Consider the following 55,552-nt stretch of genomic DNA (forward strand, 5'->3'; position numbering starts at 1 on the left):
GTCGACAGGTTTTGGATAGAGGTAGACTTTTTCGACTTTGGCGTCGGGTCGCATCATGGTCGGCGGGCTCCGGAAAGAAATCGGGAGCACAGCATCCGGAATCAGTTGAGCGCTTTGAATGTGGGGTTCATGGAGCACTTACGTTCCAGTTCGCTGTCGTTGATCATCGGGATCATCGGCGAGCACAGCACGCCCACGGGAATGCCCGCCCCACGCATCACCCGGATCGCCCGCAGGCGCGCCTTGGGTGCGGCGGCGCGTGGTTCGAGGGTGCGCTTCAGTTCGTCGTCGAGGGTGGTCAGGCTGATCATCACCGAGGCCAGGCGCTGTTTCGCCAATTCCTCGAGCAGGTCGAGATCGCGCAGGATCAGCGAGCCTTTGGTGACGATGGTCACCGGATGGCGGTAGCGCAGCAGCACTTCCAGCAGGCGCCGGGTCAACTGCTGCTCGCGCTCGATGGGCTGGTACGGATCGGTATTGGAACCGAGGTTGATCGGCGCGCAGACATAACCCGGCTTCGACAGCTGCTGCTCCAGCACGGCGGCGGCATTGGTCTTGACGATCAGCTTGGTCTCGAAATCGAGCCCCGGCGACAGGTCCCAGTAGGCGTGGCTGGGTCGCGCATAGCAGTAGATGCAGCCGTGCTCACAGCCGCGATAGGGATTGATCGAGCGGTCGAAGGGCAGGTCTGGCGAGTTGTTGCGGGTGATGATGGTCTTGGCGGTCTCGATGCGAATCTCGGTGCCCTGGGTCAGCGGCACTTCCTGGTACCAGCCGTCATCCTCGGCCACCGAGCGGCTGGGGGCGAAGCGGTTGTGCGGGTTGTGCGCGGTACCGCGACCGCGTACCGGGGTTGGAGTAGCCATGTCGAACAGCCTCGATACTGTTTATTCATACAGTACCAAGTTATCTCACCGCTTGCGTGTTTTCCAGCCAGGCGGTAGCGCGACCTAGCAGTTCTGTCAGTTGTGACAACCCATGGGCAGGACGATGCTGAGGCTCGGACGCCAACCTCGGCGCTAGCAGGGAGATCACAGAAATGACCAGAATCAACGAAGAGTTTGTCGTGAATGGGGACTTCGTGACGGGCAATCTCGATGGCTGGATATACCTCGACAAGGACAAGCACAAGGTCATGGAGTACGAAGCCCAACGCAACTGCGTGGTACAGCTACCTGCGCCGCCAGAGGAAAGTTTGAACCAATACTTCTGGGCGGGGCCGGGAACCTACAGGCTCTCCTTCACCCACCGCGCAACGGATGAGAACGGTATCCCACAGGATGTCAGAACGATTCATGCAGGCGGCATATCATACGTCGACAGAAACGGTATGGGACATTCGACAACTGTGTTGCTGGTTTCAAAACTGGAGTGGGATACAACCAGCAGGGACGTCACGATCACACAAGACCACCCTCCGGTCGAGGTCCATATCGGTGTTATGAATATCGACAACTCCACTGAGAAACGCAACCAGGAGTATGTGGAGTCTCCGTTCGCGATCACCGATATCAGTTTCCTGAAGATCAGTTGAAACGAAACGAGCCGTCCGCCTTGGCGGCGGACGGCTCCCGTCTCACGCCTCGGGTTTCTTCAGCTTCGGATTGGGAAAGAACTGCACCGTCTGCACCGCGGCTTTCGGCGCTTTCGGCTGCTCCTGGTTGACCCGCGTGCCAAGCTCCTTCGGCACCGACAGGCCCTGCTCGTTGAGAGTGTCGGCGAAGCCGCAGTTGACGCACTCACGGTGCGGAACGCCATCGACGCTCCACATCATCAGCTTGTCCGGCTCGCTGCAGGCCGGGCACACGGCGCCGGCGATGAAGCGTTTCTTGGTGATGGTCATGCCGCCAGGTCCTCACTCAGGCCGCTGTGGCGCAGCAGCGCGTCGATGGACGGCTCGCGCCCACGGAAGTCGACGAACAGCAGCATCGGCTCCTGCGAACCGCCACGCGCCAGGATCGCCTCGCGGAAGGCGCGGCCGGTCTCGGCGTTGAGCACGCCTTCTTCCTCGAAGCGCGAGAAGGCATCGGCGGACAGCACTTCAGCCCACTTGTAGCTGTAGTAACCGGCCGCGTAACCGCCGGCGAAGATGTGCGCGAAGCTGTTGGGGAAGCGGTTGTACGCCGGCGGACGCATGACCGAGACCTCGTCGCGCACGCCTTCGAGCACTTCCAGCACGCTGCGGCCGTCGCCGTGGCGGGCATGCAGTTCGAAGTCGAACAGGGAGAACTCCAGCTGGCGCACCATCATCAGGCCGGACTGGAAGTTCTTCGCCGCCAGCATCTTCTCCAGCAGGTCCTGGGGCAGCGGTTCGCCGCTTTCGTAGTGACCGGAAATCAGCGCCAGGCCTTCCGGCTCCCAGCACCAGTTCTCCATGAACTGGCTCGGCAGTTCCACCGCGTCCCAGGCCACGCCGTTGATGCCGGACACACCGGCATGCTCGATGCGGGTCAGCAGGTGGTGCAGGCCGTGACCGAATTCGTGGAACAGGGTGGTCACTTCATCGTGGGTCAGCAGCGCCGGCTTGCCGGGCGCGGCCGGGGTGAAGTTGCACACCAGGTTGGCCACCGGGCTCTGCAGCGCGCCGCCGGCGGTGCGGCGACGGTCGCGGGCGCCGTCCATCCAGGCACCGCCGCGCTTGTTGGCGCGGGCGTAGAGGTCGAAGAAGAAGCGGCCGACGTGCTGGCCGTTTTCCTTGATCTCGAACAGGCGCACGTCCGGGTGCCAGGTGTCGAAGCCCTTCTGCTCGGCGATCTCGATGCCGTACAGGCGCTGGACGATGGCGAACAGGCCGGACAGCACCTTGTCGATCGGGAAGTAGGCGCGGAGGATTTCCTGGGACACGCTGTAGCGCTGCTCGCGCAGCTTCTCGCCGTAGTAGCCGCTGTCCCAGCTCTGCAGATCGGCGCAGCCCTGCTCGGCGGCATAGGCCTTGAGCTGGGCCAGGTCCTGGGCGGCGTAGGGTTTGCTGCGCTGCGCCAGGTTGCGCAGGAAGCCCAGCACCTGGTCGCTGGATTCGGCCATCTTGGTCGCCAGGCTCAGCTCGGCGAAGTTGGCGAAGCCCAGCAGCCCGGCGAGCTCCTGACGCAGGTCGAGGATCTCGTGCATCACCGGGCCGTTGTCGAACTGGCCGGCATTCGGGCCCTGGTCGGAGGCGCGGGTGCAGTAGGCGGCGTAGATCTCTTCACGCAGGGCGCGATCGTTGGCGTAGGTCATCACCGCGTAGTAGCTGGGGAACTCCAGGCTGATCAGCCAGCCGTCGAGGCCCTTGGCCTGGGCGGCGGCGGCCATCTGCGCCTTGGCCGAGTCGGTCAGGCCGGCGAGGGCGGCTTCGTCGGTGACGTGCTTGGTCCAGGCCTGGGTGGCGTCGAGCAGCTGGTTGGAGAAGCGGCTGCCCAGCTCGGACAGCTTGCTCTGCACTTCGGCATAGCGCTTCTGCTGCTCCGGCGGCAGGTCGATGCCCGACAGGCGGAAGTCGCGCAGGGCGTGCTCAATGATGGTCTTTTGCGCCACGTCGAAGCCGGCGGCCTCGGGACTGGCGGCCAGCGCCTCATAGGCCTGGAACAGCTCGCGGTTCTGCCCAAGCTCGGTGGAGTAGGCGCTCAGGGCCGGCAGGCAGGCCTCGTAGGCCTCGCGCAGTTCAGCGCTGTTGCACACGGCATTAAGATGGCTGACCGGGCTCCACGCCGCGCCGAGGCGGTCGTTGAGCTCGTCCATGGCCAGGACCAGACCAGCCCAGCTGGGGTTCTGGCCCTGGTCCTTGAGGATCGCGTCGATGGCGTTGCGGTTGTCGGCCAGGATCTGTTCGATCGCCGGCAGCACATGCTCGGCACGGATCGCCGAGAAGGGCGGCAGGTCATAGGACTGCAGAAGCGGGTTGTTCGCACTCACGGTTGGACACCTTGGCAGAAGAAACACCGGGCCATCTTAATTACAATCGCCGTCGACCGCAGCTAATTAGCCCCAGAGAGGTTTCCTATTCATGGCCATTCGCACCTACCAGCAGCACACGCCGCGCCTTGGCGAACGCGCCTTCGTCGACCGCAGCGCGGTGGTCATCGGCGACGTCGAGATCGGCGATGACAGCTCGGTCTGGCCGCTGACCGTGATCCGCGGCGACATGCACCGTATCCGCATCGGCGCGCGCACCAGCGTGCAGGACGGCAGCGTGCTGCACATCACCCACGCCGGCCCGTTCAACCCCGACGGTTTCCCGCTGCTGATCGGCGACGACGTGACCATCGGCCACAAGGTCATGCTCCACGGCTGCAGCCTCGGCAACCGCATCCTGGTGGGCATGGGCAGCACGATCATGGACGGCGCCGTGGTCGAGGACGAGGTGATCATCGGCGCCGGCAGCCTGGTACCGCCGGGCAAGCGCCTGGAAAGCGGCTTTCTCTACGTCGGCAGCCCGGTGAAACAGGCCCGGCCGCTGAACGACAAGGAGCGTGCGTTCTTCCCCTACAGCGCCGCCAACTACGTGCGCCTCAAGGACCAGCACCTGGCCGAAGGCTACGACCGCCCCGAGTGACTTCCTTTTTTCGCGAGACCGCCATGCACCAGCAGAACATCCTCTTCGACCTCGACGGCACCCTGACCGACCCGCGCGAAGGCATCACCCGTTCCATCCAGTACGCCCTGGCCAAGCTCGGCATCGACGAGCCCGACCTGACCCGCCTGGAGCACTTCATCGGCCCGCCGCTGCTGCAGGCGTTCATGCAGTTCTACCGCTTCGACGAGGCCCGGGCCTGGGAGGCGGTGAATTTCTACCGGGAACGCTTCAAGGTCACCGGTCTGTATGAGAACCGTGTGTTCGACGGTGTCCGCGAACTGCTCGGCGAATTGCAGGGGCAAGGCCGTACGCTGTACATCGCCACGTCCAAGCCGTGGGTGTTCGCCCGCGAGATTGCCCGGCATTTCGAGTTCGACCGGCATTTCAAGGTGATCTACGGCAGCGAACTGGACGGCACGCGGACCAACAAGATCGAGCTGATCGGGCATTTGCTGGCGGAAGAGGGGCTGGACCCGGCGCAGACCTTGATGATCGGTGATCGCAAGCATGACCTGATCGGCGCGCGCAGCAACGGCCTGGAGGCGGTGGCGGTGGGGTACGGGTTTGGCAGCCATGAGGAACTGGTGGCGGAGCAGCCGGCCTATCACTTTGCGACGTTGGCGCAGATGCATCGGGCCTTCATGTCCTGAACGCGATACTTCCTCGTAGGAGCGCGGCTTGCCCGCGAAGGACCGCAGAGCGGTCCCAATTGCGGTGTCATCGGGGACCGCTTTGCGGTCCTTCGCGGGCAAGCCACGCTCCTACGGGGTTAACCGTGCCAGCGTCTTGAGGGCTTGCTGGCGCTGATCGTTTGGCAATCTGCCCATCGCCTCCACCCGGTCATAAAATCCCTGCCAATCCCCACCCACCTCGGCAAACAGCGCCGCGAACGCCGGCACCCACTGGTCATACAGCCCGAACGGCAACAGCTTGGCGTTGTTCATCGGTGCATTGATCCAGGCATCGAAACGCCCAACCCCGCCCCACTCGCTGTCGCGCAAGTGCCGATACTCCCGGCGCATGCGCTCGAACTCCGCCTGTTTCCCGGCGCGCATGGCCTCGGCCGACAACGGCCGTGCATACAACACCTTGAGCCGCTCCCGGGTCGCCAGCACCAGGGCGACGAACTGCTCACGCGGCTTGCCGCCATCCACAGCCTGCGCGGGCAATCCACGAAATGCGCGCCATTGCCGGGTACCTTCCTGCTCGACGAAGGTGGCGAAGGACTCGTTGAATGCAGTGTCGTCCTTCACATAGACGCGCTGGTGCGCCAGCTCGTGGAAGATCACCGTGGCCAGGCGTTCGTCGCCCCAGCCGAGCATGGAGTTGAGGATCGGATCGTCGAACCAGCCCAGGGTCGAATACGCCTCGACGCCGCCGACATACACATCCAGCCCCTCCAGCTTCTGCAGCGCCGCCGCACCGCGCGCGCCACCCAGGCTGTAGTAACCGCGATAGGCGACGCAGCCGGCGATGGGGAAACAGTGATTGTTCGGCTCCAGGGAAAACTCCGGCGTGGCGAACACGTTCCACACCACGAAGGGGCGACCGATATCGGCGTACACCCGATAGCTGCGGTTGTCCGGAAGCATCAGCCGCTCGCTGGCGAACGCCCGTGCCCGCTGGGATTGTTCGAGATGCCCGCGCAATCGGGCATCGGTGGCCGGGTCGGCAATCACCCGCTCCACCGGCAGGCGCGCACGCAACAACTGCAACTGGCCGTCGGCGAGCTGGCCGTAGTAGCCGAGGCTGCTGCAACCGTTCAGCAGGCCGAGCAGCGACAGGGGAACCAAATGGCGAAAAAAACGGTCGAGTGCCCCGGAGCTTGAGCGCAGCAGAAGAAGAAATCGAATCATGCGTGGGGTGGTCTCGCTCAAGTCCGTTTCGTCTCAAGACTATCCTGCCCGCCCGGAGTATTGCCATGCGAACGATGCTCGCTGCCAGCGCCCTGCTGGCGCTCGCCGGCTGTGCCGGCCTGCCCGATCCGGATCCGTCCCAGGCCTGGGTCGATCTCGCTCCCGGACATGACCAGACCCTGCATGCCGTCGAAGTGGACGAACGTGCCTGGGCTGACAAGCGCTATTTCCAGGTCACCCCCGGCAATCACCAGCTCACCGTGCGCTATCTGTTCGCCGTGGACCCGAGCAATATCGGCCCGGTCAGCGAACCGCTGTGGCGCGATTGCCAGCTCGACCTCAAGTTCAGCGACTTCAGCGCCGGCCAGCGCTATCGCCTGGAAACCGGCAGCATCGGCTTCCGCCCCTGGGCCAAGCTGTACGACGAGCGGAGCAAACTGGTCGGCCGCGGCTTGCCGGCTGGCTGCCAGCGCACCTGATGGCCACTAATGGCGCTATGCTTTGGCTTCATATCGCCTGCCTGCGGAGACCATCATGCGCCAGCCAGCGATGTTGCTCGCGTTCAGTACCCTTGGCGCTTGCGCCAGCCCGCTGCCCCCGGTCGATCAGAAACAGGCCTGGGTCGATCTCTACACCACCACGCCCGGCAAGGTCCTGATGGCCGATCGCCTGGACGGCAAGCGTCTCAACGATGGTCGCTACTTCCAGGTGCCGCCCGGCAAGCACGAACTGGTGGTGCGCTTCGACTATGAGATCAACACCGGCATCTTCACCACCGATCCTACCGAGCGCACCTGCTACCTGACCCTCGAATACGATGGTTTCCAGGCCGGCCAGCGTTACCGCCTGGAGGCCCGCGCCATCGCCGCGCAGCCCAACGTCTGGCTGTACGACGCCGGACGCCAGGTGCTGGCCCAGGAGCGATTGACCCACTGCATTCCGTGAATCAGCGGCCGTTGCGCTGGTAGATGATCTTCTTGGTGCCGCCATCACAGCTGCCCACGACCAGGTTCTGGTCGTGGACTTCGCTGTTGGGCACGATTTCCAGGGTATAGGAGGTCACCCCGCGCGCCTGGATCTTCGCTTCGATCTCGGCCTTCAACTCCTCGCACGGCTTGGGCACGGCGAACGCATTGACCGCCAGCAGCGAAGCCAGGACAGCGATTGCACTACGGATCATGAGCAGTTTCCTCGTGGCAAGAGAACTTCAGCCAACAGTCGTTGGACCGGCAGAAGCATGCCATGGTTCTGCTACCCGGCGATCACGATTGCAGCGTGGCATCCAGGGTGATGTTCGCGTTGAGCACTTTCGAGACCGGGCAACCGGCCTTGGCCTTGTTCGCCAATTCCTGGAACTGCTGGTCGCTGGCGCCGGGGATCCTGGCCTGGAGAATCAGGTGTACCGCGGTGATGGCAAAGCCGTCGGGCTGCTTGTCCAGCGTCACTTCGGCCCGGGTATCGATGCTCTCGGCCTTGAAGCCGGCTTCGCCGAGGATCATCGACAGCGCCATGGAGAAACACCCCGCGTGGGCCGCGCCGATCAGTTCTTCCGGGTTGGTCCCGGGCGTGTCCTCGAAACGGGTGTTGAAACCGTAAGGCGTCTGCCTGAGCGCGCCGCTTTCGGTGCTGATCTGGCCCTTGCCGTCCTTCAGACCGCCTTCCCAGTGAGCCGATGCCGTCTTTTTCATGGTGCCTCCGCGGATGGTCGGCGCGCGCCGCGCCGTTCCTGACTTCAGAGGCCGCTCATGCTGGCAAGTTCACACCGTTTGCCAGCAGGGGCATTGATTCCTCGCCAAGTGCCCCCACAGAAGCAACAAAGGCCGCCCCTCCCGGCGGCTTCCGTTTGCCCTGGAGACTCCATGAAGCGACTCGCGGACATCAAGATTTCCACCCTCGACCTGGTGCCGGTGCGCCAGGACGGCGGCCCGGCGCAGGCCCTGCGCAATTCCCTGGACCTGGCCCGGCATGTCGAACGCTTCGGCTACCACCGCTTCTGGGTGGCCGAACACCACAACATGGACGGTATCGCCAGCTCGGCCACCTCGGTGTTGCTGGCCTATCTGGCCGGCGGCACCTCGAGCATTCTTCTCGGCTCAGGCGGGGTGATGCTGCCCAACCATGCGCCGCTGGTGATCGCCGAACAGTTCGGCACCCTCGCCAGCCTCTATCCGGGACGCATCGAGCTGGGCCTCGGCCGCGCCCCCGGCTCCGACCAGATGACCGCCCGCGCCCTGCGCCGCGAGCGCTCCGGCAGCGCCGACGACTTCCCCGAGGACGTCGCCGAACTGATGCGCTACCTCGGCCCGCGCACGCCTGAACAAAAAGTCATCGCCGTGCCCGGGCACGGCACCCAGGTGCCGATCTGGCTGCTGGGTTCCAGCCTGTTCAGCGCCCAGCTCGCCGGTCAGCTCGGCCTGCCCTATGCCTTCGCCTCGCACTTCGCGCCGCGCTTCATGCATGAGGCGATCCGGGTCTATCGCAATCACTTCAAGCCCTCGGCGGTGCTCGAACAGCCCTACGTGATGCTCGGCGTGCCGATGGTGGTGGCCGATACCGACGAGCAGGCGGAGTACCTGGCGACCTCGGTGTACCAGCGCATCCTCGCCCTGATGCGCGGCCAGAGCCTGATGCAGAAGCCGCCGGTGGAAAGCATGAATGGCCTGTGGTTGCCGCATGAGCGCGAGGCGGTGGGGGATTTTCTCGGCCTGGCGATGATCGGCAGCCCGGCGAAGGTGAAGGCCAAGCTGGAAGTGTTGCTGGAGCAGACCGGGGCGGATGAGCTGATCTTCACCTCGGACCTGTATGAGCATGCAGACCGGCTGCGGTCGTATGAATTGATGGCAGAGACGGTCTTGAACCGTTGAGCTTCCGGGACCGCTTTGCGGTCCTTTCGCGGGCAACGCCCGCTCCTACGAGGAATTGGGCCGCGCCCTTGTAGGAGCTGGCTTGCCTGCGAAGGGCCGCACAGCGGCCCCCGGACTCAGCCGCGCTTGTAGACGATTTCCTTGGTCCCGCCCTCGCACGTCCCGACCACATGCCCGCCAGAACCCTTGCTGACGATTTCCAGCGAATAGTGCTTCACCCCCTTGGCATCCAGCTTCGCCGCAATCTCGCTCTTCAGCTCCTCGCAGGGCTTGCCCGCCGCGAAGGCCGTGCCGGCCAGGGTCATCAGGGCTACTGCCACCATCATGTGCTTCATCGATCGCTCTCCTTGTTGGATCAAAACGACAAAGGCTCCGAGTCCCCCTCGAAGCCTTGCCCATGAAACCGCCCGAATATTTCAACTGTTGGCGATGCGGAACCCGACCTTGAGGGTCACCTGAAAATGCGCCGCCTTGTTGTCGCGGATATGCCCGCGGGTATCCACCACTTCGAACCATTCCAGATGCTTGATGCTCTTGCCGGCTTCGGCCAGGGCATTGTTGATGGCGTCCTCGATACTGGTCGGGGACGAGCCGACAAGCTCGATCTTCTTGTAGGTGTGATGATCGGACATCGCTGTTCTCCTTGAGGGTGTGCGCATTGAGCCTAGCAGCGCCGGGCCGTTTTACCTCTGAGGCGGTAGCGGCGAAGAACGTTCGATCGCAGTGCACTTTTCAGTGCACTTTCCAGACCGCGCGGAGTCGGAACCTACAGCACCTCACTCAACCCTGAAGGAGAGTCACCATGGCCAATAGCTCGCTACGCAAAGCCTCGCTGCAAAGCATGGAAGCGGAAATCGAAAGCCTGCTGAAATCCCTCGAAAGCCTGAAAGACGATGCCTCGGACGAATCGCGCAAAACCCTCAAGGCCCTGCGCGGCAGCGCCGAGAACGCCCTGCGCCATTCCCGCGACCTGCTCGGCGATGCCTATACGGAGGTGAAGACCCGTACCCGCGAAACCGGCCTGGCCACCCGCGACTACGCCCAGCAACACCCCTGGACCACCGCCGGGGTGGCCATCGGCGCCCTCGGGCTGCTGGCCGCCTACCTGATGTGCAAGCGCGGCGACTGATCGCCCTGCTGCGCCAGCTCCGCGCGCAGCCACCCCGCCAAGCGCTCGGCGCGCCCGTCCGCGGCGCGTCGTGGCACCCACAGCACCAGTGACGCCTCGGTCGGGCTGAACCCCCACGGCGCGGCCAGGCGTCCGCCCTGCAGGTCATCGGCCACCAGCGGTTGCGGCGCGATGGCCACGCCCAACCCGGCCATCGCCGCCTCCAGCAGGTAATACAGATGCTCGAAGGCCTGTCCGTAGCGCAGCGCCGCAGGCTCGATGCCATGCTGGCGGGCCCAGTCGGGCCAGGCCTGCGGCCGCGAGGTGGTGTGCAGCAGCGCTTCATCGAGCAGGGCATTGGCCGGCGCCTGGCGCAGGCGCTCGAACCCGGCAAAATGCGGGCTGAGCACCGGCCCCACGCATTCGCGCGCCAGGACATGCACCTCCATGTCCGCCGGCCAGGGCGGTTCGGCGAACACCAGCAGCGCGTCCAGCCCGGGGCGACGCGGATCGAGATCGCCTTCGCCGGCGGAGAGGTGCAGGCGCAGGTCCGGCAAATCGGCCTGCAGGCGCCCCAGACGTGGAATGAACCAGCGCGCCAGCAGGCTGCCCGAGCAGCCGAGGACGAAGGGCGCATCGGCCCCGCTCTGGCTCAGCTCGGCGCAGACCACGCGCAGGCGCTCGAAGGCCTCGCCGCTGACCTCGCGCAGGCGCAACCCGGCATCTGTGAGTTTGAGGCCGCGCCCGTCCTTGACGAACAGGCTCACCCCGAGATGGCCTTCCAGCGCCTTCAACTGCCGGCTGACCGCGCCGTGGGTCACATGCAGTTGTTCGGCGGCCTGACTGACGCTGCCCAGCCGGGCGGTGACGTCGAAGGCCCGAAGGGCATTGAGCGGAGGCAGTTCCCTGGACATGACGTATGAGTTTTCCTGACAGGTTGCAGCGATCTTATCGGTTTTCAGCCGAGGCTGTCGTGGTTAGAGTAGGACCATTGTCAGAACAATCCTTGTTCCCGGAGCGACCCATGACCCAGACCAACCTCCGCAGCGGCCCCGACGCCAATGGCCTGTTCGGCGCCTTCGGCGGCCGCTACGTAGCCGAAACCCTGATGCCCCTGGTCCTCGACCTGGCCCGCGAATACGAAGCGGCCAAGGCCGACCCGGAATTCCTCGAGCAACTGGCCTACTTCCAGCGCGACTACATCGGCCGGCCGAACCCGCTGTACTTCGCCGAGCGCCTGACCGAGCACTGCGGCGGCGCGAAGATCTTCTTCAAGCGTGAAGAGCTCAACCACACCGGCGCGCACAAGGTGAACAACTGCATCGGCCAGGTCCTGCTGGCCAAGCGCATGGGCAAGAAACGCCTGATCGCCGAAACCGGCGCCGGCATGCACGGCGTGGCCACCGCCACCGTCGCCGCGCGCTTCGGCCTGCCTTGCGTGATCTACATGGGCGCCACCGACATCGAGCGCCAGCAGGCCAACGTGTTCCGCATGAAGCTGCTGGGCGCCGAGATCGTGCCGGTCACCGCCGGCACCGGCACCCTCAAGGACGCGATGAACGAAGCGCTGCGCGACTGGGTGACCAACGTCGACGACACCTTCTACCTGATCGGCACCGTGGCCGGCCCGCACCCGTACCCGGCGATGGTCCGCGACTTCCAGTCGATCATCGGCAAGGAAACCCGCGCCCAGCTGCACGAGAAGGAAGGCCGCCTGCCGGACAGCCTGATCGCCTGCGTCGGCGGCGGTTCCAACGCCATGGGCCTGTTCCACGACTTCCTCGATGACAGCAGCGTGCAGATCATCGGCGTCGAAGCCGGCGGCCACGGCGTCGACACCGACAAGCACGCCGCCAGCCTCAACGGTGGCGTACCGGGCGTACTGCACGGCAACCGCACCTACCTGCTGCAGGACGAAGACGGCCAGATCACCGACGCCCACTCGATTTCCGCCGGCCTCGACTACCCGGGCATCGGCCCCGAGCACGCCTGGTTGCACGAGATCAAGCGCGTCGAGTACGTCAGCATCACCGACGACGAAGCCCTTGGCGCGTTCCACACCTGCTGCCGCCTGGAAGGCATCATCCCGGCCCTGGAAAGCTCCCACGCCCTGGCCGAAGCCATCAAGCGCGCACCGAACCTGCCCAAGGACCACCTGATGGTGATCTGCCTGTCCGGGCGCGGCGACAAAGACATGCAAACCGTAATGAGCCATATGGCCACCGCAGAGCAGGAGAAGCAGGCATGAGCCGTCTCGAACAGCGTTTTTCCGAGCTGAAGCAGGAAGGGCGTGCCGCCCTGGTGACCTTCATCACCGCCGGCGACCCCGGCTACGACGCCTCGCTGAAGATCCTCAAGGGCCTGCCGGCGGCGGGTGCCGACGTGATCGAACTGGGCATGCCGTTCACCGACCCGATGGCCGACGGCGTAGCCATCCAGCTGGCGACCCTGCGTGCCCTGGACGCCGGGCAGACGCTGGCGAAGACCCTGCAGATGGTTCGCGAATTCCGGGTGGACAACCAGACCACGCCGATCGTGCTGATGGGCTACTACAACCCGATCCATCGTTTCGGTGTGGAAAAGTTCGTCGCCGAGGCGAACGAAGCCGGCGTCGACGGCCTGATCATCGTCGACCTGCCGCCGGAGCACGACGCCGAGCTGGCGACCCCGGCCCAGGCCGCGGGTATCGACTTCATCCGCCTGACCACCCCGACCACCGACGACGCCCGTCTGCCACGGGTGCTGGAGCGCAGCTCGGGGTTCGTCTACTACGTCTCGGTGGCCGGGGTGACCGGTGCCGGGTCGGCGACCACCGAACATGTGAACGAAGCCATTGCCCGCCTGCGTCGGCATACCGATCTGCCGGTCAGCGTCGGCTTTGGTATCCGCACGCCGGAGCAGGCCGCAGCGATCGCGCGGCTGGCCGAAGGTGTGGTGGTGGGGTCGGCGCTGGTGGACAAGATCGCCACCGCGGCGAGCCCGGAGCAGGCTGTGGATAACGTCCTGGCGCTGTGCTCGGCGCTGGCCGAGGGCGTGCGCGGCGCGCGCAAGGCCTGACCTTGTTGTAGACAGTGGCGGCCTCATCGCGGGCAACGCCCGCTCCCACAAGGGTTGGCGGTGTACGCGGACCTTGTGGGAGCGGGCGTTGCCCGCGATGAGGCCATCAGCAACACCATCAATGTCGAGGATTCACTCGAAAATCGACAGATCCAGCGGCCGGATAGCCCCCATCCAGATCGCATGATCGCGGTGATCCGCCAGCTCATCCCCGGTCAGCGGATGCAGGAACACCACCAGCCCCTTCCGATACAACGCCAGCCACGGCAGCACCACCCCGATCAACTCCGGCCCGAAGGCCAGCTGGCAGCTCCAGTCCGGATGCGGCCCCACCGGCTTGCGGTGCATGCGGCCCATGCTCACCGGAAACAGCTTGGCCGTCTCCTCGCACAACGCCTGCGCCTGCTCGAACGTGCTCTCGTCGTAATACACGTGGGCGTGATAGCCCTTGATCCTTTCCACCCTCGACTCCTGAAATCGGCCACTCGCTGCGCCGCAGTCTATACGAGCTGCCCGGCCTGTTCTGCACCCAGCCATTCGACGAAGCGTTCGATCAGTACGTTGCGTCGCTTGCGTGGCGGACGTACTACGTAATATCCCTTGTTAGAACGAATTGATGGTTCGATCGGCCGGCACAGCAGGCCCTGGTCGAGCAGGGCGTCGACCAGGTAGCGCCAGCCGATGGCCACGCCCTGGCCGGCGATCGCCGCCTGGATCAGCAAGGTGTAGTTGTCGAAACGCAGCGGCGCCGAGGCCGGCGGACTGACCAGGCCGAGCTCGCGAAACACCCCGTTCCAGTCGAACCAGCGGCTCGCCGACTCGCCGCGCAGGTGCAGCAAGGGCAAGTGCGCCAGGCTCTGCGGATCCAGCGGCAATGGCCGCTCGCCCAGCAAACGCGGGCTGCACACCGGGAAAACCTCCTCATCGAACAGCCATTGCGCCTCGCCCTGGCGGAAGCGCCCATCACCGAACAGCACGGCCACATCGATGTCCGGACGCAGCATGGCGTGGCTGCGTTCACTGGTCACCAGGCTCACATCGACCCGCGGATTGGCCTGATGAAAACGCTGCAGACGCGGCATCAGCCAGTACGCGGCGAAGGCGAAATCGGTGGCCACCCGCAGCACTTCATGCTGGCCGCGCCCCGCCACCTGGGACACACCATCATCGAGGGCGAGCATGCCCACGTGTACTTGCTCGTACAGCAGTACACCTGCTTCGGTCAGCTCGATTCCGCGGTAGATACGATCGAACAGGCGCGCCCCCAACTGCTCCTCGAGGCGCTTGATCTGTTGGCTGACCGCCGGCTGGGTCGTCCCCAGCTCGACCGCCGCCGCCGTGAAGCTGTGGTGCCGCGCCGCGGCCTCGAATACCCGCAACACGTCGAGGGACGTCCCGCCCAATGCCTCAAACATAAGCTCTGCTAATCCTAGTCATTGCCCACCGTGGGCTTTACCCAATATGGCTGCAGGAACAGGCTTGTCCACAGCCGTATCCCATAATGCCTGACGATGGAATGCCGTGAGCCTATGAAACGCAAGAACATCCTCTTCATCATGGCCGACCAGATGGCCGCGCCCCTGCTGCCGATCCATGCGCCTTCGCCGATCCGCATGCCCCACCTGAGCCGCCTGGCCGCCGAGGCGGTGGTGTTCGATTCCGCCTACTGCAACAGCCCGCTGTGCGCGCCGTCACGTTTCACTCTGGTCAGCGGCCAGTTGCCGAGCCGGATCGGTGCCTACGACAACGCCGCCGATTTCCCCGCCGACATTCCGACCTACGCCCACTACCTGCGCCGCCTCGGCTATCGCACGGCGCTGTCGGGCAAGATGCACTTCTGCGGCCCGGACCAACTGCACGGTTACGAGGAACGCCTGACCAGCGATATCTACCCGGCGGACTACGGCTGGGCGGTGAACTGGGATGCCCCGGACGAGCGCCCGAGCTGGTACCACAACATGTCCTCGGTGCTGCAGGCAGGGCCCTGCGTGCGCACCAACCAGCTGGATTTCGACGAGGAGGTGGTGTTCAAGGCGCAGCAGTACCTGTACGACCATGTCCGCGAGGGCGGCGAGCAGCCGTTCTGCCTCACCGTGTCGATGACCCACCCACACGACCCGTACACCATTCCCAGGGCGTTCTGGGACCTCTACCACGACGACGAGATCCCCATGCCGCGGGTGCCCTTCGCCCAGCACGAACTGGACCCGCATTCGCAACGCCTGCTCAAGGTCTATGACCTGTGGGACAAGCCGCTGCCTGTGGATAAAGTCCGCGATGCCCGCCGTGCCTACTTCGGCGCGTGCAGCTACATCGACGCCAATATCGGCAGGCTGCTGCAGACCCTGGAGGAAACCGGCCAGGCCGACGACACCCTGATCGTCTTCTCCGGCGACCACGGCGACATGCTTGGCGAGCGCGGGCTCTGGTACAAGATGCACTGGTTCGAGATGGCCGCCCGGGTGCCGTTGCTGATCCACGCACCGGGGCAGTTCGCGGCGAAACGGGTGAGTGCCTCGGTCTCCACCTGCGACCTGCTGCCGACCCTGGTGGAACTGGCCGGCGGCCGCGTCGAAGCCGACCTGCCGCTGGACGGCCGTTCGCTGCTCGGCCACCTGAACGGGGAGGGCGGGCACGACGAGGTGATCGGCGAGTACATGGCCGAAGGCACCGTCGGCCCGCTGATGATGATCCGCCGCGGGCCGTGGAAATTCATCTACAGCGAGGACGATCCCTGCCTGCTCTACGACCTGGAGAACGACCCGCAGGAGCTCGACGACCTCGCCGCCGATCCACGACACGCCGAGCGGGTGGCCGCGTTCCTCGCCGAAGCCCGCCAGCGCTGGAACATCCCGCAGTTGCGCGACCAGGTCCTGGCCAGCCAGCGCCGCCGCCGCTTGGTCGCCGCCGCCCTGGCCACCGGCAGGCTGAAGAGCTGGGACCACCAGCCGCTGGTCGATGCCAGTCAGCAGTACATGCGCAATCACATCGATCTCGACGATCTGGAGCGCAAGGCGCGTTATCCACAACCTGCCCGCTAATCATCCGAGGAACGCAGCATGAAAGGGTTATCCACAAACGTTTTCGCGGTTGTCCTCACCCTCGCTGTCGGTGCCGCGCAGGCCGACGACAGCCAGTGCGCCATGGTCAGGATGGCCGATCCGGGCTGGAGCGATATCGCCACCACCAACGCCGTCGCGCGCTTCCTCCTGGAAGGCGCCGGCTACCAGACGCGGGTCGATTCGCTGGCCGTGCCGATCATCTACGGCGGCCTCAAGGACGGCCTGGTCGATGCCTTCCTCGGCAACTGGATGCCGGCGCAGCAGGGCTTCCACGACAAGTTCGTCGCCAGCGGCGAGGTCGACCGGCTGGCGCGCAACCTGGAGGGCACCGAGTTCACCCTGGCGGTGCCGGAGGCGGTCTGGGCGTCAGGGATCAAGGACTTCGCCGACCTGCAGAAGCGCGCCGGCGAGTTCGACCACAAGATCTACGGCATCGGCTCCGGCGCCCCGGCCAACCTGTCGTTGCAGTCGATCATCGACAAGAACCAGTTCAACCTCGGCGGCTGGAAGCTGGTGGAGTCCAGCGAGCAGGCGATGCTGGCCCAGGTGCAGCGGGCGGTGAAACGCGACAAGCCGATCGTCTTCCTCGGCTGGACCCCGCATCCGATGAACGTGCAGTTGAAGATGCGCTACCTGACCGGCGGCGAGCAGTGGTTCGGCAGCAGCGGCAGCGTCTACACCCTGACCCGCAAGGGTTATGCACAGGCCTGTCCGAACGTGGCGAAACTGCTCGGCAACCTGACCTTCAGCCAGGCCATGGAGAACACCATCATGGCCAACGTGGTGGATAACAAGGTCAGCTACGACGATGCCGCGAAAGCCTGGATCCGCGCCAATCCGGCGTTGCTGGATGGCTGGCTGCAAGGCGTCAGCACCCGCGATGGCGGCGATGCCCTGGCGGCGGTGAAGGCTCGGCTGTAACCCAGTCTGGAATGGATACTTGGCAACTCTGTAGGAGCTGGCTTGCCTGCGAAGGACCGCGCAGCGGTCCCAGACTTCATCGCTTTCGGGGACCGCTACGCGGTCCTTCGCAGGCAAGCCAGCTCCTACAAGCGACACCTCGTTTCCCGTACCCTGAACGGCTTAACCGGTAATGAGCGACCCCATGCCCTGGCCCGACCGCCACAGACTCCTGCCTTTCCTGCGCTGGCTGCCCCGGCAGACCCGCACCAGCGTCCGCCGCGACCTGCTGGTGGGCCTGAGCGGGGCGATCCTGGCCCTGCCGCAATCCATCGCCTACGCCCTGATCGCCGGGCTGCCGGCCGAATACGGGCTGTACGCGGCCATCGTGCCGGTGCTGATCGCCTGCCTGTGGGGCTCCTCCTGGCACCTGATCTGCGGTCCGACGGCAGCCATCTCCATCGTCCTCTACGCCGCCGTCAGTCCCATGGCCGTGCCGGGCAGCGCCGACTACATCACCCTGATCCTGCTGCTGACCTTCCTCGGCGGGGTGTTCCAGTGGTTGCTGGGCATGCTGCGTTTCGGCGCGCTGGTGAACTTCGTGTCCCATTCGGTGGTGATCGGCTTCACCTGCGGCGCGGCGGTGGTCATCGCCCTGGGCCAGCTGCCGAGCCTGATGGGCCTCGACCTGGAAAGCCAGGCCACGGCGCTGCGGACCCTGGAGAGCCTGCTGGCTCACGCCGGCGAGCTCGACGGGCCGTCGCTGCTGCTGGGCCTCGCCGCCCTGGGCCTGGGCCTCGCCATCAAGCTGCTGCGCCCACGCTGGCCGGCCCTGTTGATCAGTCTGCTGGGCACGACCTTGCTGGCGTTCTTCTGGCCGGCGATGTTCGGCCATGTCGCCCGGGTTCCGGCCTTTGCCGGCAAGCTGCCACCGCTGAGCCCGCTGCCGCTGTGGGACCTGGAACTGGTCCTGCGCCTGCTGCCCGGCGCCGTGGCGGTGGGCATGCTCGGCCTGGTGACCAGTCTGTCGATCGCCCGCTCGCTGTCGATTCGCTCGGAACAACTGATCGACGCCAACCAGGAGATCCGCGCCCAGGGCCTGTCGAACATGGTCGGCGCCTGGTTCTCCGGGTATCTCTCGTCGGGCTCGTTCACCCGCTCCGGGCTGAGCTACGACGCCGGGGCACGCTCGCCCCTGGCCGGGGTGTTCTCCGCCTTGTGGGTGGCGCTGTTCGCCGTGGCCGGCGCGCAGTTGATCGCGCATATCCCGATCCCGGTCATGGCCGGGAGCATCCTGCTGATCTGCTGGGGGCTGGTGGACCACCGGGCGATCCGGGCGCTGTACCGGGTCAGCCGACCGGAATTCGTAGTGATGGCCCTGACCTTCTGCGCCACCCTGCTGCTGGAGTTGCAGACCGCGATCTACGCCGGGGTGCTGGCCTCGCTGTTCTTCTACCTCAAGCGCACCTCGCAGCCGCGGGTGCAGCAGACCCGGGAAGGCGAGGCGGATGTGCTGCGGGTCGGTGGCTCGATCTTCTTCGGCGCCAGCCACTACCTGCAGGTGCGCCTGCAGCGCTGCCAGGCGCCGGACGTGGTGATCGACGCGCGGCAGATCAACTTCATCGACTATTCCGGGGTGGAGATGCTGCACCAGGAAGCCCGCCGCCTGCGCCGCCAGGGCGGCGGGCTGACCCTGCGCCGGGCCAGGCCGCAGGTGATCGAGGAGTTGCACAAGCTCGAAGGCGTGGAGCAGTGCCCGATCCGCTTCGAAGAATGACGCCCCCGGTAGTCCAGTCTTCTCCTGTGCGCAACTGATAGTTCTGTCAGTTGTGCCGGGTCATGGCTGGTTTTAGCGTAATTGTCACGGACAGTCCGTTGTCGTTCGCCCTTCTCCGGCGTCATCAAGAGGACAACCACGATGAACTTCCGTACGATTTCAGCAGTGCTGACCGGCCTGCTGGCCATCACGCAATTCAGTGCCACCGCCCATGCGGCGCTTGCCGAAAAGTGCTTCAAGTCGAACTACGACTACGAGTTGTATTTGAAATACGGTGACGAAACCCCGCCTGATCCGGACGACGTGGAGACCAAGAGCCAAGAGGAATACGAGATCCTTGAAGATGCCCATTTTCATGGCGCGGCGCGGAAAAAAGGCATCACCATCAATGTCGACCACACCACGTCCGGGGGAAAGATCATTTCCAACGCCAGCCGCTCATCGACACCCAGCGGCGAGAAGAGATACGTCTGGGGCAGCAACATGCCCTCCACCACTGGCGAATACACCAGCAATGCTGGTGCACCCGGCACTTATCGCAATATCCAGCTGACGGTCACAGACCCTGTGTGCCAAATCGAGGAGTCGACGCAGGTGAGGATTTACAGTCAATAACGCGAACCGCCATCGAAAAACCGGTTGCATTCGGCTACGGAAATTCACCGATCTCCGACTTTCTTGTAGGTAATTTCCCAAGCATACTTCGCCGCCTTATCAGCTGTTGCGCATCGGGAAATCGCTGCCTAGTCTTCGCCGGTCGTTGCCAAATCAACGACCGGTTTTGACAGACCGCCCTGAATCCCCTGTGCCGCAGTTGCTATGGCAGCTGTGCGTGTGGGCACCTTCGGGTGCGCCGGGGCTCCAGGGGTCCTTGGTCTGTCAACCCATGCACAGCTGCCACCCTCCCGTTTGACAGCGGCGATGGCAGCTCCTGTTCACACCCCTGGAGCTTGTCATGAAGAAATGCGTCCCCGATCCACCCGCGATGTGCATCGTCCCCGGCCTGTCCCACGAGGACGCCATCACCAAGGCTGCGGATCATCTGAACAAGGCGATCATCGCCGCCTCCTGCCTGCCCGACCCACCCAGTGAACGTCACCAGAACATGCTCGGCAATGCATTGCTGGAGATGCGCATCACCAGGGCGTTGCTGACGGTGGCGTTGGCCAGATCGACGGTCACCGTGCCGATCTAGCCGAGCCCGCTTCCCCCGTAGGAGCGTGGCTTGCCCGCGAAGGACCGCAAAGCGGTCCCAATCGTATTGGCAGCACCCTTTCAGGGACCGCTTTGCGGTCCTTCGCGGGCAAGCCACGCTCCTACGAGACTCCTGGTCAGCCCCGCGCCAGCTGCCGCCGCAGCTCCGCCAGCACTGGCGCGGTATCCGGGCGCACACCACGCCAGATGAAGAAGGCTTCCGCCGCCTGCTCCGCCAGCATGCCCAGGCCATCCAGCACCTTGCCCGCGCCATGGTCGCTGGCCCAGACGCAGAACGGCGTTGGCTCCTTGCCATACATCATGTCGTAGCACACGGTCTGGCCCGGCACGATCAGGCTCGGGTCAATGGGCGGCAGCTCACCGGCGAGGCTCGCCGAGGTGGCGTTGATGATGAGGTCCACCGGCTCCTTCAACCAGCTGAAACCACTGGCCGCCACCGGCCCCAGGTCGGCGAACTCGCGGGCCAGTTGCTCGGCCTTTTCCACGGTGCGGTTGGCGATCACCAGCGAGGCCGGATTGTGCGCCAGCAACGGCTCCAGCACGCCACGCACGGCACCACCGGCACCGAGCAGGAGGATGCGCTTGCCGGTCAGTTCCACCCCGGCATTCACGGTGAGGTCACGGACAAGGCCTGCGCCGTCAGTGTTGTCGCCCTGCAGGCGACCGTCATCGAGGCGAGTGAGGGTATTCACCGCCCCGGCGCGCCGGGCGCGGGAGGTGAGGCTGTCGACCAGGCGGAAGGCTTCTTCCTTGAACGGCACGGTGACGTTGGCGCCCAGGCCCTGCTTGAAGAAGCCCTGGGCGCAGGCGCTGAAGTCGTCCAGCGGGGCCAGCAGGGTGTCGTATTCCAGCCGCTCGCCGGTCTGGTCGGCGAACAGCCGGTGGATCAACGGCGACTTGCTGTGGCCGATCGGGTTGCCGAATACAACGTACTGGTCCATACACGCGCTTCCTGGGTCAGGCCCGACGTCCGGGCAAACGAGGTGAGCACAATGGGCTCAGTGCGCTGCCTTGTCCAGACTCAGCCAGTCGCGGTCCTTGAGGAAGTAGTCGGTCAGGCGCGCTTCGGCGCTGCCCGGCTGCGGCTTCCAGTCATAGCCCCAGCGCACCTGCGGCGGCAGCGACATGAGGATGGACTCGGTACGCCCGCCGGACTGCAGGCCGAACAGGGTGCCGCGGTCGTAGACCAGGTTGAACTCGACGTAGCGGCCACGGCGGAATTCCTGGAATTCGCGCTGCTCGGCACTGTAGGCGTCGTTTTTGCGGCGCTGGACGATCGGCAGGTAGGCGTCGATGTAGGCGTCACCGATGGCGCGGATGAAGGCGAAGCAGGTGTCGAAATCCCACTCGTTCAGGTCGTCGAAGAACAGGCCGCCGATACCGCGCGGCTCGCCGCGGTGCTTGAGGTGGAAGTAGCGGTCGCACCAGGCCTTGTAGCGCGGGTAGACGTCGGCACCGAACGGCGCGCAGGCCTGTTCGGCGACGCGGTGCCAGTGGATGCAGTCTTCTTCGTTGCCGTAGTACGGGGTCAGGTCGAAGCCGCCGCCGAACCACCAGACCGCTTCCTCGCCTTCCTTCTCGGCGATGAAGAAGCGCACGTTGGCGTGGGAGGTCGGCACATGCGGGTTGTGCGGGTGGATCACCAGCGACACGCCGAGGGCTTCGAAGCCACGGCCGGCCAGCTCCGGACGGTGGGCGCTGGCCGACGGCGGCAGGCCGCTGCCGAAGACGTGGGAGAAGTTGACGCCGCCTTTCTCGATGACCTTGCCGTCGCCGATCACCCGGGTCCGTCCGCCGCCGCCAGCCTCGCGGGTCCAGGCGTCCTCGACGAAACGCGCAGCGCCGTCTTCGTTTTCCAGGGCGGCGCAAATCCGGTCTTGCAGGTCGAGCAGGTAGGCTTTCACGGCCTCGGTGCGGCTAGTCATCAGGTCACCTTGAAGCGGGCTTGGCGGAAAATTCGGCGCACAGCATACCACCGTGCATGTGCCCTCCGTAGTTGACGGCGATCAAGCAAAAGCGTCCGATAGCCCCTTTCCCCGATGTCCCAGGAGAGTGCAGATGGCCAAGCGTATCCAGTTCAGCCAGCATGGCGGCCCCGAGGTCCTGACCCTGGTCGAGTTCGAACCCAAGGCGCCGGCGGCGGGCAATGTGCGCGTGCGCAACCACGCCATCGGCCTGAATTTCATCGACACCTATTTCCGCAGTGGCCTATATGCGCCACCGAGCCTGCCTTCGGGTCTGGGCACCGAGGGTGCAGGGGTGGTCGAGGCGGTGGGCGAGGGCGTGACCCGCTTCAAGGCCGGTGACCGCGTGGCCTACGCCGGTGGCCCGCTTGGCGCCTACAGCGAAGTCCACGAACTGCCGGCGGCCAACCTGGTGTCGCTGCCGCAAAGCGTCAGCTTCGAGGACGCCGCGGCGGTGATGCTCAAGGGCCTGACCGTGCAGTACCTGCTGCGCCAGACCCACGACGTGCAGCCGGGCGAGATCATCCTGTTCCATGCCGCCGCGGGCGGGGTCGGCTCGCTGGCCTGCCAGTGGGCCAGGGCCCTGGGCGCGAAGCTGATCGGCACCGTGAGTTCGCCGGAAAAGGCCGAGCGCGCCAAGGCCCTCGGCGCCTGGGCGACCATCGACTACAGCCGCGAGGACGTGGCGCAGCGGGTGCTGGAACTGACCGATGGCAGGAAATGCCCGGTGGTGTACGACGGTGTGGGCCAGGACACCTGGCTGACTTCGCTGGACTGCCTGGCGCCGCGCGGGCTGATGGTCAGCTTCGGCAATGCCTCGGGCGCGGTGAGCGGGGTGAACCTGGGGATCCTGGCGCAGAAGGGCTCGCTGTATGTGACCCGGCCGACGCTGGCCAGTTACGCGAACACTGCGGAAAACACCCAGGCCATGGCCAATGAGCTGTTCGCGATGATTGCCAGCGGCAAGGTGAAGGTGGATATCCAGCAGCGCTATCCGCTGGCCGAGGCGGCGCGGGCGCAGGAGGAATTGTCGGCGCGGCGGACGGTGGGGTCGACGGTTCTGATTCCCTGATTGCTGATCGAGAGCCAGCCCCACGTAGGAGCGTGGCTTGCCCGCGAAGGAGCGCAAAGCGGTCCCAGAATCGCATTGGCAGCACCAGGGACCGCTATGCGATCCTTCGCGGGCAAGCCACGCTCCTACGAGGACACCGCACTCCGGGTCAGCCCGCCCGAACCACCTCGCCAGTGGCCAGATCACGAATCACACTCGGATGCTTCCGCCCACCCAGCGCCCCGCCCAGCACCAGATCCAGCTGACCGTGGAAATACTGTTCCACCCGCAACCGGCTCTTCGCTGCCGGCCGCCCGGCCGGGTTGGCCGAGGTCGACACCAGCGGCCCCACCAGCGAGCACAGGTCACGCACCAGCGGATGATCGCTGACCCGCAGCGCCACGGTGTCGTGCACGCCGGTGATCCACTCCGGCAGCAGCCCCTGATGCGGCACCAGCCAGGTGTTCGGTCCGGGCCAGGTACTGCTCATGCGATCGAGCCAGACGTCCGGGAAATCTTCGAACAGGAAGTCGAACTGACGAATGTTGTCGGCGATCAGGATCAGGCCCTTGTTCACCGAACGCGACTTGAGCGCCAGCAGGCGATCCACCGCTTCTTCGTTCCATGGGTCACAGCCCAGGCCCCAGACCGCTTCGGTCGGATAGGCGATGACCGCTCCGGCCCGGATTTCCCGCGCGGCTTGTTGCGCACGCCAACTGTTGACCATTTGTTTCACTCCGCTTGTAGGCTGCTGCGCAGTGTACTTAGCCGGAACGGGCAAACCAACGCCCGGCTTCATTGCAGATACGCCCGTCCAGCTCCAGTTCGGTCAGCGCCGCCAGCACCTTGGCCAGTGGCTGGCCGAGGGCCAGGGCCAGGCCTTCGCTGGTGTGCGGTGCGGCGAGCAACAGCGCGACCAGCGGATGCTCAGGCTTATCCACAGGCGCTGGCGCCAGGTTCTGCCAGCCGCGCAGGCTTTCGAGGATCTGCTCGATGCTTTCCACCAGCAACGCGCCATCGCGGATCAACTGGTGGCAGCCCTTGGCCCCTGGATGATGGATCGAACCGGGAATGGCGAACACCTCGCGGCCCTGTTCCGCCGCCAGCCTGGCGGTGATCAGCGAACCGCTGGCCAGGCTGGCCTCCACCACCAGCACGCCCAGCGACAAACCGCTGATGATGCGGTTGCGGCGCGGAAAGTTGCCCGGCAACGGACCGGCATCCAGGGGAAACTCGGAAAGCAGCGCGCTGCCGTTCTCCAGCATGCGCCGTGCCAGACCGAGGTGGCGCTGTGGATAACGTTTTTCCAGACCGGTGCCGAGCACACCGATGGTCGCTCCGCCCGCCTCGACGGCAGCCTGGTGCGCGGCCCCGTCGATGCCCAGCGCCAGGCCGCTGGTGATGACGAAACCGGCCCGGGCGAGGCTCCGCGAAAACGCCGCGGCAGTCCCCAGGGCGGGGGGTGTGGCACGCCGGCTGCCGACGATCGCCAACTGCGGTTTATCCACAAGTGCGGCGTTGCCGGCGACGAACAGCAGCGGTGGTGGATCGGAAATTTCCGCGAGCAGGGCGGGGTAGGCGCCATCGTCCCACATCAGCAAATGCTGGCCGGGGCGCTCTAGCCAGCGCATTGCAGCGGCCGCCCCATCACGCACCGCGGCGCTGCGCCGGGCCTCGCAGGCGACCTGCGGGATACCCAGCGCCAGCCACGCGGAGGCCGGCGCGCTGAGGGCCGCCGAGGCGCTGCCGAAGGCCTGGATCAGTTTCACGAAGCGGCGCGGCCCGACCTCGGGCAAGCGCTGCAGACGCAGACGCGCCTCCAGCTCGGCGGGCGGGCAGGTGGGAAATTCAGGGCAAGACATAAGACCATCCTTGATCTTTCGGCGGGCATCCACATTTAAAAACCTGTGGATAACTCTGTTGATAATGCTTTGACAACTGTCCAGCGCAACGCTGCCGACAGCCGGTTTTTCAACCCTAGCCGACCTTTTCACAGGTGCCGAACGCAGCGAATCCCTTTATTATGTGCGTTCATGTTTGTCACACATCGCACAGTGCAGCTCATACGCCTATGGCCATTCTGAACATCCTCGAATTCCCGGACTCGCGCCTTCGCACCCTCGCCAAACCGGTGACGGAAGTCGACGACGCCATCCGCCAGTTGGTGGATGACATGTTCGAAACCATGTACGAAGCCCCCGGCATCGGTCTCGCCGCGACCCAGGTCAACGTGCACAAGCGCGTGGTAGTCATGGACCTCAGCGAAGACCGCAGCGAGCCACGGGTGTTCATCAACCCCGAGCTGGAAGAGCTGACCCAGGACATGGGCCAGTACCAGGAAGGCTGCCTGTCGGTGCCGGGCTTCTACGAGAACGTCGACCGTCCGCTGCAAGTCCGGGTCAAGGCCCTGGACCGCGACGGCAAGCCGTTCGAGCTGATCGCCGAAGGCCTGCTCGCCGTGTGCATCCAGCACGAATGCGACCACCTCAACGGCAAGCTGTTCGTCGATTACCTGTCGACGCTCAAACGCGACCGCATCAAGAAGAAGCTGGAAAAGCAGCACCGCCAGCAAGCTTGATCCTCCTCACTCCTGAAGGCTTGCTCCGGCAAGCCTTTTTCTTTTAAGCGAGAACTGCATGCGCATCGTCTTCGCGGGCACCCCCGAGTTCGCCGCCGAACACCTCAAGGCCCTGCTGGCCAGCCAGCACGAAATCATCGCCGTCTACACCCAGCCGGACCGTCCGGCCGGGCGCGGGCAGAAGCTGATGCCGAGCCCGGTCAAGCAACTGGCTGTGGATAACGGCATCCCGGTGCTGCAACCGCCGACCCTGCGCAATCCCGAGGCCCAGGCCGAACTGGCCGCGCTGCAGCCGGACCTGATGGTGGTGGTGGCCTACGGCCTGATCCTGCCGCAGGTGGTGCTGGATATCCCGAAACACGGCTGCATCAACAGCCACGCCTCGCTGCTGCCGCGCTGGCGCGGCGCCGCGCCGATCCAGCGCGCGGTGCAGGCGGGCGATGCCGAGAGCGGCGTGACCGTGATGCGCATGGAAGCCGGCCTGGACACCGGGCCGATGCTGCTCAAGGTCAGCACGCCGATCACTGCCGAAGACACCGGCGGCAGCCTCCACGACCGTCTCGCCGAACTCGGCCCGCCGGCAGTACTGCAAGCCATCGCCGGCCTCGACGCCGGTACCCTGCCCGGTGAAGTGCAGGACGACGCCCTGGCGACCTATGCCCACAAGCTCAACAAGGACGAGGCGCGCCTCGACTGGAGCCGCCCGGCCGTCGAGCTGGAGCGCCTGGTTCGCGCCTTCAACCCGTGGCCGATCTGCCACAGCAGCCTCGGCGGCGAAGCCCTGAAAGTGCTGGCCGCGACCCTCGCCGAGGGCAAGGGCGAGCCGGGTGAAATCGTCTCGGCGAGCAAGGACGGTCTGGTGGTCGCCTGCGGTGAAGGCGCGCTGTGCCTGACCCGCCTGCAACTGCCCGGCGGCAAGGCGCTGAACTTCAGCGACCTGTTCAACAGCCGCCGCGAGAAATTCACCCCCGGCACGGTACTCGGCCAATGAACCCACGTCTGGCCGCCGCCCGGGCCCTGGCCGCCGTGCTCAGCGGCAAGGCCTCGCTGAACAGCTCGCTGCCGACGCAACTGGACAAGGTCGAGGCCCGTGATCGCGGCCTGACCCAGGACCTCGCCTTCGGCACCGCGCGCTGGCAGCCCCGCCTGTCGGCACTGGCCGAGCGCCTGCTGCAAAAGCCGTTCAAGAGCGCCGATGCCGATGTCCAGGCGCTGTTGCTGGTCGGTCTGTACCAGCTCTTCTATACCCGCGTCCCCGAGCACGCCGCCATCGGTGAGACCGTGGGCTGTGCCGACAAGCTGAAGAAGCCATGGGCCAAGGGCCTGCTCAATGCCGTGCTGCGCCGCGCCCAGCGCGAGGGCAACGACCTGCTCGCCGAGATGGAACGCGACCCGGTGGTGCGCACCGCCCACCCGCGCTGGCTGCAGAAGTCGCTGAAAGCCTTCTGGCCCGAGCAGTGGGAGGCCATCTGCGCCGCCAACAACGCCCACCCGCCGATGATCCTGCGGGTCAACCGCCGCCATCACAGCCGCGACGCCTACCTCGGCCTGCTGGGTGAAGCCGGCATCGAAGCGGCGCCATGCCAGTACAGCCGCGACGGCATCCTCCTCGCCGAAGCCTGCGACGTGCGCAACCTGCCCGGCTTCGAACAGGGCTGGATCAGCGTGCAGGACGAAGCCGCGCAACTGGCCGCCGACCTGCTCGAACTGGCGCCGGGGCAACGGGTGCTGGACGCCTGCTGCGCCCCCGGCGGCAAGACCTGTCACCTGCTCGAAGCCGAGGCGAAGCTGGCCGGCGTGGTCGCCATCGACCTGGAAGCCAAGCGCCTGACCCGGGTCCGCGAGAACCTCGACCGCCTTGGCCTCGACGCCCAGCTGATCGCCTGCGACGCCCGCGATACCGCCAGCTGGTGGGACGGCAAGAGTTTCCAGCGCATCCTGCTGGACGCACCGTGCTCCGCCACCGGCGTGATCCGCCGTCACCCGGACATCAAGCTGACCCGCCAGGCCGACGATATCGCCGCCCTCGCCAGCCTGCAGGGCGAGTTGCTCGACGCCCTGTGGCCGCCCCTGGAAGTCGGCGGCATGCTGCTCTACGCCACCTGCTCGACCCTGCCCACGGAAAACACCGAGGTGATCGCGGCCTTCCTCGCCCGCACCCCCGGTGCCCGCGAGCTGGACCTGGCGACCGACGCCGGCATCCGCCAGCCCCACGGTCGCCAGTTGCTCGCCCAGGAGGGCGGGCACGATGGTTTCTACTACGCCAAGCTGATCAAGATCGCCGCCGCGCGCGGTTAACAGAAAAAGGGAAGGGGACAGCGGATGAAGATCATCATCCTTGGCGCAGGGCAGGTCGGCGGCACGCTGGCCGAACACCTGGCCAGCGAAGCCAACGACATCACCGTGGTCGACACCGATGGCGACCGGCTGCGCGATCTTGGCGACCGCCTCGACATCCGCACCGTCCAGGGCCGTGGCTCGTTCCCGACCATCCTGCGCCAGGCCGGTGCCGACGACGCCGACATGCTGGTGGCGGTGACCAACAGCGACGAGACCAACATGGTCGCCTGCCAGGTCGCCCACACCCTGTTCCACACCCCGACCAAGATCGCCCGGGTGCGCGAGTCGGCCTACCTGACCCGTGCCGGTCTGTTCGACAACGAAGCCATCCCGGTGGACGTGCTGATCAGCCCGGAACAGGTGGTGACCCACTACATCAAGCGCCTGATCGAACATCCCGGCGCCCTGCAGGTGATCGACTTCGCCGAGGGCAAGGCCCAGCTGGTGGCGGTCAAGGCCTACTACGGCGGGCCGCTGGTGGGCCAGCAACTGCGGCAGATCCGCGCGCACATGCCCAATGTCGATACCCGCGTGGCGGCGATCTTCCGCCGCGACCGGCCGATCCTGCCGCAGGGCGACACGGTGATCGAGGCCGATGACGAGGTGTTCTTCATCGCCGCCAAGGCCGACATCCGTGCGGTGATGGGCGAACTGCGCCGCCTCGACGAGACCAACAAGCGCGTGGTCATCGCCGGTGGCGGGCAGATCGGCGAACGCCTGGCCGAGGCCATCGAAAGCCGCTACCAGGTGAAGATCATCGAGATGAGCCCGGCGCGCTGCCGCTATCTGTCGGACAACCTCGACAGCACGGTGGTCCTCCAGGGCAGTGCCTCGGACCGCGACCTGCTGCTGGAAGAGAACATCGCCGACGCCGACATCTTCCTCGCCCTGACCAACGACGACGAGGCCAACATCATGTCCTCGCTGCTGGCCAAGCGTCTCGGTGCGCGCAAGGTGATGACCATCATCAACAACCCGGCCTACGTCGACCTGGTCCAGGGCGGCGAGATCGACATCGCCATCAGCCCGCAGCTGGCCACCATTGGTACCTTGCTGGCCCACGTGCGCCGTGGCGATATCGTCAGCGTGCACTCGCTGCGCCGTGGTGCGGCGGAGGCCATCGAGGCCATCGCCCACGGCGATTCGAAGTCGAGCAAGGTGGTCGGCAAGGCCATCGAAGAGATCAACCTGCCGCCGGGCACCACCATCGGCGCCATCATCCGCGACGAGGAAGTGCTGATCGCCCACGACGACACTGTGATCAAGAGCGGTGACCACGTGATCCTCTTCGTTGTGGACAAGAAGTACATCCGCGATGTGGAGAAGCTGTTCCACGTCGGTCTGACGTTCTTCTGACAGGAGAAGACGAATGCGCGAATCGCTGGAAAAGATGCTGGCCAAGGGTGTGGATAACCCGCTGTTGCGCTTTGGCCTGGGCAAGGCGTGGCTGGACGAGGGCAACGGCGCGGAAGCGGCGGTGCACCTGGCGCGCTGTGTGGAGCAGGATCCGAAGTATTCGGCGGCGTGGAAGTTGTTGGGCAAGGCCTGGCAGCAGCAGGGAGACCTGGTGAACGCACGGGATGCCTGGGAGCGGGGGATCGCGGCGGCTCAGGCCCATGGCGACAAGCAGGCCGAGAAGGAGATGGCGGTGTTCCTCAAGAAGCTGGATAAAGCCAGAAACTGAGTTGCCGCGTTCCCCCTGTAGGAGCGTGGCTTGCCCGCGAAAGGGCCGCACAGCGGCCCCTGACTGCGGTGAGGTCTGGGACCGCTGTGCGGTCCTTTCGCGGGCAACGCCCGCTCCTACAGGGGGCTTTGGCAGCCACAAGATTTGGAAGCGGGCGTTGCCAGCGATGAGGCCCTCAGTACCAGCGCGCCTCTCCAGCCGGCCGCTTCTTGAAGCGCTTCATGCTCCACATGTACTGGCTCGGATACGCCCGCACATATTTCTCCACCACCTGGCTCATGGCCGCCGCCGAAGTCTCGGTATCGGTGCTGTACATCGCCTCCGGCGCTGCTTCGAGGATCACCTTGAAGCCACTGCCATCCGGCAACCGCAGCGCATGCAGGAACACCCCCACCGCCTTGCCACCAGCCAGCATGTTCGGCACGAACTTGCTGGTCAGCGCCTTCGTCCCGAGGAACGGCACGAAGATCCCCGCCGATTCCGCCGGCTCCGGGTCCGCCGGGATGCCCACCTGGCCGCCCTTGCGCACTTCCTTGATGATGCTGAGGATGCCTTCCTTGGTCGACGGCGCCACGCGGTTGCCCAGTTGCACGCGCTGTTCGCGCAACAGGTCGTCCACCGCCTTCAGCTTCGGCGGCCGGTAGAAGATGATCGGTTTGCACTGGCTGCAATAGAAGTGGTTGAGCACTTCCCAGTTGCCCAGGTGGCTGGTGATGCCGACCACGCCCTTGCCCGAGGCCAGCGCGTCCTTCAGTACATCCAGGCCCTCGACCTCGCGCACCAGGTCGATGGAACGCTGCGCCGGCCAGATCCAGGCGCAGGCGCTTTCGGTGAAGGACTTGCCGATATCCATCAGGGTGCGGCCCACCAGCTTCTCGCGTTCGACCGGGTCCATCTCCGGGAAGCACTTGGCCAGGTTGATGCGCACCACTTCGCGCGAGCTGTTGGGAATCTTCCACATGATCCAGCCGATCGCCGCACCGACCCGCTGCACCGCGCCCCAGGGCAGCTTGGCAAACAACCGCAACGCCCCGACCATCAAGGCGCCCTTGAATTTATCCACAGGCAGGTTCCTCCATACACAAGCCGGGCATTGTAACCGTCAGCGCAGCAGGGCGGCGTATCGATCGCAATCGGTGGTGTGGTCCATGACCATGCCGGTGGCCTGCATGAAGGCGTAGCAGATGGTCGGGCCGACGAAGGTGAAACCGGCCTTCTGCAGGGCCTTGCTCATTGCCGTGGCTTCATCGGTCACTGCGGGCACCTGGTCGCGGGCGCTGAAGTGGTTGACCTTGGGCTCACCGCCGACAAAGGACCACAGCCAGGTCGCCGGGTCTTCCAGCGCCAGCCAGGCCCGCGCGTTGCGCCGCGCGGCGTTGAGCTTGAGACGGTTGCGGATGATGCCCGGATCGAGCATGCGTTCCTCGATTTCCTCATCGCTCATCTGCGCCAACCGGTGGGGATCGAAGCCGAACATGACCTCGCGATAACGCGCGCGTTTCTTCAAAACGGTGATCCACGACAGGCCGGCCTGGAACCCTTCCAGAAGAAGCATCTCAAACAGCTGCCCCGGGTCGCGTTGCGGCGTTCCCCACTCCTCGTCGTGATAAGCCTGGTACAGCGGATCGTCGGTACACCAAAAGCAACGTGGCATAAAGCACCATGGGTAGAGGCCGGGGCGAATCGGGTTATACTCCCGCTCTTTATATTCGCAGCCCTAGAAACAGGTGAATTTCGTGAGCCAGCCTACGCCAGCCGTGCGTACCTTCCAAGACTTGATCCTCGCGCTCCAGCAGTACTGGGCCGAGCAAGGTTGTGTGGTGCTTCAGCCCTACGATATGGAAGTGGGCGCCGGCACTTTTCATACCGCCACGTTTCTGCGCGCCGTAGGCCCTGAAACCTGGAACGCCGCCTATGTCCAGCCAAGCCGCCGTCCGGGCGATGGCCGCTACGGCGAAAACCCCAACCGCCTGCAGCACTACTACCAGTTCCAGGTGGTCCTGAAGCCGAACCCGGCGAACTTCCAGGAGCTGTACCTGGGCTCGCTGAAGGCGATCGGCCTGGATCCGCTGGTGCACGACATCCGTTTCGTCGAAGACAACTGGGAATCGCCGACCCTCGGCGCCTGGGGTCTGGGTTGGGAAATCTGGCTCAACGGCATGGAAGTCACCCAGTTCACCTACTTCCAGCAGGTCGGCGGCATCGAGTGCCTGCCGGTCACCGGCGAGATCACCTACGGTCTCGAGCGCCTGGCCATGTACCTGCAGGGCGTCGACTCGGTGTATGACCTGATCTGGACCGACGGTCCGTTCGGCAAGGTCACCTACGGCGACGTGTTCCACCAGAACGAAGTGGAGCAGTCGACCTACAACTTCGAACACGCCAACGTCGAGAAGCTGTTCGAACTGTTCGACTTCTACGAAAGCGAAGCGAACCGCCTGATCGAGCTGGAACTGCCGCTGCCGACCTACGAAATGGTCCTCAAGGCCTCGCACACCTTCAACCTGCTGGACGCCCGTCGCGCCATCTCGGTGACCGAACGCCAGCGCTACATCCTGCGCGTGCGCACCCTGGCCCGGGCCGTTGCCCAGAGCTACCTGCAGGCCCGTGCCCGCCTCGGCTTCCCGATGGCGACCCCTGAACTGCGTGACGAAGTGTTGGCCAAGCTGGAGGCTGCGGAATGAGTGCTCAAGATTTCCTGGTAGAACTGGGCACCGAAGAACTGCCACCCAAAGCCCTCGCCAGCCTCGGCGACGCCTTCCTCGCCGGCATCGAGAAAGGCCTGCAGGCCGCCGGCCTGAACTACAGCGACAAGCGCGTGTTCGCCGCGCCGCGCCGCCTGGCCGTGCTGATCCGCAACCTGGACACCCAGCAGCCGGACCGCAGCATCAACGTCGACGGCCCGCCCCGTCAGGCCGCCTTCGACGCCGACGGCAACCCGACCCAGGCAGCCCTGGGCTTCGCCAAGAAGTGTGGCGTGGAGCTGTCGGACATCGACCAGAGCGGCGCCAAGCTGCGCTTCTCCCAGCACATCCCGGGCAAGGCCACCGCCAGCCTGCTGCCGACCATCGTCGAGGATTCGCTGAACGACCTGCCGATTCCCAAGCGCATGCGCTGGGGCGCGCGCAAGGAAGAGTTCGTGCGGCCGACCCAGTGGCTGGTGATGCTGCTCGGTGACCAGGTCGTCGACTGCACCATCCTCGCCCAGACCGCCGGTCGCGAGTCCCGCGGTCACCGCTTCCACCACCCGGAAAACGTGCGCATCAGCGCCCCGGCCAACTACCAGGAAGACCTGCGCAAGGCCTACGTCCTGGCCGACTTCGCCGAGCGTCGCGAGCTGATCAGCAAGCGCACCGCCGAACTGGCCATGCAGCAGGAAGGCACCGCGATCGTGCCGCCGGCGCTGCTGGACGAAGTGACCGCGCTGGTCGAGTGGCCGGTGCCGCTGGTCTGCTCGTTCGAGGAGCGTTTCCTCGAAGTGCCGCAGGAAGCCCTGATCACCACCATGCAGGACAACCAGAAGTATTTCTGCCTGCTGGACGTCGACGGCAAGCTGCTGCCGCGCTTCATCACCGTGGCCAACGTCGAGAGCCGCGATCCGAAGCAGATCATCGAAGGCAACGAGAAGGTCGTGCGTCCGCGCCTGACCGACGCCGAGTTCTTCTTCAAGCAGGACAAGAAGCAGCCGCTGGAAAGCTTCAACGAGCGCCTGCAGAACGTGGTGTTCCAGGCCCAGCTGGGCAGCGTCTTCGACAAGGCCGAGCGTGTGAGCAAGCTGGCCGCGTTCATCGCCAGCAAGATCGGTGGCGATGCCGGCCGCGCTGCCCGCGCCGGCCTGCTGTCGAAGTGCGACCTGGCCACCGAGATGGTCGGCGAATTCCCTGAAATGCAAGGCGTCGCCGGCTACTACTACGCCCTCAACGACGGCGAGCCGGAAGACGTCGCCCTGGCCCTGAACGAGCAGTACATGCCGCGCGGTGCCGGTGCGGAACTGCCGTCGACCCTGACCGGCGCGGCCGTGGCCATCGCCGACAAGCTCGACACCCTGGTCGGCATCTTCGGCATCGGCATGCTGCCGACCGGCAGCAAGGACCCCTATGCCCTGCGTCGCGCGGCACTGGGCGTGCTGCGCATCCTGATCGAGAAGCAGCTGGACCTCGACCTGACCGAAGCGGTGGACGTCGCCGTCAAGCAGTTCGGCGCCAAGGTCAAGGCCGCCGGCCTGTCCGAGCAGGTCCTGGAGTTCATCTTCGACCGCCTGCGCGCACGCTACGAAGACGAAGGCATCGACGTCGCCACCTACCTGTCGGTACGTGCCTTGAAGCCAGGCTCGGCCCTGGACTTCGACCAGCGCGTGCAGGCCGTGCAGTCGTTCCGCAAGCTGCCGGAAGCCGCTGCCCTGGCCGCGGTGAACAAGCGCGTGTCGAACCTGCTGAGCAAGGCCGAAGGCACCATCGCCAACCACGTCGAGCCGAAGTACTTCGACAACGCCAACGAGTTCTCCCTGTACTCGGCGATCCAGCAGGCCGACCAGGCCGTGCAGCCGATGGCCGCGCAGCGCCAGTACACCGAGTCGCTGGCCCGCCTGGCCGCCCTGCGCGAGCCGGTGGATGCGTTCTTCGAAGCGGTGATGGTCAATGCCGAGGACGCCAACGTGCGTGCCAACCGTTACGCCCTGCTCAACCGCCTGCGCGGTCTGTTCCTGGGCGTGGCCGACATCTCGCTGCTGGGGTAAGCCTTGAAACTGCTGATTCTCGATCGTGACGGAGTGATCAACCAGGACTCCGACGCCTACATCAAGTCGCTGGAAGAGTGGATTCCGATTCCCGGCTCGATCGAGGCCATCGCGCAGTTGAGCCAGGCCGGCTGGACGGTGGCGGTCGCCACCAACCAGTCCGGCATCGCGCGCGGCTACTACCCGCTGGCGACCCTGGACGCCATGCACGCCCGTCTGCGCGAGCTGGTGGGCGGCCTGGGTGGCGAAGTCGGCCTGATCGTCCATTGTCCGCACGGACCGGACGATGGCTGCGATTGCCGCAAACCCAAGCCCGGAATGCTGCGGCAGATCGCCGGGCACTACGATGCGTCACTGCACGGCGTGTGGTTCGTCGGCGACAGTTCGGGTGACCTGGAGGCCGCGCGGGCCGTCGATGCACAACCGGTCCTGGTGCGTACCGGCAAGGGTGAAAAGACCCTCGCCAAAGGTGTACCGGCGGGTACACTGATTTTCGACGACCTGGCCGCCATCGCCAGAGAACTTATCCACAAATAGCGCGCCTGCCCTCGCGGGCGCGTTCTTGCTAAGGCGGGAGCTCCCCGCAACGGTACAAGCCGCTATGTCGATCCTGCAGGCGATCAGAATCGCGCTTTTCTATGTGCTGCTGGGGACCAGTGCGCTGCTCTGGTGCTCGCTGAGCTTCTTTGTCGCGCCTTTCCTGCCTTTCCGTATCCGTTATCGCTTCATCAATGTGTACTGGTGCCGTTTCGCACTGGTGCTGGTCCGCCTGTTCCTCGGCATCAAGGTCAAGGTGACCGGCGCCGAGCACATCCCCGAACGCCCCTGCGTGATCGTCTCCAATCACCAGAGCACCTGGGAGACCTTCTTCCTCTCCGCCTATTTCCAGCCCTTGAGCCAGGTGCTCAAGCGCGAACTGCTGTACGTGCCGTTCTTCGGCTGGGCGATGGCCATGCTGCGGCCCATCGCCATCGACCGCGACAATCCCAAGCTCGCCCTCAAGCAGGTTGCCAGCAAGGGCGACAAGCTGCTCAAGGAAAACACCTGGGTGCTGATCTTCCCGGAAGGCACCCGCGTGCCCTTCGGCCAGATCGGCAAGTTCTCGCGCAGCGGCGCGGCCCTGGCGGTGAACGCCAACCTGCCGGTCCTGCCGATTGCCCACAACGCCGGCAAGTACTGGCCGAAGGAAGGCTGGGGCAAGCGCGCCGGCACCATCGAGGTGGTGATTGGCGCACCGATGTGGGCCGAAGGCAACGGTCCGCGGGCGACCGCCGAGCTCAACGACCGCGCCGCCGCGTGGAACGAACAGACCCAGCGCGACATGGGTTCGCTGCCGGCGCAACCGGCCTCCAGCGAAACCTCGTCGGTCGCCTGAGCGATCTGTGGATAACGTGTTGACAATATTTGGATCACTTACGAAAAAACGCGCTAAGTTATTAATACTTCTACATATTTCCTTGTATGAAGACTTTCTGTAAATCGTGCATAAGTTTTTCCGCGGAATAAAAAAACCGGCTTTTACGCCGGTTTTTTTGTGCCTGAAATATCTTCAGATCTTGTCGATATCCACATCACGGGTTTCCTTCAGGCAGAACAGCCCGACCACCAGGCTGACCCCGGTGATCAGTACCGGGTACCAGAGCCCGTAGAAGATATCGCCGGTGTACACCACCAGGGCGAACGACACCGTGGGCAGGAAGCCACCGAACCAGCCGTTGCCGATGTGATAGGGCAGCGACATCGAGGTATAGCGGATGCGGGTCGGGAACAGTTCGACCATCACCGCGGCCAGCGGACCGTAGGTCATGGTGGCGATCAGGATCATCACCACGATCAACAGCACCACCATCGGCTGGTTGACGCTGGCGGCGTCCGCCTTGGCCGGGTAGCCGGCTTTCTCGATGGCGGCGCGCATGGCCGCTTCGTCGAACCCGTCGATGCGCTGCTCGCCGATGGTCACGGTGACCGCGCTGCCGGCCGCCAGCGCTTGCGAGCTGTACGGCAGGCCCTGCTTGACCAGGAAGGTCTTGACCTTGTCGCACGGGCTGTCGAAGCGGGCTTTGCCCACAGGGTCGAACTGGAAGGTGCAGCCGGCCGGGTCGGCCATCACCACGATCGGCGCCTGGCGGCTGGCGGCGTCGATCTGCGGGTTGGCGTAATAGCTCAGGGCCTTGAACAGCGGGAAGTACAGCACGGTGGCCAGGAGCAGGCCGAGCATGAGGATCGGCTTGCGCCCGACCCGGTCCGACAGCCAGCCGAAGAAGACGAAGAACGGTGCGCCGATCACCACGCTGATGATCAGCAGGGCATTGGCCTGGGCCGGGTCCATCTTGAGCATCTGGGTCATGAAGAACAGCACGTAGAACTGTGCGGTGTAGAAGGTCACCGCCTGCCCGGCGTTGATGCTGAACAGCGCGGTGAGCACCACCTTGAGGTTCGGCCAGGAGGTGAAGGACTCGCGGATCGGCGACTTGCTGACCTTGCCCTGGGCCTTCATTTTCACGAAGGCCGGCGACTCGTGCATGCTCATGCGGATCCAGGTGGAGATCCCCAGCAGCACGATCGACAGCAGGAAGGGCAGGCGCCAGCCCCACACTTCGAACTGGTCGCCACTGACATAGCGGCTGCCCAGCACCACCAGCAACGACAGCAACAGGCCGAGGGTCGCGGTGGACTGGATGAAGCCGGTGTGGAAGCCGCGCTTGCCGGGCGGCGCGTGCTCCGCCACGTAGGTCGCCGCGCCACCGTACTCGCCGCCCAGGGCCAGGCCCTGGAGCATGCGCAGCACCACCAAGATGATCGGCGCGGCGATGCCGATGCTGGCGTAGGTCGGCAGCAGGCCGACGGCGAAGGTCGACAGGCCCATGAGGATGATGGTCACCAGGAAGGTGTACTTGCGCCCGATCATGTCGCCCAGGCGACCGAACACCAGGGCGCCGAAGGGACGGACGAGGAAGCCGGCGGCGAACGCCATCAGCGCGAAGATGAACGCCGTGGTGTCGTTGACCCCGGCGAAGAACTGCTTGCTGATGACCGCGGCCAGGGCCCCGTAGAGAAAAAAGTCATACCACTCGAAAACCGTCCCGAGGGATGACGCGAAGATGATCTTGCGCTCTTCGCGGCGGCTGCCTGCCGTCGCGGTCGCGCCCTGCTGCTGGAGGGTGTCCGACATCGTGCTGTCCTCTCGGCCCCTTGTGGGGGCACAGTGATTATTGTTGTTGTCCACTGTCGACACCGGTCGACTGCTGCCGGTGTCACTGCTGCGCGCCGCCCCGGATTCAGGGCGACGTTATCGTTGCTCGGTCACTGCGATTGCCGGCGGCCTCATGGCCCTGGCGGATGAGCTGCGCGGCCTTTTCCGCGATCATCAAGGTGGGGGAACAGGTATTGCCGGACACTATGTTCGGCATGATCGAGGCATCCGCGACCCGCAGGCCGGGAATGCCGTGCACGCGCAGCTGCGCATCCACCACATCCAGCGCACCGCTGCCCATGCGGCAGGTGCCCACCGGGTGGAAGATGGTGGTACCGATCTGGCCGGCCGCCTTGTGCAATTCTTCTTCCGTGCTCAGCGCCGCGCCGGGCAGGTATTCCCGTGGCGAGAAGGGCGCGAGGGCAGGGGAGCCGACGATGCCGCGGGTGATGCGGATGGCCTGGGCGGCGACCTTGAGGTCTTCTGCTTCGCTGAGGTAGTTGGGGTCGATCAGCGGCGCCACGGACGGGTCGGCCGAGCGGATATCCACACGCCCGCGGCTGGCCGGACGCAGGTTGCACACCGACGCGGTAAACGCGGCGAAGCGGTGCAGCGGCTCGCCGAAGCGGTCCAGGGACAGCGGCTGCACATGGTATTGCAGGTTCGCCGAGGCGTATTCCGGGCCAGAGCGCACGAAGGCGCCCAACTGGCTCGGCGCCATGGCCAGCGGCCCGCTGCGGTCGTAGAGGTAGCGCAGGCCCATGCCCATCTTGCCGAACAGGCTGTTGGCGACCTGGTTGAGGGTGCGCACGTTGTCCACCTGGTAGATCAGGCGCAATTGCAGGTGGTCCTGCAGGTTGCCACCGACCCCGGGCAATTCGTGCTGCACGCCGATGCCCAGGCGCTCCAGTAAAGGCCGCGGGCCGATACCGGAACGCTGCAGGATCCCCGGCGAGCCGATGGAGCCGGCACACAGGAGAATCTCCCGGCGTGCCGTGAACGCCTGCCACTGGCCTTGCCAGCGTCCTCGCACGGCCACCGCGCGACCGTTCTCCAGCACCACGCGGTCGACGTCGACACCGGTCAGCACATCGAGGTTGGGACGCTTGGCGATCGGCCGCAGAAAGGCCTTGGATGCGTTCCAGCGTACCCCGGCTTTCTGGTTGACCTGGAAGTAGCCACAGCCCTGGTTGTCGCCACCGTTGAAGTCGTCGACGCTGGCGATGCCCTGCTGCGCCGCCGCTTCGCGGAAGGCATCGAGGATCGCCCAGGAATAGCGCTGCTGTTCGACCCGCCATTCACCCTCGCCGCCGTGGAATTCCGCGCTGCCGGCGAAGTGCCGTTCACTGGCCTTGAACAACGGCAGCACGTCCTTCCACGCCCAGCCCAGGTTGCCCTGGTCGGCCCAGCGGTCGTAGTCGCCGGACTGGCCACGCATGTAGATCATGCCGTTGATCGACGAGCAGCCACCGAGCACCTTGCCCCGTGGATAACCCAGGCTGCGGCCGTTCAGGCCAGGCTGGTTCTCGGTCTTGAAGCACCAGTCGGTGCGCGGGTTGCCAATGCAGTAGAGGTAGCCCACCGGGATGTGAATCCAGGGGTAGTTGTCGCGGCCACCAGCTTCGAGCAGGGCGACGCGGCAGGACGGGTCGGCGGACAGGCGGTTGGCCAACAGGCAACCGGCGGGCCCGGCACCGACGATGACGTAGTCGTAGGACAGATCGGCTGATGGCATTTCACACCTCGCGCCTGATTTTTATTCTTGTCTTCCTTCAGTGTTGTTGATTACTTTCGAGATGAAAACGAGAGATTTCACTCAACCGCTGTGCGTTTTAACGCAACGCCAGCACGCTCAGTGATTAACGGGAACAGCCATGTTCGACTGGAATGATCTGCGATTTTTTCTCGAACTCCAGCGCAGCGGGCGCCTGCTCACCGCCGCCAAGCGCCTCAATACCACCCACAGCACCGTGGCCCGGCACATCGAGAACATCGAGCACAGCCTGGGCACCGCGCTGTTCATCCAGCATGCCCAGGGCTATGAGCTGACGCCGTCCGGGCAGGCCTTGCTCAAGCACGCGGAAGCGATGGAAAACGTCGCCTTGCTGGCGCAGGAGGAAATCACCCAGGCCATCACGCCACTGGGCAAGATCCGCCTGGGGGTCACCGAAGGCATCGGTATCGTCTTCTTCACTCCGCGCATGAGCGGGCTGTTCGAGCGGTATCCAGGGCTGGAGGTGGAGCTGGTGGCGGTGCCGCGCTTCGTCAGCATCATCAACCGCGAGGCGGAAATCAGCATTCATCTGGAGCGGCCCCACGCCGATCTGCTGATCACCCGCAAGCTCACCGACTACCGCCTGGCGCTCTACGCCAGCCGCGACTACCTGGCCCGGGCTCCGGCCTTGAACAGCCGCGAGGACCTCGCCCGGCACAGCTGGATCGGCTATGTCGACGACCTGCTGTTCAGCCAGGAGCTGCTGTTCCTGCACAGCTTCTGCCGGGCACCGAACGTGGTGTTTCGCAGCACCAGCGTGATCGCCCAGCAGCATGCCGCGCGCGCCGGCCTGGGCATCGCCGTGCTGCCCAACTACATGGCCCGCCACGATCCGCAACTGGTGCGCATCCTGCCCAGCGAAACCATCCAGCGCAGCTACTGGATCAGCACCCGCCGCGAGCTGCACAAGTCGGTGCGCCTGCGGGTCGTCTGGGACTACCTGCTGGCGCTGTGCGCGGAAGAGCAGTCCGAGCTACTGGCCGAGTAGGGTGTTGGCCGCCAGCAGCAGTGCCGCGCCGATCCCGACCACGGCAAAGGCCTGCTGCAGACGCGGTCCGGCCAGGTGCCGGGCGACCTGGCGTCCGCCCAGCAGACCGACCAGCGCGCCCACGGCGAAGGGCGCGCCGACCGCCCAGTGCATCACGCCACTGAGGCTGGCGGTGAGCACACTGCCGGTCGCGACCAGGGCGATCACCGCCAACGACGTCGCCACCATGCTCTTCATGTCCAGGTTGGTGTAGCGCCCCAAGGCGGGAATGATGACGAAGCCACCGCCCACCCCCAGCAAACCGGACAACAGCCCGCTGAGCATGCCGGTGAACGCCAGGGCGCGAGCGCAGGGCAGAGTCCAGCGCAGACGCCCCTGCAGCGGGTTCAGCACGCAAGGCTGTATCTGGCGGTTGGCGCAGGGCGCGAGGCCATTGAGTTCGCGGCGTGCCTTGAGGAACATGCGCGAGCAGGCGTATACCAGCATCAGGCAGAAGCCCAGGGCCAGCGGTGCATTGGGCAACCGGTGTGCCAACCACAGGCCCGCAGGCGCCGTGGCGACGCCCAGCGCGGCAATGAAGAAGGCGGCCCGGTAGCGCACCAGCCCCTGGCGCCAGCCCAGGATCGCCCCGACGGCAGCGGCCAGCCCGACCGCGAGCAGACCGATCGGCGCCGCCTCGACCATGCTCAGCCCAAGACCAAACACCAGCAGCGGGACCGCGAGGATTCCGCCGCCTGCACCGGTCAGGGCGAGGATCAGGCCGACGATGGCTCCCAGGCCGCCACCCAGCAGATCGTGTTCCATCACGAGCGCGCCTCTTGCACCGTGCGGGTCGGCCGGGCCATCCACTCGCGGCCCTTGAGCATGCCGCGCCAGTACAACGGCGGCAGCACCCGCGCCTTCAGCCACCAGGCCAGGCGGGTGGCCTTGCGACCATCCAGCAGCCAGCGAGGGAAACTGGGTGCCAGCTTGCCCCCATAGGTGAACTCGGCAAGGACGATCTTGCCGCGGGCCACCGTCAGCGGGCAGGAACCGTAGCCGTCGTAGGCCATCACTGTCGACTGCAGGCCGAGGGCGACGAGCACGTTGTTCGCCACCACGGGCGCCTGCTTGCGCGCGGCGGCGGCGGTCTTGGCGTTGCTGGTGTTGATCACATCGCCCAGGCCGTGGATATCGGCGAAGACGCGGTGACGCAGGGTCACTGGATCGACATCCAGCCAGCCCGCGGAATCGGCCAGCGGGCTGTTGCGAATCACCTCGGGGGCAATCTGCGGTGGCACCACATGCAGCATGTCGAACGGCTGCACCACGCTTTGCGTCGTACCATCGGCCAGGGTGCGGACGAAGGTGGCGCGCTGGTTAGGACCATCGACAGCGACCAGGCGGTGGGCGTAGTTGAGCTCGATGGCATAGCGGTCGACGTACTCCATCAGCGCCGGCACGTAGTCAGCGACCCCGAACAGCACGGCACCGGCATTGAAGAACTGTGCGCGAACCGGGCCGATACGGTCGTTGCGCAGCCAGTGATCGCAGGACAGGTACATCGCCTTCTGCGGCGCACCGGCGCACTTGATCGGCATCGGCGGCTGGGTGAACAGGGCGCGGCCGTCGCGCAGGTTCTGCACCAGCTCCCAGGTATAGGGCGCCAGGTCGTAGCGATAGTTGGAGGTCACGCCGTTGCGGCCAAGGGTTTCTTCCAGGCCTTCGATCGCTTTCCAGTCGAGCGTGAGGCCGGGGCAGACGATCAGCTGTCGATAACTCACCACGCGGCCGTCAGCGAGCATCACCCGACGCCCCTCGGGCTCGAAACCGCTCACCGCCGCCTTGATCCAGCGCACCCCGGCGGGAATGGTCGACGCCATGGTGCGGGCCGTGCTGGCCGCCTTGAAGATGCCACCGCCGACCATGGTCCAGCCGGGTTGGTAGTAGTGCACATCGGCGGGATCGAGCAGGGCGATGTCCAGTGAGCGGTCGCGCGCCAGCAGGCTGGACGCGACCGCGATCCCGGCGGCGCCGGCGCCAACGATGAGCACGGCATGATGATCCGCCTCGCGGCGGGTGGCAGGGGAGGGTGCGGCAGGCATGGGTACATCCTTTCTAATAATGATTTGGCGACGGCAGCAATTCAGAGGGCGTTGAGGGGAATCTTCAGGTAGCTCACGCCGTTGTCCTCGGGCTCGGGAAACTGGCCGCAGCGCATGTTGACCTGTACCGACGGCAGCATCAGCAGCGGCATGTCCAGGGCGGCGTCGCGGGCCTGGCGCATGGCGACGAAGGCATCCTCGTCGATGCCTTCATGGATATGGATGTTGCTGGCGCGCTGCTCTTTCACACGGGTCATGTAGCGCAGTTCGCGACCGCCAGGCAGGTAGTCGTGGCACATGAACAGGCAGGTCTCGGCGGGCAGGGCGAGGATGCGCCGGATGGAGCGGAACAGGGTCCGCGCATCGGCGCCGGGGAAGTCGCAACGGGCCGTACCGTAGTCGGGCATGAACAGGGTGTCGCCGACGAAGGCAACGGTCTCGCCACCGTGCTCGACCAGGTAGGTCATGCATGCCGGGGTATGGCCGGGCGTGTGCCAGGCGCGGGCGCGGAGGTTGCCGATGGCAAAGGCGCTTTCATCCTCCAGCAGCACATCGAACTGACTGCCGTCGCGGGCAAAACCGGGACCAGCGTTGAACAGGTTGCCGAAGGTTTCCTGCACCTGGGTGATGTGGCTGCCGATCGCCAGCTGGCCGCCCAGGGCCTGCTTCAGATACGCCGCCGCGGACAGGTGATCGGCATGCACATGGGTTTCCAGAATCCATTGCACGCTGGCGCCCAGTTCGCGCACCCGGGCGATCAGGCGGTCGGCGCTGCCGGTGTCGGTGCGACCGGATTTGGCATCGTAGCCGAGGACACTGTCGATCAGGGCGCAGTGTCGGGTTTCGTTGTCCATCACCAGGTAGCTGATGGTCCAGGTCGCGCTGTCGAACAGTGCTTCCACATAGAGGTTGCCGCCAATGATCATTGCCCATTCTCCGGGGGTCAGGCTGGCGCCCAGCACGCAGGCTCGCCAATCAATCGTTGCGGGGGTGTTTTCAAGATGCATGCCACTGCATGTTTTGCTGAACACACCCGGTTTCATTGAGTCTGGTCCATCTGGCCGACAACGACTGCCGTGGCGGATGGCAGGTCGGTGGCAGACTTTGGCAGTCTTTGGCAGTGCCCGGGTCATCGGTTAAGCTCACGCCGAGCCTTGCCAGGTGTAATCATGCCCACGTCGCCATCCGCTATTTCCCACCCCGCCATCCAGGCGCTGGTGTCCTATCTCGAACACGATCCGCAGCCTTCGATCGTGCTCGATACCGACTACAACATCCTCGCCGCCAACGCCGCCTACCAACGCCAGTTCGGCGTGGACGGCCGACCGCCGATTGGCGGCAAATGCCATCGCGTGTCCCACCACTACGCCGTGCCCTGCGATCAGGCCGGCGAAGTCTGTCCGATGCGCAAGGCGCGGGAGAGTCGGGCCGCCGAGCGGATGCTGCATGTGCATCACACGCCCCGCGGTCCGGAACATGTGGATGTGGAGCTGCGGCCCATCCTCGATGAGCACGGCTTGGTCGTCGCCTTTGTCGAACGGCTGAACCGGATCACCATGGCTTCCGCGCAGCCACAACAGAATGGCCTGGTCGGTCGCTCCGTCGCCTTCAAGACCGCGCTGGAAGGATTGCATCGAGCAGCACCCGCGCAGATTCCCGTGTTGCTGCAAGGCGAGTCGGGTACCGGCAAGGAGCTGTTCGCCCGCGCGTTGCACCTGGGCAGTCCGCGCGCCGAGGGTCCGTTGGTGGTGGTGGACTGCACCGGCCTGACCGAGTCGCTGTTCGAGAGCGAGTTGTTCGGCTATGAGAAGGGCGCCTTCACCGGTGCGCTGCAGCGCAAGACCGGACTGGCCGAGGCGGCGCATGGCGGCACCTTGTTCCTCGATGAGATCGGCGAAGTGCCGCTGGCGATGCAGGTCAAGTTGTTGCGCTTGATCGAGTCGGGGAGTTTTCGTCCGGTGGGAAGTCTGCGGACGGTCCACTCCGATTTCCGCCTGGTCTGCGCGACCCACAAGCCACTTCGCGAAATGGCTGTCGCAGGTGATTTCCGCGAAGACCTGTACTACCGGATCAGCGGCTTTCCCATACGCCTTCCTTCACTGCGGGAGCGGGTCGAGGATCTGCCGCTGTTGATCGAAACCCTGCTGCAGCGTATCGCTGGCGCGGGCGCTGCGCAGATCGACAAGCAGGCGTTGAACCTGCTGCGCAACTACAGCTTCCCGGGCAATATCCGCGAGCTGCGCAATATCCTGGAACGGGCGCGGTTGTTTGCCGATGACGGGATCATTCGGGCGGAGCATCTGCCAAGGGAAATTGCCGGGGAGGGCGCGTCTGTTCCACAGCGACGCGGCGGACAGGATGAACGTGCGCGACTGGCGCACGCGCTGGAGCGATTCGAAGGTCCTCGCAGCGAGCTGGCCAAGCATCTTGGTCTGAGTGAGAGAACACTTTATCGGCGGTTGCGAGCGCTTGGTCTTTAGCGTTCCACGTGGAACATCGGCAATAAAAAACCCCAGCACAAGGCTGGGGTTCTTTTTTTGCAGCGGGATCAGAAGTCCAGGTTGGCGACCGACAGCGCGTTGCTTTCGATGAACTCGCGGCGAGGTTCCACCGCGTCGCCCATCAGGGTGTTGAAGATCTGATCGGCGGCGATCGCGTCTTCGATGGTCACCTTGAGCATGCGACGCACGGTCGGGTCCATGGTGGTTTCCCACAGCTGGTCCGGGTTCATCTCGCCGAGACCTTTATAGCGCTGGATGGTGTGGCGCTTGGTGCTTTCGGTCATCAGCCACTCAAGACCTTCCTTGAACTCGCTGATGGCTTTCTTGCGCTCACCACGCTGAACATAGGCGCCGTCTTCCAGTAGCGAGCCGAGTTGCGCGCCGAGAGCGGTCACGGTGCGGTAGTCGTTGCTACCGAAGAAGTCACGGTTGAAGGTGACGTAGCTGGCCAGGCCATGGGAGGTGATTTCCACTTCTGGCAGCCAGACGTTGCGCTCGCGATCTTCACGCAGGCTGGCCTTGTACAGCAGGCCGGACTTCTCGCTGACGCTCAGGCGTTCCTGGAACTGGTTCAGCCACTCTTGCATCTTGCCGTGATCGGAAAGCTGCTCGAGGGATACCGCTGGCAGATACAGGAAGTGCTCGGTCAGCTCCAGTGGGTACAGGCGCGACAGACGCTTGAGGGTCTTCATCACCGAGCGGAACTCGTTGACCAGGCTTTCCAGCGCAGGGCCGGAAATTGCCGGAGCCGACTCGCTCAGGTACAGGGCGGCGTCTTCGAGGGCCGACTGGGTCATGTACTCTTCCATGGCCTCGTCGTCCTTGATGTACTGCTCCTGCTTGCCCTTCTTCACCTTGTACAGCGGCGGCTGGGCGATGTAGATGTAGCCGCGCTCGATCAGCTCGGGCAACTGGCGGAAGAAGAAGGTCAGCAGCAGGGTACGGATGTGCGAACCGTCGACGTCAGCATCGGTCATGATGATGATGTTGTGATAGCGCAGCTTCTCGATGTTATACTCTTCGCGACCGATACCGCAGCCGAGGGCGGTGATCAGGGTGCCGACTTCCTGCGACGAGATCATCTTGTCGAAACGGGCTTTCTCGACGTTGAGGATCTTGCCCTTCAGCGGCAGGATCGCCTGGGTCTTGCGGTTACGACCTTGCTTGGCCGAGCCACCCGCGGAGTCACCCTCCACCAGGTACAGTTCGGAAAGGGCAGGGTCCTTCTCCTGGCAGTCCGCCAGTTTGCCCGGCAGGCCGGCGATATCCAGCGCGCCTTTACGGCGAGTCATTTCCCGCGCTTTACGGGCCGCTTCACGGGCACGGGCAGCGTCGATCATCTTGCCGACAACGGCCTTGGCTTCGTTCGGGTTTTCCAGGAGGAAGTCGGAGAAGTACTTGCCCATCTCCTGTTCGACCGCAGTCTTCACTTCGGACGAAACCAGCTTGTCCTTGGTCTGCGAGCTGAACTTCGGATCCGGTACCTTGACCGAGATGATCGCGGTCAGACCTTCACGGGCGTCGTCACCGGTGGTCGCGACCTTGTTCTTCTTGGCCAGACCTTCCTGCTCGATGTAGTTGTTCAGGTTACGGGTCAGCGCGGAACGGAAGCCCACCAGGTGAGTACCGCCATCACGCTGCGGAATGTTGTTGGTGAAGCACAGCAGGTTTTCGTTGAAGCTGTCGTTCCACTGCAGGGCAATTTCGACGCCCACACCATCGTCACGCTGGACGCTGAAGTGGAACACCTGGTTGACCGCAGTCTTGTTGGTGTTCAGGTATTCAACGAAAGCACGCAGACCACCTTCGTAGCAGAAGTGCTCGTCTTTGCCGCTACGCTCGTCCTTCAGCATGATGCCGACGCCGGAGTTGAGGAACGACAGCTCACGAATCCGCTTGGCCAGGATGTCCCAGCTGAAGTGGATGTTCTTGAAGGTTTCAGCCGAAGGCTTGAAGTGGATCTGGGTACCGGTGGTTTCGCTTTCGCCAACGATCTTCATCGGCGCTTGTGGAACACCGTGGACGTAGACCTGTTCCCAGATCTTGCCGCTGCGGCGGACGGTCAGGGTCAGTTCTTCGGACAGTGCGTTCACTACCGAGACACCTACACCGTGCAGACCGCCGGATACCTTGTAGGAGTTGTCATCGAACTTACCGCCGGCGTGGAGAACGGTCATGATGACCTCTGCCGCGGAAACCCCTTCCTCTTTATGCACATCGACCGGAATGCCGCGACCGTTGTCGCGCACGGTGATGGATTCGTCAGGGTGAATGATTACGGTGATGTCGTCGCAGTGGCCAGCGAGGGCTTCGTCGATCGAGTTGTCGACCACCTCGAACACCATGTGGTGCAGGCCGCTACCATCATCGGTGTCGCCAATGTACATACCGGGACGTTTGCGCACGGCATCCAGCCCTTTCAGCACCTTGATGCTGGAGGAGTCGTACGTTTGATTTTCGCTCATGCCTTCACTCCCGATGGTCGTGGGTCTGGGTGATACGGCCCTGTTCCACGTGGAACAGAGCAACTGGCGTATCCGTCTGCCAGCCTTCCCTCAGTAATTCGTGATCTACACAGGTGATGAAAACCTGGCAGCGTAAGTCTTCCAGCAAGCGGCATAATGCGCGACGGTGCTGCTCGTCCAGCTCGGACGGCAAGTCATCCACCAGGTAAATACACTGACCGCGGCGCGCCTGGCTGACCAGGTGTCCTTGGGCGATACGCAGTGCGCAGACCACCAGCTTCTGCTGGCCACGGGACAAGATGTCCGCGGCATTGTTGGCACCCAATCGGAGGCGCAAATCCGCACGCTGCGGACCAGCCTGGGTATGTCCCATCTGCTGGTCTCGTTGAAGAGAGGCCGCGAGCACATCGTTCAGCTCCCGGTCCTTGTCCCACCCTCGGTAGTAGCTGAGGGTCAGCCCTTCGAGCTCCAGCAATTCACTGAGAATCTGCTCGAAGACAGGCTTCAACGCTTTGATGTAGTTACGGCGATATTCGTCGATTTCAGCGCTGGCCAGGCACAATTCCCGGTCCCAGGCCGCTTGCGAAATAGCGTCAAGTGTACCATGCCGCAGCCATGAGTTTCGCTGCCGCAGCGCCTTCTGCAGCCGTTGCCAGGTCCCCATGAAACGTGGTTCCACGTGGAACACACCCCAATCGAGGAACTGTCGACGAATCTTCGGCGCCCCTTCCAGCAGGCGAAAGCTGTCCGGATTGATGAGTTGCAACGGCAGAATTTCCGCCAATTGCGCAGTACCGCGGGCATTCTGCCCGTCGATACGAATGGTGAAATCTCCCTGCCTTTCGCGAGAAACTCCCAAGTTGCTCGACGCACCGTCACCCAGCGCCACCTGACCGAACACGGTACAGGTGGGTTGCTCGTACTGAATCACCGGATTCAAGCGAGTGCTGCGGAAAGACCGCGCCAGCCCGAGCAGATGAATGGCTTCCAGCACGCTGGTTTTGCCACTGCCGTTGGCGCCATAGAGGATGTTGATTCGCGGGGAAGGGGAGAAGGTCACCGGGTGCAGGTTACGCACCGCGGTGACAGAGACACGGCTGAGGGACATCTAGATTTGTCTGGAAAGGTTACAGACGCATTGGCATGACAACGTAGGAGGAATCGTCGTTGCCGGCTTCCTGCAGCAGTGCACTGCTGTTGGAGTCGGACAGGATCAGACGAACCTGCTCAGTGGTCATGACGCCCAGTACGTCGAGCAGATAGCTGACGTTGAAGCCGATTTCCAATGAAGCACCGTTGTAATCGACGCTGATTTCCTCTTCAGCCTCTTCCTGCTCAGGGTTGTTGGCCTGGATCTTCAACTGACCCGCGGCCAGTTGCAGACGGATGCCGCGATACTTCTCGTTGGACAGGATCGCGGTACGGCTGAACGCTTCACGCAATGCCTGGCGATCGCCCAGTACCAGCTTGTCACCGCCCTTCGGCAGTACGCGCTCGTAGTCAGGGAACTTGCCGTCCACCAGTTTCGAAGTGAAGGTGAACTCACCAGTGGTCGCACGGATATGGTGCTGACCCAGAACGATACTGACCGTGCCGTCCGGCTCGGTGAGCAGGCGGGCCAACTCGAGAATACCCTTGCGCGGCACGATGACCTGGTGACGGTCGGCCTGGCCGATATCGGCGCTCATCGAGCACATAGCCAGACGGTGACCGTCAGTGGCCACGGCGCGCAGAGTGCCCGTGGAGACTTCCAGCAGCATGCCGTTGAGGTAGTAGCGCACGTCCTGCTGAGCCATGGCGAAGCTGGTGCGTTCGATCAGGCGACGCAGACGGCTCTGCTCCAGTGTGCAGGTCAGCGAGCCCGGGCCTTCTTCCACGGTCGGGAAGTCGTTGGCCGGCAGGGTCGACAGGGTGAAACGACTGCGACCGGCCTTGACCAGCAGCTTCTGCTCATCGACCTTGATATCGATCAGCGCGTCGTTTGGCAGGCTCTTGCAGATGTCCATCAGCTTGCGCGCTGGCACCGTGATTTCGCCCGGCTCTGCCGGTTCTTCCAGCTGGACGCGACCAACCAGTTCCACTTCCAGGTCGGTACCGGTCAGCGACAACTGCTGACCCTGGACCACCAGGAGTACGTTGGACAACACCGGCAAGGTCTGACGACGCTCGACGACGCCTGCGACCAGTTGCAGGGGTTTCAACAGGGCTTCGCGTTGAATGGTGAAATGCATGGTCTAGTCCCTTGCCTTGAAGAGCTGCGCTGACATCAGGTCGTCAGGGTCCGCAGCAGGTTCTTGTAATCCTCGCGGATATCCGCGTCGGATTCCTTGAGTTCGTTGATCTTGCGGCAGGCGTGCAACACGGTGGTGTGGTCACGGCCGCCAAATACGTCGCCGATTTCCGGCAGACTGTGATTGGTCAGTTCCTTGGACAGGGCCATGGCAACCTGACGGGGGCGGGCCACCGAACGCGAACGACGCTTGGACAGCAGATCGGAAATCTTGATCTTGTAGTACTCGGCGACGGTGCGCTGGATGTTATCCACACTGACCAGCTTGTCCTGCAGCGCCAGCAGGTCCTTCAACGACTCGCGAATCAGCTCGATGGTGATATCGCGGCCCATGAAGTGCGAGTGAGCGATCACCCGCTTGAGCGCGCCTTCCAGCTCGCGAACGTTGGAACGAATGCGCTGGGCAATGAAGAACGCGGCGTCATGCGGCAGCTCGACCTTGGCCTGGTCGGCCTTTTTCATCAGGATCGCCACGCGGGTTTCCAGCTCGGGCGGCTCGACTGCAACAGTCAGGCCCCAGCCGAAGCGGGATTTCAGGCGTTCTTCCAGACCTTCGATTTCCTTCGGATAGCGGTCGCTGGTGAGAATCACCTGCTGGCCGCCCTCGAGCAGGGCGTTGAAGGTGTGGAAAAACTCTTCCTGCGAACGTTCCTTGCGGGCGAAGAACTGGATGTCGTCGATCAGCAGCGCGTCGACCGAACGGTAGAAGCGCTTGAACTCGTTGATCGCATTGAGCTGCAACGCCTTGACCATGTCGGCGACGAAACGCTCGGAGTGCAGATAGACCACCTTGGCATTCGGGTTCTTCTTGAGCAGGTGGTTACCCACAGCGTGCATCAAGTGCGTCTTACCCAGGCCGACACCGCCATAAAGGAACAGCGGGTTGTAGCCGTGCTTCGGATTGTCCGCCACCTGCCACGCCGCAGCGCGGGCCAGCTGGTTGGATTTACCTTCGACGAAATTCTCGAAGGTGAAGGTGCGGTTCAGATAGCTGGTGTGCTTGAGCGCACCTTCTACCTGCACGGTGCGTTGTTCGGTACGGCCATTGCCGGCAACGGGCGTGCTGGCTGGCGCATCCCCGCCCATGGCATCGAAGCTTTCCCGAGAAGGGGCCTCTTCCACTTGCGCTTCAACGACCGCGACGGCCGGTGCGCTGTTGACCGGTTCACTCGGTGCGGGCGCCTGGACTTGAGCGGCCTGGGCGGCAGCCTGAGCCTGGGATGCGGCCACGGCGGCAGCCAGCGGTGCATTCGGTGCCGCACGTGGCGCCGAGCTGCGGCGGCTGCCTATTAATAAGGAAAGCGCGGGAACCGAACCGTTGCCATGTTCGCCGAGCAGTTCGAGCAAGCGGCCCAGGTACTTTTCATTGACCCAGTCGAGCACGAAGCGGTTGGGCGCGTAGACGCGCAACTCGTCGCCTTCGGCTTCGACTTGTAGCGGACGGATCCAGGTATTGAATTGCTGGGTAGGCAGTTCGTCGCGCAGAAGCTCCACGCACTGCTGCCAAAGTTCCACTGACACGGATATCCCCTGAATTTGAAAGCCGGTAAGGGCCGGTGAGGCAAAAACAAGCCGCCATTGTACCGGGCACCCGCACACTTATCCACACGCAGGAGGCCCAAGAGAGGCGATAAATCAGTCATTTACTGACCAAAACACACTTCACCCGGTGTGAATAAGCTCTGTGGATAACCAGGCATGAGCGCTATGCACAACCCAGGGCTCAGCCCTGTGGAAAACTCGCCTGTTGATAACCTGCCATTTTATCCACTGCTTTTCCGAAGGCCCGGCACAAGCAGAGCACCGTTTCCCGACAGGGTTTCAGATCTCTGTACATCACGTACAACGTGGCCTGTAGAGCTTTATCCACAGAAAATCGAAAGCTAAGATTCATAAGTTCTTCAGAAAAGCTTTAAATACCTTTCCTCTTTTTTTCTATGTTTAACCGCGATGACCCTGATCGATCCATCCGGGCTACCTATAGGAGGTGGTCCCGCTACCTGTCGATCTGCATAAGGAAAAGCTGGTTGGAAATTGACCTATGGACTTGCTTTCTCTAGAATCGCCGGTCTCTTAAAACGGGGGCCATTCCGGCCCGTTGTCACGAACCAGGTAACACGCCATGAAACGTACTTTCCAACCAAGCACCATCAAGCGCGCTCGCACTCACGGTTTCCGTGCTCGTATGGCCACCAAGAACGGCCGTGCCGTACTGTCCCGCCGTCGTGCCAAAGGCCGTAAGCGCCTGGCAGTTTGATTTTTCGGCACAGGTGGTGAGTCAGGACTTCAGTCGGGAAAAACGTCTGCTGACACCCCGACACTTCAAAGCGGTCTTTGACTCTCCATCAGGCAAGGTGCCCGGCAAGAGTCTCTTGCTCCTTGCCCGCGAGAACGGCCTCGATCATCCCCGCCTGGGCCTGGTGATCGGCAAGAAGGCAGTCAAGCTTTCCGTTCAGCGCAATCGTCTTAAGCGTTTGATGCGCGATTCGTTTCGTCGCCACCAGGAACTGCTGGCTGGCTGGGACATAGTCATCGTCGCGCGCAAAGGCCTTGGCGATGTAGAAAACCCGGAATTGCACCAACATTTTGGCAAGCTCTGGAAGCGCCTCGCTCGTAGTCGGCCCTCTCCAGAGGTCAAGACCGAATCTGTAGGGGTGGACCGTCCAGATGCGTAAACTGGCACTCGTTCCGATCCAGTTTTACCGTTACGCCATCAGCCCTTTGATGGCCAGTCATTGCCGTTTCTACCCAAGTTGCTCCTGCTATGCGTACGAAGCCATCGAAAGACATGGGCTTCTGCGTGGCGGGTGGCTGACCGTTCGTCGCCTGGGTCGTTGTCATCCCTGGAACGCAGGCGGCTTTGATCCGGTTCCGCCAGTTCCATCTTCCCGTACTTCTTCGATAGCCGAGTAATCATGGATATTAAACGCACGATCCTGATCGCCGCCCTGGCAATCGTGTCCTATGTCATGGTCCTCAAGTGGAACCAGGACTACGGCCAGGCTGCCTTGCCGACTCAGAATGCTGCCTCCAGCACTATCGCGCCGTCCCTCCCGGACAGCCCGACCGCCGGCAACACCAATGCGGACGTCCCGACCGTCAATGCCGAAGGCCAGCCAGTGGCACCGGCACCTGTCGCAGTCAGCAAGGATCTGATCAGGGTCAAGAGCGATGTGCTCGATCTGGCTATCGACCCAACCGGCGGTGACATCGTCCAGCTGACCCTGCCGAAGTACCCGCGCCGCCAGGATCATCCGGACATTCCGTTCCAGCTGTTCGACAACGGCAACGAACGTGTCTACCTGGCCCAGAGCGGCCTGATCGGCAGCAATGGCATCGACCGTTCCAGCGGTCGTCCACTGTATTCCGCCGAGCAGAAGAGTTATCAACTGGCCGATGGCCAGGACCAACTGGTCGTCGACCTGAAGTTCAGCCAGGACGGCGTCAACTACATCAAGCGCTTCACCCTGAAGCGTGGCGAGTACGACCTGAAGGTCAGCTACCTGATCGACAACCAGAGCGGTCAGCCGTGGTCCGGCAACATGTACGGCCAGTTGAAGCGTGATGCCAGCTCCGATCCGTCCTCGTCGACCGCCACCGGTACCGCCACCTACCTGGGTGCCGCCCTGTGGACAAGTTCCGAGCCCTACAAGAAAGTGTCCATGAAGGACATGGACAAGGGTCAGGTGAACGAAACCGTGAGCGGCGGCTGGGTCGCCTGGCTGCAGCACTACTTCGTGACTGCGTGGATTCCTGAAAAATCCGGTAACAACCAGGTCACCACCCTCAAGGATGCTCAGGGCAACTACGTGATTCGCTTCATCGGCCCGGCAACCAACGTTGCCGCCGGTGCCCAGGGCGAGATCAGCAGCACCCTGTATGCCGGTCCGAAGATCCAGAGCCACCTGAAAGAGTTGTCCCCAGGCCTGGAACTGACCGTCGATTACGGCTTCCTGTGGTTCATCGCCCAGCCGATCTTCTGGCTGCTGCAACATATCCACAACCTGCTCGGTAACTGGGGCTGGTCGATCATCGTCCTGACCATGCTGATCAAGGGCCTGTTCTTCCCGCTGTCCGCCGCCAGCTACAAGTCGATGGCGCGCATGCGTGCCGTGGCGCCGCGCCTGGCCCAGCTGAAAGAGCAGTTCGGTGACGATCGCCAGAAGATGTCCCAGGCGATGATGGAGCTGTACAAGAAAGAGAAGATCAACCCGCTGGGCGGCTGCCTGCCGATCCTGGTGCAGATGCCGGTCTTCCTGTCGCTGTACTGGGTACTCCTGGAAAGCGTGGAAATGCGCCAGGCGCCGTGGATGTTCTGGATCACCGACCTGTCGATCAAGGATCCGTTCTTCATCCTGCCGATCATCATGGGCGCGACCATGTTCATCCAGCAGCAGCTGAACCCGACGCCGCCGGATCCGATGCAGGCCAAGGTGATGAAGCTGATGCCGATCATCTTCACCTTCTTCTTCCTGTGGTTCCCGGCCGGTCTGGTGCTGTACTGGGTTGTGAACAACTGCCTGTCCATCGCGCAGCAGTGGTACATCACCCGCAAGATCGAGGCCGCGACCAAGAAGGCCGCAGCCTGACGGATTAGCCAGCTAATCTGTGGATAAACGCCCCATTCGTGGGGCGTTTTGCTATCTGACGTTTTTGTTCCGAGGCCATCGACATGAATTCCCGCCGCGAAACCATCACCGCCATCGCCACCGCCCAGGGTCGAGGCGGGGTGGGCATTGTGCGTATCTCCGGGCCGCTGGCAAGCCAGGCCGGGCAGGCCATCACCGGCCGCAGCCTGACTCCACGGCATGCCCACTACGGCCCTTTCCGCAGTGAGGACGGCCTGGTCCTCGACGAAGGGATCGCGCTGTTTTTCCCCGGACCGAATTCGTTCACCGGCGAAGACGTCCTGGAACTGCAGGGCCATGGTGGTCCGGTGGTCCTGGACATGCTGCTGCAACGCTGTGTACAACTCGGTTGCCGCCTGGCTCGCCCGGGCGAATTCAGCGAACGCGCCTTCCTCAACGACAAACTCGACCTGGCCCAGGCCGAGGCCATCGCCGACCTGATCGAAGCGAGTTCCGCACAGGCGGCGCGCAATGCCCTGCGCTCGCTGCAGGGCGAGTTTTCCCGGCGTGTGGATAACCTCACCGAGCGCCTGATCAGCCTGCGCATCTACGTGGAAGCGGCGATCGACTTTCCCGAGGAGGAAATCGATTTTCTCGCCGATGGCCATGTGCTGGGCATGCTCGATGCCGTGCGTGCCGACCTCGCCTCGGTAATGCGCGAGGCCGGGCAGGGGGCGCTGTTGCGCGATGGCATGACGGTGGTCATCGCTGGCCGGCCGAACGCCGGCAAATCGAGCCTGCTGAACATGCTTGCCGGACGCGAGGCGGCGATCGTCACCGATATCGCCGGCACCACCCGGGACATCCTGCGTGAACATATCCACATCGACGGCATGCCCCTGCACGTTGTGGATACCGCCGGACTGCGCGACACCGACGACCATGT

The 55,552-nt window shown here is 64.2% G+C and carries 56 protein-coding genes and 1 pseudogene (1 of these 57 cut by a window edge); 31 read left to right on the forward strand and 26 right to left on the reverse strand.

The window, feature by feature from the left end; translation table 11 throughout:
* Positions 1–140: 140 nt before the first annotated feature.
* Positions 141–866 (reverse strand): annotated as a pseudogene (locus tag RTI28_RS19350) (radical SAM protein); the annotation flags it as partial.
* A gap of 173 nt (positions 867–1,039) precedes the next feature.
* On the opposite strand from RTI28_RS19350, the gene RTI28_RS19355 reads away from it, so the two are divergent.
* The gene (locus tag RTI28_RS19355) at positions 1,040–1,534 is read left to right on the forward strand and encodes a hypothetical protein (RefSeq protein ID WP_316921943.1); all 495 of its coding nucleotides are present in this window, start codon (positions 1,040–1,042) and stop codon (positions 1,532–1,534) included.
* A gap of 42 nt (positions 1,535–1,576) precedes the next feature.
* Here the strand turns inward: RTI28_RS19355 and RTI28_RS19360 are convergent, their stop codons facing one another.
* A complete protein-coding gene (locus RTI28_RS19360; RefSeq protein ID WP_316921944.1) occupies positions 1,577–1,843 on the reverse strand; it encodes a YheV family putative zinc ribbon protein in 267 nt (88 codons plus the stop codon).
* Positions 1,840–3,891 (reverse strand): oligopeptidase A, encoded by a 2,052-nt coding sequence (gene prlC / locus RTI28_RS19365; RefSeq protein WP_316921945.1) that lies wholly within the window; start codon positions 3,889–3,891, stop codon positions 1,840–1,842. The genes RTI28_RS19360 and prlC overlap by 4 nt, the downstream gene beginning before the upstream one ends.
* A 91-nt stretch (positions 3,892–3,982) precedes the next feature.
* Between prlC and RTI28_RS19370 the strand changes: the two genes are divergently transcribed.
* Together RTI28_RS19370 and RTI28_RS19375 are read left to right on the forward strand one after the other, a co-directional pair.
* Complete coding sequence (locus RTI28_RS19370; RefSeq protein WP_316921946.1) at positions 3,983–4,531, forward strand: gamma carbonic anhydrase family protein; 549 nt, start codon at positions 3,983–3,985, stop codon at positions 4,529–4,531.
* 23 nt (positions 4,532–4,554) lie between these two features.
* Positions 4,555–5,202: an HAD family hydrolase gene (locus RTI28_RS19375; protein ID WP_316921947.1), complete on the forward strand. Its 648-nt coding sequence runs from the start codon at positions 4,555–4,557 to the stop codon at positions 5,200–5,202.
* 111 nt (positions 5,203–5,313) lie between these two features.
* Here the strand turns inward: RTI28_RS19375 and RTI28_RS19380 are convergent, their stop codons facing one another.
* Positions 5,314–6,408 carry an aminopeptidase gene (locus RTI28_RS19380; protein WP_410479015.1) on the reverse strand — a complete coding sequence of 365 codons (1,095 nt, stop codon included), beginning with the start codon at positions 6,406–6,408 and terminating at the stop codon, positions 5,314–5,316.
* Positions 6,409–6,473: 65 nt separating this feature from the next.
* On the opposite strand from RTI28_RS19380, the gene RTI28_RS19385 reads away from it, so the two are divergent.
* Positions 6,474–6,887, forward strand: coding sequence for a hypothetical protein (locus RTI28_RS19385; protein ID WP_316921948.1), 414 nt, complete (start codon positions 6,474–6,476; stop codon positions 6,885–6,887).
* A gap of 55 nt (positions 6,888–6,942) precedes the next feature.
* On the forward strand, positions 6,943–7,353 hold the full coding sequence (locus RTI28_RS19390; protein WP_316921949.1) for a hypothetical protein: 411 nt from the start codon (positions 6,943–6,945) through the stop codon (positions 7,351–7,353).
* Position 7,354: 1 nt separating this feature from the next.
* Here the strand turns inward: RTI28_RS19390 and RTI28_RS19395 are convergent, their stop codons facing one another.
* Positions 7,355–7,588, reverse strand: coding sequence for a DUF1161 domain-containing protein (locus RTI28_RS19395; RefSeq protein ID WP_316921950.1), 234 nt, complete (start codon positions 7,586–7,588; stop codon positions 7,355–7,357).
* A gap of 82 nt (positions 7,589–7,670) precedes the next feature.
* Positions 7,671–8,096: an OsmC family protein gene (locus RTI28_RS19400; RefSeq protein WP_316921951.1), complete on the reverse strand. Its 426-nt coding sequence runs from the start codon at positions 8,094–8,096 to the stop codon at positions 7,671–7,673.
* A gap of 171 nt (positions 8,097–8,267) precedes the next feature.
* On the opposite strand from RTI28_RS19400, the gene RTI28_RS19405 reads away from it, so the two are divergent.
* Positions 8,268–9,272: an LLM class flavin-dependent oxidoreductase gene (locus tag RTI28_RS19405; protein WP_316921952.1), complete on the forward strand. Its 1,005-nt coding sequence runs from the start codon at positions 8,268–8,270 to the stop codon at positions 9,270–9,272.
* 116 nt (positions 9,273–9,388) lie between these two features.
* Here the strand turns inward: RTI28_RS19405 and RTI28_RS19410 are convergent, their stop codons facing one another.
* Both RTI28_RS19410 and RTI28_RS19415 read right to left on the reverse strand, forming a co-directional pair.
* Positions 9,389–9,607: a DUF1161 domain-containing protein gene (locus RTI28_RS19410; protein ID WP_316921953.1), complete on the reverse strand. Its 219-nt coding sequence runs from the start codon at positions 9,605–9,607 to the stop codon at positions 9,389–9,391.
* 81 nt (positions 9,608–9,688) lie between these two features.
* The gene (locus RTI28_RS19415) at positions 9,689–9,904 is read right to left on the reverse strand and encodes a dodecin (RefSeq protein ID WP_042121737.1); all 216 of its coding nucleotides are present in this window, start codon (positions 9,902–9,904) and stop codon (positions 9,689–9,691) included.
* Positions 9,905–10,074: 170 nt separating this feature from the next.
* Here RTI28_RS19415 and RTI28_RS19420 point away from each other — a divergent pair, with 170 nt between their 5' ends.
* Positions 10,075–10,401, forward strand: coding sequence for a YqjD family protein (locus RTI28_RS19420; protein WP_042121735.1), 327 nt, complete (start codon positions 10,075–10,077; stop codon positions 10,399–10,401).
* Here the strand turns inward: RTI28_RS19420 and RTI28_RS19425 are convergent.
* Positions 10,374–11,294 (reverse strand): LysR family transcriptional regulator, encoded by a 921-nt coding sequence (locus RTI28_RS19425; protein ID WP_316921954.1) that lies wholly within the window; start codon positions 11,292–11,294, stop codon positions 10,374–10,376. The two genes, RTI28_RS19420 and RTI28_RS19425, sit on opposite strands and share 28 nt — an antisense overlap.
* A gap of 110 nt (positions 11,295–11,404) precedes the next feature.
* On the opposite strand from RTI28_RS19425, the gene trpB reads away from it, so the two are divergent.
* Both trpB and trpA read left to right on the forward strand, forming a co-directional pair.
* The gene (gene trpB / locus RTI28_RS19430; protein WP_316921955.1) at positions 11,405–12,628 is read left to right on the forward strand and encodes a tryptophan synthase subunit beta; all 1,224 of its coding nucleotides are present in this window, start codon (positions 11,405–11,407) and stop codon (positions 12,626–12,628) included.
* On the forward strand, positions 12,625–13,437 hold the full coding sequence (trpA, locus tag RTI28_RS19435; protein ID WP_316921956.1) for a tryptophan synthase subunit alpha: 813 nt from the start codon (positions 12,625–12,627) through the stop codon (positions 13,435–13,437). The genes trpB and trpA overlap by 4 nt, the downstream gene beginning before the upstream one ends.
* 132 nt (positions 13,438–13,569) lie before the next feature.
* Here the strand turns inward: trpA and RTI28_RS19440 are convergent, their stop codons facing one another.
* Positions 13,570–13,899 carry a DOPA 4,5-dioxygenase family protein gene (locus tag RTI28_RS19440; RefSeq protein ID WP_316921957.1) on the reverse strand — a complete coding sequence of 110 codons (330 nt, stop codon included), beginning with the start codon at positions 13,897–13,899 and terminating at the stop codon, positions 13,570–13,572.
* A 38-nt stretch (positions 13,900–13,937) separates the two neighbouring features.
* Positions 13,938–14,852: a choline sulfate utilization transcriptional regulator gene (locus RTI28_RS19445; RefSeq protein WP_316921958.1), complete on the reverse strand. Its 915-nt coding sequence runs from the start codon at positions 14,850–14,852 to the stop codon at positions 13,938–13,940.
* A gap of 114 nt (positions 14,853–14,966) precedes the next feature.
* On the opposite strand from RTI28_RS19445, the gene betC reads away from it, so the two are divergent.
* The 5 genes from betC to RTI28_RS19470 all read left to right on the forward strand — a co-directional run bounded on the left by betC (position 14,967) and on the right by RTI28_RS19470 (position 20,371).
* Complete coding sequence (gene betC, locus RTI28_RS19450) at positions 14,967–16,478, forward strand: choline-sulfatase (RefSeq protein WP_316921959.1); 1,512 nt, start codon at positions 14,967–14,969, stop codon at positions 16,476–16,478.
* A gap of 18 nt (positions 16,479–16,496) precedes the next feature.
* Positions 16,497–17,420 carry a choline ABC transporter substrate-binding protein gene (gene choX, locus RTI28_RS19455; protein WP_316921960.1) on the forward strand — a complete coding sequence of 308 codons (924 nt, stop codon included), beginning with the start codon at positions 16,497–16,499 and terminating at the stop codon, positions 17,418–17,420.
* Positions 17,421–17,604: 184 nt separating this feature from the next.
* Positions 17,605–19,176 (forward strand): SulP family inorganic anion transporter, encoded by a 1,572-nt coding sequence (locus tag RTI28_RS19460; protein ID WP_316921961.1) that lies wholly within the window; start codon positions 17,605–17,607, stop codon positions 19,174–19,176.
* Positions 19,177–19,317: 141 nt separating this feature from the next.
* Positions 19,318–19,791 carry a hypothetical protein gene (locus tag RTI28_RS19465; RefSeq protein WP_316921962.1) on the forward strand — a complete coding sequence of 158 codons (474 nt, stop codon included), beginning with the start codon at positions 19,318–19,320 and terminating at the stop codon, positions 19,789–19,791.
* A 340-nt stretch (positions 19,792–20,131) separates the two neighbouring features.
* Positions 20,132–20,371, forward strand: coding sequence for a hypothetical protein (locus RTI28_RS19470; protein ID WP_316921963.1), 240 nt, complete (start codon positions 20,132–20,134; stop codon positions 20,369–20,371).
* Between the two features lie 136 nt (positions 20,372–20,507).
* Here the strand turns inward: RTI28_RS19470 and aroE are convergent, their stop codons facing one another.
* Entirely contained in the window at positions 20,508–21,332 is an 825-nt protein-coding gene (gene aroE / locus RTI28_RS19475; protein WP_316921964.1) for a shikimate dehydrogenase, read from the reverse strand.
* Between the two features lie 57 nt (positions 21,333–21,389).
* On the reverse strand, positions 21,390–22,316 hold the full coding sequence (gene hemF / locus RTI28_RS19480; protein WP_316921965.1) for an oxygen-dependent coproporphyrinogen oxidase: 927 nt from the start codon (positions 22,314–22,316) through the stop codon (positions 21,390–21,392).
* Between the two features lie 133 nt (positions 22,317–22,449).
* On the opposite strand from hemF, the gene RTI28_RS19485 reads away from it, so the two are divergent.
* Positions 22,450–23,427, forward strand: coding sequence for an NADPH:quinone reductase (locus tag RTI28_RS19485; RefSeq protein ID WP_316921966.1), 978 nt, complete (start codon positions 22,450–22,452; stop codon positions 23,425–23,427).
* Between the two features lie 148 nt (positions 23,428–23,575).
* Here RTI28_RS19485 and RTI28_RS19490 read toward each other — a convergent pair whose 3' ends face one another.
* Entirely contained in the window at positions 23,576–24,133 is a 558-nt protein-coding gene (locus RTI28_RS19490; protein ID WP_089266641.1) for an L-threonylcarbamoyladenylate synthase, read from the reverse strand.
* A 37-nt stretch (positions 24,134–24,170) separates the two neighbouring features.
* Complete coding sequence (dprA, locus tag RTI28_RS19495; protein ID WP_316921967.1) at positions 24,171–25,268, reverse strand: DNA-processing protein DprA; 1,098 nt, start codon at positions 25,266–25,268, stop codon at positions 24,171–24,173.
* Between the two features lie 209 nt (positions 25,269–25,477).
* On the opposite strand from dprA, the gene def reads away from it, so the two are divergent.
* The 5 genes from def to RTI28_RS19520 are packed head-to-tail and all read left to right on the forward strand — an operon-like array spanning position 25,478 to position 30,008.
* Complete coding sequence (gene def, locus RTI28_RS19500) at positions 25,478–25,984, forward strand: peptide deformylase (RefSeq protein WP_316921968.1); 507 nt, start codon at positions 25,478–25,480, stop codon at positions 25,982–25,984.
* Positions 25,985–26,042: 58 nt separating this feature from the next.
* Complete coding sequence (gene fmt, locus RTI28_RS19505) at positions 26,043–26,975, forward strand: methionyl-tRNA formyltransferase (protein WP_316921969.1); 933 nt, start codon at positions 26,043–26,045, stop codon at positions 26,973–26,975.
* Positions 26,972–28,282 (forward strand): 16S rRNA (cytosine(967)-C(5))-methyltransferase RsmB, encoded by a 1,311-nt coding sequence (rsmB, locus tag RTI28_RS19510; RefSeq protein ID WP_316921970.1) that lies wholly within the window; start codon positions 26,972–26,974, stop codon positions 28,280–28,282. Before fmt ends, rsmB begins: the two co-directional genes overlap by 4 nt.
* A gap of 24 nt (positions 28,283–28,306) precedes the next feature.
* Positions 28,307–29,680: a Trk system potassium transporter TrkA gene (trkA, locus tag RTI28_RS19515; protein ID WP_316921971.1), complete on the forward strand. Its 1,374-nt coding sequence runs from the start codon at positions 28,307–28,309 to the stop codon at positions 29,678–29,680.
* Positions 29,681–29,693: 13 nt separating this feature from the next.
* Positions 29,694–30,008, forward strand: coding sequence for a tetratricopeptide repeat protein (locus RTI28_RS19520; RefSeq protein ID WP_316921972.1), 315 nt, complete (start codon positions 29,694–29,696; stop codon positions 30,006–30,008).
* 175 nt (positions 30,009–30,183) lie between these two features.
* Here RTI28_RS19520 and RTI28_RS19525 read toward each other — a convergent pair whose 3' ends face one another.
* Both RTI28_RS19525 and RTI28_RS19530 read right to left on the reverse strand, forming a co-directional pair.
* Positions 30,184–31,071, reverse strand: coding sequence for a lysophospholipid acyltransferase (locus RTI28_RS19525; protein WP_042121679.1), 888 nt, complete (start codon positions 31,069–31,071; stop codon positions 30,184–30,186).
* Positions 31,072–31,110: 39 nt separating this feature from the next.
* Complete coding sequence (locus RTI28_RS19530; protein WP_316921973.1) at positions 31,111–31,662, reverse strand: DNA-3-methyladenine glycosylase I; 552 nt, start codon at positions 31,660–31,662, stop codon at positions 31,111–31,113.
* Between the two features lie 82 nt (positions 31,663–31,744).
* Between RTI28_RS19530 and glyQ the strand changes: the two genes are divergently transcribed.
* From glyQ to RTI28_RS19550, 4 genes are all read left to right on the forward strand, one after another.
* Positions 31,745–32,692, forward strand: coding sequence for a glycine--tRNA ligase subunit alpha (gene glyQ, locus RTI28_RS19535; protein WP_042121700.1), 948 nt, complete (start codon positions 31,745–31,747; stop codon positions 32,690–32,692).
* The gene (gene glyS / locus RTI28_RS19540) at positions 32,689–34,743 is read left to right on the forward strand and encodes a glycine--tRNA ligase subunit beta (RefSeq protein ID WP_316921974.1); all 2,055 of its coding nucleotides are present in this window, start codon (positions 32,689–32,691) and stop codon (positions 34,741–34,743) included. Before glyQ ends, glyS begins: the two co-directional genes overlap by 4 nt.
* A gap of 3 nt (positions 34,744–34,746) precedes the next feature.
* On the forward strand, positions 34,747–35,280 hold the full coding sequence (gene gmhB, locus RTI28_RS19545; protein ID WP_316921975.1) for a D-glycero-beta-D-manno-heptose 1,7-bisphosphate 7-phosphatase: 534 nt from the start codon (positions 34,747–34,749) through the stop codon (positions 35,278–35,280).
* Between the two features lie 64 nt (positions 35,281–35,344).
* Positions 35,345–36,118: a lysophospholipid acyltransferase family protein gene (locus RTI28_RS19550; protein WP_316921976.1), complete on the forward strand. Its 774-nt coding sequence runs from the start codon at positions 35,345–35,347 to the stop codon at positions 36,116–36,118.
* Positions 36,119–36,292: 174 nt separating this feature from the next.
* On the opposite strand, the gene RTI28_RS19555 is transcribed toward RTI28_RS19550, so the two are convergent.
* Together RTI28_RS19555 and RTI28_RS19560 are read right to left on the reverse strand one after the other, a co-directional pair.
* Positions 36,293–37,915 (reverse strand): MFS transporter, encoded by a 1,623-nt coding sequence (locus RTI28_RS19555; RefSeq protein WP_316921977.1) that lies wholly within the window; start codon positions 37,913–37,915, stop codon positions 36,293–36,295.
* A gap of 106 nt (positions 37,916–38,021) precedes the next feature.
* A complete protein-coding gene (locus RTI28_RS19560) occupies positions 38,022–39,671 on the reverse strand; it encodes a GMC family oxidoreductase (RefSeq protein ID WP_316921978.1) in 1,650 nt (549 codons plus the stop codon).
* A 139-nt stretch (positions 39,672–39,810) separates the two neighbouring features.
* On the opposite strand from RTI28_RS19560, the gene RTI28_RS19565 reads away from it, so the two are divergent.
* Positions 39,811–40,698, forward strand: a complete 888-nt coding sequence (locus RTI28_RS19565; RefSeq protein WP_316921979.1) for a LysR family transcriptional regulator — start codon at positions 39,811–39,813, stop codon at positions 40,696–40,698.
* Here RTI28_RS19565 and RTI28_RS19570 read toward each other — a convergent pair.
* From RTI28_RS19570 to RTI28_RS19580, 3 genes are read right to left on the reverse strand one after another with little or no spacing between them, the layout of a single operon-like run.
* Positions 40,684–41,505: a sulfite exporter TauE/SafE family protein gene (locus RTI28_RS19570; protein ID WP_316921980.1), complete on the reverse strand. Its 822-nt coding sequence runs from the start codon at positions 41,503–41,505 to the stop codon at positions 40,684–40,686. The genes RTI28_RS19565 and RTI28_RS19570 overlap by 15 nt on opposite strands.
* Positions 41,502–42,782, reverse strand: coding sequence for an FAD/NAD(P)-binding oxidoreductase (locus RTI28_RS19575; protein ID WP_316921981.1), 1,281 nt, complete (start codon positions 42,780–42,782; stop codon positions 41,502–41,504). Before RTI28_RS19575 ends, RTI28_RS19570 begins: the two co-directional genes overlap by 4 nt.
* Before the next feature lie 41 nt (positions 42,783–42,823).
* Entirely contained in the window at positions 42,824–43,708 is an 885-nt protein-coding gene (locus tag RTI28_RS19580) for an MBL fold metallo-hydrolase (protein ID WP_316921982.1), read from the reverse strand.
* Positions 43,709–43,951: 243 nt separating this feature from the next.
* Here RTI28_RS19580 and RTI28_RS19585 point away from each other — a divergent pair, with 243 nt between their 5' ends.
* Entirely contained in the window at positions 43,952–45,262 is a 1,311-nt protein-coding gene (locus RTI28_RS19585) for a sigma-54 interaction domain-containing protein (protein WP_316921983.1), read from the forward strand.
* Between the two features lie 68 nt (positions 45,263–45,330).
* Here the strand turns inward: RTI28_RS19585 and gyrB are convergent, their stop codons facing one another.
* From gyrB to dnaA, 4 genes are read right to left on the reverse strand one after another with little or no spacing between them, the layout of a single operon-like run.
* Entirely contained in the window at positions 45,331–47,748 is a 2,418-nt protein-coding gene (gene gyrB, locus RTI28_RS19590; RefSeq protein WP_316921984.1) for a DNA topoisomerase (ATP-hydrolyzing) subunit B, read from the reverse strand.
* Between the two features lie 4 nt (positions 47,749–47,752).
* Complete coding sequence (gene recF, locus RTI28_RS19595; protein ID WP_042121662.1) at positions 47,753–48,856, reverse strand: DNA replication/repair protein RecF; 1,104 nt, start codon at positions 48,854–48,856, stop codon at positions 47,753–47,755.
* A 19-nt stretch (positions 48,857–48,875) separates the two neighbouring features.
* Complete coding sequence (dnaN, locus tag RTI28_RS19600; protein WP_316921985.1) at positions 48,876–49,979, reverse strand: DNA polymerase III subunit beta; 1,104 nt, start codon at positions 49,977–49,979, stop codon at positions 48,876–48,878.
* Between the two features lie 35 nt (positions 49,980–50,014).
* Entirely contained in the window at positions 50,015–51,559 is a 1,545-nt protein-coding gene (gene dnaA / locus RTI28_RS19605) for a chromosomal replication initiator protein DnaA (protein WP_316921986.1), read from the reverse strand.
* A 601-nt stretch (positions 51,560–52,160) separates the two neighbouring features.
* On the opposite strand from dnaA, the gene rpmH reads away from it, so the two are divergent.
* The 5 genes from rpmH to mnmE form a co-directional block, all read left to right on the forward strand.
* Complete coding sequence (gene rpmH, locus RTI28_RS19610) at positions 52,161–52,295, forward strand: 50S ribosomal protein L34 (protein WP_002551315.1); 135 nt, start codon at positions 52,161–52,163, stop codon at positions 52,293–52,295.
* Positions 52,296–52,308: 13 nt separating this feature from the next.
* Entirely contained in the window at positions 52,309–52,713 is a 405-nt protein-coding gene (gene rnpA / locus RTI28_RS19615; RefSeq protein WP_167335838.1) for a ribonuclease P protein component, read from the forward strand.
* The gene (gene yidD, locus RTI28_RS19620; RefSeq protein WP_084702516.1) at positions 52,706–52,951 is read left to right on the forward strand and encodes a membrane protein insertion efficiency factor YidD; all 246 of its coding nucleotides are present in this window, start codon (positions 52,706–52,708) and stop codon (positions 52,949–52,951) included. Before rnpA ends, yidD begins: the two co-directional genes overlap by 8 nt.
* A 2-nt stretch (positions 52,952–52,953) precedes the next feature.
* Entirely contained in the window at positions 52,954–54,627 is a 1,674-nt protein-coding gene (yidC, locus tag RTI28_RS19625; RefSeq protein WP_316921987.1) for a membrane protein insertase YidC, read from the forward strand.
* A gap of 83 nt (positions 54,628–54,710) precedes the next feature.
* Positions 54,711–55,552, forward strand: the 5' portion of a protein-coding gene (gene mnmE / locus RTI28_RS19630) for a tRNA uridine-5-carboxymethylaminomethyl(34) synthesis GTPase MnmE (RefSeq protein ID WP_316921988.1). The gene runs 529 nt beyond the window's last position; 842 of the gene's 1,371 nt are visible here — the first part of the coding sequence; the start codon lies at positions 54,711–54,713; the stop codon falls past the right edge of the window.

Origin of the sequence: Pseudomonas sp. zfem002, from assembly GCF_032621685.1 — a bacterium.
Taxonomy (GTDB): Bacteria; Pseudomonadota; Gammaproteobacteria; order Pseudomonadales; family Pseudomonadaceae; genus Aquipseudomonas; species Aquipseudomonas japonica.

What these genes read in the sequence shown, in the direction of transcription:
- RTI28_RS19355 (WP_316921943.1), top strand. Translation starts at nt 1,040, where the DNA reads ATGACCAGAATCAACGAAGAGTTTGTCGTGAATGGGGACTTCGTGACG.
- RTI28_RS19360 (WP_316921944.1), bottom strand. Translation starts at nt 1,843, where the DNA reads ATGACCATCACCAAGAAACGCTTCATCGCCGGCGCCGTGTGCCCGGCC.
- RTI28_RS19370 (WP_316921946.1), top strand. Translation starts at nt 3,983, where the DNA reads ATGGCCATTCGCACCTACCAGCAGCACACGCCGCGCCTTGGCGAACGC.
- RTI28_RS19375 (WP_316921947.1), top strand. Translation starts at nt 4,555, where the DNA reads ATGCACCAGCAGAACATCCTCTTCGACCTCGACGGCACCCTGACCGAC.
- RTI28_RS19380 (WP_410479015.1), bottom strand. Translation starts at nt 6,408, where the DNA reads ATGATTCGATTTCTTCTTCTGCTGCGCTCAAGCTCCGGGGCACTCGAC.
- RTI28_RS19385 (WP_316921948.1), top strand. Translation starts at nt 6,474, where the DNA reads ATGCGAACGATGCTCGCTGCCAGCGCCCTGCTGGCGCTCGCCGGCTGT.
- RTI28_RS19390 (WP_316921949.1), top strand. Translation starts at nt 6,943, where the DNA reads ATGCGCCAGCCAGCGATGTTGCTCGCGTTCAGTACCCTTGGCGCTTGC.
- RTI28_RS19395 (WP_316921950.1), bottom strand. Translation starts at nt 7,588, where the DNA reads ATGATCCGTAGTGCAATCGCTGTCCTGGCTTCGCTGCTGGCGGTCAAT.
- RTI28_RS19400 (WP_316921951.1), bottom strand. Translation starts at nt 8,096, where the DNA reads ATGAAAAAGACGGCATCGGCTCACTGGGAAGGCGGTCTGAAGGACGGC.
- RTI28_RS19405 (WP_316921952.1), top strand. Translation starts at nt 8,268, where the DNA reads ATGAAGCGACTCGCGGACATCAAGATTTCCACCCTCGACCTGGTGCCG.
- RTI28_RS19410 (WP_316921953.1), bottom strand. Translation starts at nt 9,607, where the DNA reads ATGAAGCACATGATGGTGGCAGTAGCCCTGATGACCCTGGCCGGCACG.
- RTI28_RS19415 (WP_042121737.1), bottom strand. Translation starts at nt 9,904, where the DNA reads ATGTCCGATCATCACACCTACAAGAAGATCGAGCTTGTCGGCTCGTCC.
- RTI28_RS19420 (WP_042121735.1), top strand. Translation starts at nt 10,075, where the DNA reads ATGGCCAATAGCTCGCTACGCAAAGCCTCGCTGCAAAGCATGGAAGCG.
- RTI28_RS19425 (WP_316921954.1), bottom strand. Translation starts at nt 11,294, where the DNA reads ATGTCCAGGGAACTGCCTCCGCTCAATGCCCTTCGGGCCTTCGACGTC.
- trpB (WP_316921955.1), top strand. Translation starts at nt 11,405, where the DNA reads ATGACCCAGACCAACCTCCGCAGCGGCCCCGACGCCAATGGCCTGTTC.
- trpA (WP_316921956.1), top strand. Translation starts at nt 12,625, where the DNA reads ATGAGCCGTCTCGAACAGCGTTTTTCCGAGCTGAAGCAGGAAGGGCGT.
- RTI28_RS19445 (WP_316921958.1), bottom strand. Translation starts at nt 14,852, where the DNA reads ATGTTTGAGGCATTGGGCGGGACGTCCCTCGACGTGTTGCGGGTATTC.
- betC (WP_316921959.1), top strand. Translation starts at nt 14,967, where the DNA reads ATGAAACGCAAGAACATCCTCTTCATCATGGCCGACCAGATGGCCGCG.
- choX (WP_316921960.1), top strand. Translation starts at nt 16,497, where the DNA reads ATGAAAGGGTTATCCACAAACGTTTTCGCGGTTGTCCTCACCCTCGCT.
- RTI28_RS19460 (WP_316921961.1), top strand. Translation starts at nt 17,605, where the DNA reads ATGCCCTGGCCCGACCGCCACAGACTCCTGCCTTTCCTGCGCTGGCTG.
- RTI28_RS19465 (WP_316921962.1), top strand. Translation starts at nt 19,318, where the DNA reads ATGAACTTCCGTACGATTTCAGCAGTGCTGACCGGCCTGCTGGCCATC.
- RTI28_RS19470 (WP_316921963.1), top strand. Translation starts at nt 20,132, where the DNA reads ATGAAGAAATGCGTCCCCGATCCACCCGCGATGTGCATCGTCCCCGGC.
- aroE (WP_316921964.1), bottom strand. Translation starts at nt 21,332, where the DNA reads ATGGACCAGTACGTTGTATTCGGCAACCCGATCGGCCACAGCAAGTCG.
- hemF (WP_316921965.1), bottom strand. Translation starts at nt 22,316, where the DNA reads ATGACTAGCCGCACCGAGGCCGTGAAAGCCTACCTGCTCGACCTGCAA.
- RTI28_RS19485 (WP_316921966.1), top strand. Translation starts at nt 22,450, where the DNA reads ATGGCCAAGCGTATCCAGTTCAGCCAGCATGGCGGCCCCGAGGTCCTG.
- RTI28_RS19490 (WP_089266641.1), bottom strand. Translation starts at nt 24,133, where the DNA reads ATGGTCAACAGTTGGCGTGCGCAACAAGCCGCGCGGGAAATCCGGGCC.
- dprA (WP_316921967.1), bottom strand. Translation starts at nt 25,268, where the DNA reads ATGTCTTGCCCTGAATTTCCCACCTGCCCGCCCGCCGAGCTGGAGGCG.
- def (WP_316921968.1), top strand. Translation starts at nt 25,478, where the DNA reads ATGGCCATTCTGAACATCCTCGAATTCCCGGACTCGCGCCTTCGCACC.
- fmt (WP_316921969.1), top strand. Translation starts at nt 26,043, where the DNA reads ATGCGCATCGTCTTCGCGGGCACCCCCGAGTTCGCCGCCGAACACCTC.
- rsmB (WP_316921970.1), top strand. Translation starts at nt 26,972, where the DNA reads ATGAACCCACGTCTGGCCGCCGCCCGGGCCCTGGCCGCCGTGCTCAGC.
- trkA (WP_316921971.1), top strand. Translation starts at nt 28,307, where the DNA reads ATGAAGATCATCATCCTTGGCGCAGGGCAGGTCGGCGGCACGCTGGCC.
- RTI28_RS19520 (WP_316921972.1), top strand. Translation starts at nt 29,694, where the DNA reads ATGCGCGAATCGCTGGAAAAGATGCTGGCCAAGGGTGTGGATAACCCG.
- RTI28_RS19530 (WP_316921973.1), bottom strand. Translation starts at nt 31,662, where the DNA reads ATGCCACGTTGCTTTTGGTGTACCGACGATCCGCTGTACCAGGCTTAT.
- glyS (WP_316921974.1), top strand. Translation starts at nt 32,689, where the DNA reads ATGAGTGCTCAAGATTTCCTGGTAGAACTGGGCACCGAAGAACTGCCA.
- RTI28_RS19550 (WP_316921976.1), top strand. Translation starts at nt 35,345, where the DNA reads ATGTCGATCCTGCAGGCGATCAGAATCGCGCTTTTCTATGTGCTGCTG.
- RTI28_RS19555 (WP_316921977.1), bottom strand. Translation starts at nt 37,915, where the DNA reads ATGTCGGACACCCTCCAGCAGCAGGGCGCGACCGCGACGGCAGGCAGC.
- RTI28_RS19560 (WP_316921978.1), bottom strand. Translation starts at nt 39,671, where the DNA reads ATGCCATCAGCCGATCTGTCCTACGACTACGTCATCGTCGGTGCCGGG.
- RTI28_RS19565 (WP_316921979.1), top strand. Translation starts at nt 39,811, where the DNA reads ATGTTCGACTGGAATGATCTGCGATTTTTTCTCGAACTCCAGCGCAGC.
- RTI28_RS19575 (WP_316921981.1), bottom strand. Translation starts at nt 42,782, where the DNA reads ATGCCTGCCGCACCCTCCCCTGCCACCCGCCGCGAGGCGGATCATCAT.
- RTI28_RS19580 (WP_316921982.1), bottom strand. Translation starts at nt 43,708, where the DNA reads ATGATCATTGGCGGCAACCTCTATGTGGAAGCACTGTTCGACAGCGCG.
- RTI28_RS19585 (WP_316921983.1), top strand. Translation starts at nt 43,952, where the DNA reads ATGCCCACGTCGCCATCCGCTATTTCCCACCCCGCCATCCAGGCGCTG.
- gyrB (WP_316921984.1), bottom strand. Translation starts at nt 47,748, where the DNA reads ATGAGCGAAAATCAAACGTACGACTCCTCCAGCATCAAGGTGCTGAAA.
- recF (WP_042121662.1), bottom strand. Translation starts at nt 48,856, where the DNA reads ATGTCCCTCAGCCGTGTCTCTGTCACCGCGGTGCGTAACCTGCACCCG.
- dnaN (WP_316921985.1), bottom strand. Translation starts at nt 49,979, where the DNA reads ATGCATTTCACCATTCAACGCGAAGCCCTGTTGAAACCCCTGCAACTG.
- rpmH (WP_002551315.1), top strand. Translation starts at nt 52,161, where the DNA reads ATGAAACGTACTTTCCAACCAAGCACCATCAAGCGCGCTCGCACTCAC.
- yidD (WP_084702516.1), top strand. Translation starts at nt 52,706, where the DNA reads ATGCGTAAACTGGCACTCGTTCCGATCCAGTTTTACCGTTACGCCATC.
- yidC (WP_316921987.1), top strand. Translation starts at nt 52,954, where the DNA reads ATGGATATTAAACGCACGATCCTGATCGCCGCCCTGGCAATCGTGTCC.